General features: G+C 72.3%; 57 protein-coding genes, 1 tRNA gene and 1 pseudogene (2 of these 59 cut by a window edge). 22 read left to right on the forward strand and 37 right to left on the reverse strand.

Annotation, left to right across the window (positions count from 1 at the left end):
• From C569_RS29985 to C569_RS0109575, 5 genes are all read right to left on the reverse strand, one after another.
• A protein-coding gene (locus C569_RS29985; protein WP_018785561.1) for a C40 family peptidase crosses the window boundary here: on the reverse strand, window positions 1-262 show its 5' portion. 221 nt of this gene lie to the left of the window's left edge; only the first 262 of its 483 coding nucleotides appear in the window; its start codon is at window positions 260-262; its stop codon lies beyond the left edge, outside the window.
• 330 nt (window positions 263-592) lie between these two features.
• Window positions 593-1,603 carry a C40 family peptidase gene (locus tag C569_RS0109560; RefSeq protein WP_026267909.1) on the reverse strand — a complete coding sequence of 337 codons (1,011 nt, stop codon included), beginning with the start codon at window positions 1,601-1,603 and terminating at the stop codon, window positions 593-595.
• A 170-nt stretch (window positions 1,604-1,773) separates the two neighbouring features.
• Window positions 1,774-1,983: a hypothetical protein gene (locus C569_RS0109565; protein WP_026267910.1), complete on the reverse strand. Its 210-nt coding sequence runs from the start codon at window positions 1,981-1,983 to the stop codon at window positions 1,774-1,776.
• Between the two features lie 125 nt (window positions 1,984-2,108).
• Complete coding sequence (locus C569_RS0109570) at window positions 2,109-4,307, reverse strand: (Fe-S)-binding protein (protein WP_018785564.1); 2,199 nt, start codon at window positions 4,305-4,307, stop codon at window positions 2,109-2,111.
• A gap of 180 nt (window positions 4,308-4,487) precedes the next feature.
• Window positions 4,488-4,751, reverse strand: a complete 264-nt coding sequence (locus C569_RS0109575; protein ID WP_018785565.1) for a cell division protein CrgA — start codon at window positions 4,749-4,751, stop codon at window positions 4,488-4,490.
• 230 nt (window positions 4,752-4,981) lie between these two features.
• On the opposite strand from C569_RS0109575, the gene C569_RS0109580 reads away from it, so the two are divergent.
• Genes C569_RS0109580 through C569_RS0109595 form a run of 4 tightly spaced genes read left to right on the forward strand, consistent with a single transcriptional unit; the run spans window position 4,982 to window position 8,234 of the window.
• Complete coding sequence (locus C569_RS0109580; RefSeq protein ID WP_018785566.1) at window positions 4,982-5,788, forward strand: DUF881 domain-containing protein; 807 nt, start codon at window positions 4,982-4,984, stop codon at window positions 5,786-5,788.
• Window positions 5,785-7,302 carry a class E sortase gene (locus C569_RS34165; protein ID WP_231394749.1) on the forward strand — a complete coding sequence of 506 codons (1,518 nt, stop codon included), beginning with the start codon at window positions 5,785-5,787 and terminating at the stop codon, window positions 7,300-7,302. Before C569_RS0109580 ends, C569_RS34165 begins: the two co-directional genes overlap by 4 nt.
• A 3-nt stretch (window positions 7,303-7,305) precedes the next feature.
• On the forward strand, window positions 7,306-7,578 hold the full coding sequence (locus tag C569_RS0109590) for a hypothetical protein (RefSeq protein WP_018785568.1): 273 nt from the start codon (window positions 7,306-7,308) through the stop codon (window positions 7,576-7,578).
• A gap of 5 nt (window positions 7,579-7,583) precedes the next feature.
• On the forward strand, window positions 7,584-8,234 hold the full coding sequence (locus C569_RS0109595; RefSeq protein ID WP_018785569.1) for an aminodeoxychorismate/anthranilate synthase component II: 651 nt from the start codon (window positions 7,584-7,586) through the stop codon (window positions 8,232-8,234).
• 124 nt (window positions 8,235-8,358) lie between these two features.
• Here the strand turns inward: C569_RS0109595 and pknB are convergent, their stop codons facing one another.
• From pknB to C569_RS0109630, 7 genes are all read right to left on the reverse strand, one after another.
• On the reverse strand, window positions 8,359-10,197 hold the full coding sequence (gene pknB / locus C569_RS0109600) for a Stk1 family PASTA domain-containing Ser/Thr kinase (RefSeq protein ID WP_018785570.1): 1,839 nt from the start codon (window positions 10,195-10,197) through the stop codon (window positions 8,359-8,361).
• Window positions 10,194-11,579: a serine/threonine-protein kinase gene (locus tag C569_RS0109605; protein WP_026267911.1), complete on the reverse strand. Its 1,386-nt coding sequence runs from the start codon at window positions 11,577-11,579 to the stop codon at window positions 10,194-10,196. The genes pknB and C569_RS0109605 overlap by 4 nt, the downstream gene beginning before the upstream one ends.
• A gap of 1 nt (window position 11,580) precedes the next feature.
• Entirely contained in the window at window positions 11,581-13,089 is a 1,509-nt protein-coding gene (locus tag C569_RS0109610; protein WP_018785572.1) for a penicillin-binding protein 2, read from the reverse strand.
• On the reverse strand, window positions 13,086-14,522 hold the full coding sequence (locus tag C569_RS0109615; protein WP_369753265.1) for an FtsW/RodA/SpoVE family cell cycle protein: 1,437 nt from the start codon (window positions 14,520-14,522) through the stop codon (window positions 13,086-13,088). Before C569_RS0109615 ends, C569_RS0109610 begins: the two co-directional genes overlap by 4 nt.
• Before the next feature lie 85 nt (window positions 14,523-14,607).
• Entirely contained in the window at window positions 14,608-16,050 is a 1,443-nt protein-coding gene (locus tag C569_RS0109620) for a PP2C family serine/threonine-protein phosphatase (RefSeq protein WP_018785574.1), read from the reverse strand.
• Entirely contained in the window at window positions 16,047-16,532 is a 486-nt protein-coding gene (locus C569_RS0109625; protein ID WP_018785575.1) for an FHA domain-containing protein, read from the reverse strand. Before C569_RS0109625 ends, C569_RS0109620 begins: the two co-directional genes overlap by 4 nt.
• 6 nt (window positions 16,533-16,538) lie before the next feature.
• Window positions 16,539-17,327: a DUF3662 and FHA domain-containing protein gene (locus C569_RS0109630; protein ID WP_026267912.1), complete on the reverse strand. Its 789-nt coding sequence runs from the start codon at window positions 17,325-17,327 to the stop codon at window positions 16,539-16,541.
• A 209-nt stretch (window positions 17,328-17,536) separates the two neighbouring features.
• Between C569_RS0109630 and C569_RS0109635 the strand changes: the two genes are divergently transcribed.
• From C569_RS0109635 to C569_RS0109650, 4 genes are all read left to right on the forward strand, one after another.
• Window positions 17,537-17,622: transfer RNA gene (locus C569_RS0109635), tRNA-Leu, on the forward strand.
• A 71-nt stretch (window positions 17,623-17,693) separates the two neighbouring features.
• Complete coding sequence (locus C569_RS0109640; protein WP_026267913.1) at window positions 17,694-18,803, forward strand: NAD-dependent epimerase/dehydratase family protein; 1,110 nt, start codon at window positions 17,694-17,696, stop codon at window positions 18,801-18,803.
• The gene (locus C569_RS0109645; RefSeq protein WP_018785577.1) at window positions 18,800-19,606 is read left to right on the forward strand and encodes a WecB/TagA/CpsF family glycosyltransferase; all 807 of its coding nucleotides are present in this window, start codon (window positions 18,800-18,802) and stop codon (window positions 19,604-19,606) included. Before C569_RS0109640 ends, C569_RS0109645 begins: the two co-directional genes overlap by 4 nt.
• Before the next feature lie 91 nt (window positions 19,607-19,697).
• Complete coding sequence (locus C569_RS0109650) at window positions 19,698-20,300, forward strand: hypothetical protein (protein ID WP_018785578.1); 603 nt, start codon at window positions 19,698-19,700, stop codon at window positions 20,298-20,300.
• Here C569_RS0109650 and C569_RS0109655 read toward each other — a convergent pair.
• From C569_RS0109655 to C569_RS0109665, 3 genes are all read right to left on the reverse strand, one after another.
• Window positions 20,268-20,666 (reverse strand): hypothetical protein, encoded by a 399-nt coding sequence (locus C569_RS0109655; RefSeq protein ID WP_018785579.1) that lies wholly within the window; start codon window positions 20,664-20,666, stop codon window positions 20,268-20,270. The two genes, C569_RS0109650 and C569_RS0109655, sit on opposite strands and share 33 nt — an antisense overlap.
• A 149-nt stretch (window positions 20,667-20,815) precedes the next feature.
• Complete coding sequence (locus C569_RS0109660) at window positions 20,816-21,037, reverse strand: DUF397 domain-containing protein (protein WP_013283299.1); 222 nt, start codon at window positions 21,035-21,037, stop codon at window positions 20,816-20,818.
• Entirely contained in the window at window positions 21,007-21,888 is an 882-nt protein-coding gene (locus C569_RS0109665; protein WP_026267914.1) for a helix-turn-helix transcriptional regulator, read from the reverse strand. The genes C569_RS0109660 and C569_RS0109665 overlap by 31 nt, the downstream gene beginning before the upstream one ends.
• 677 nt (window positions 21,889-22,565) lie before the next feature.
• Here C569_RS0109665 and C569_RS0109670 point away from each other — a divergent pair.
• Both C569_RS0109670 and C569_RS0109675 read left to right on the forward strand, forming a co-directional pair.
• A complete protein-coding gene (locus C569_RS0109670; protein WP_018785581.1) occupies window positions 22,566-22,853 on the forward strand; it encodes a hypothetical protein in 288 nt (95 codons plus the stop codon).
• Window positions 22,854-22,951: 98 nt separating this feature from the next.
• Complete coding sequence (locus C569_RS0109675) at window positions 22,952-23,467, forward strand: hypothetical protein (protein WP_018785582.1); 516 nt, start codon at window positions 22,952-22,954, stop codon at window positions 23,465-23,467.
• A gap of 22 nt (window positions 23,468-23,489) precedes the next feature.
• On the opposite strand, the gene C569_RS0109680 is transcribed toward C569_RS0109675, so the two are convergent.
• Window positions 23,490-24,371, reverse strand: a complete 882-nt coding sequence (locus tag C569_RS0109680) for a PASTA domain-containing protein (protein ID WP_018785583.1) — start codon at window positions 24,369-24,371, stop codon at window positions 23,490-23,492.
• 399 nt (window positions 24,372-24,770) lie between these two features.
• Here C569_RS0109680 and C569_RS34170 point away from each other — a divergent pair.
• Window positions 24,771-25,934, forward strand: a pseudogene (locus tag C569_RS34170) (hypothetical protein); the annotation flags it as partial.
• Between the two features lie 387 nt (window positions 25,935-26,321).
• Here the strand turns inward: C569_RS34170 and C569_RS0109690 are convergent.
• Both C569_RS0109690 and C569_RS0109695 read right to left on the reverse strand, forming a co-directional pair.
• Window positions 26,322-27,800: a hypothetical protein gene (locus C569_RS0109690; protein ID WP_018785585.1), complete on the reverse strand. Its 1,479-nt coding sequence runs from the start codon at window positions 27,798-27,800 to the stop codon at window positions 26,322-26,324.
• Window positions 27,801-28,054: 254 nt separating this feature from the next.
• Window positions 28,055-28,636 carry a YceI family protein gene (locus C569_RS0109695; RefSeq protein ID WP_018785586.1) on the reverse strand — a complete coding sequence of 194 codons (582 nt, stop codon included), beginning with the start codon at window positions 28,634-28,636 and terminating at the stop codon, window positions 28,055-28,057.
• A gap of 101 nt (window positions 28,637-28,737) precedes the next feature.
• Here C569_RS0109695 and C569_RS0109700 point away from each other — a divergent pair, with 101 nt between their 5' ends.
• Window positions 28,738-29,229, forward strand: a complete 492-nt coding sequence (locus tag C569_RS0109700) for a MarR family winged helix-turn-helix transcriptional regulator (RefSeq protein ID WP_018785587.1) — start codon at window positions 28,738-28,740, stop codon at window positions 29,227-29,229.
• 230 nt (window positions 29,230-29,459) lie between these two features.
• Here the strand turns inward: C569_RS0109700 and C569_RS0109705 are convergent, their stop codons facing one another.
• The 11 genes from C569_RS0109705 to C569_RS0109755 form a co-directional block, all read right to left on the reverse strand.
• Window positions 29,460-31,988 (reverse strand): helix-turn-helix domain-containing protein, encoded by a 2,529-nt coding sequence (locus C569_RS0109705; RefSeq protein ID WP_026267915.1) that lies wholly within the window; start codon window positions 31,986-31,988, stop codon window positions 29,460-29,462.
• Window positions 31,989-32,093: 105 nt separating this feature from the next.
• Window positions 32,094-33,242 (reverse strand): acyl-CoA dehydrogenase family protein, encoded by a 1,149-nt coding sequence (locus C569_RS0109710; RefSeq protein ID WP_018785589.1) that lies wholly within the window; start codon window positions 33,240-33,242, stop codon window positions 32,094-32,096.
• A 119-nt stretch (window positions 33,243-33,361) separates the two neighbouring features.
• Window positions 33,362-34,894, reverse strand: coding sequence for an acyl-CoA carboxylase subunit beta (locus C569_RS0109715; protein WP_018785590.1), 1,533 nt, complete (start codon window positions 34,892-34,894; stop codon window positions 33,362-33,364).
• 124 nt (window positions 34,895-35,018) lie between these two features.
• Complete coding sequence (locus tag C569_RS0109720) at window positions 35,019-35,939, reverse strand: hydroxymethylglutaryl-CoA lyase (protein WP_026267916.1); 921 nt, start codon at window positions 35,937-35,939, stop codon at window positions 35,019-35,021.
• A 25-nt stretch (window positions 35,940-35,964) separates the two neighbouring features.
• Window positions 35,965-37,332 (reverse strand): acetyl/propionyl/methylcrotonyl-CoA carboxylase subunit alpha, encoded by a 1,368-nt coding sequence (locus tag C569_RS0109725; protein WP_026267917.1) that lies wholly within the window; start codon window positions 37,330-37,332, stop codon window positions 35,965-35,967.
• 77 nt (window positions 37,333-37,409) lie between these two features.
• Window positions 37,410-38,024, reverse strand: coding sequence for a TetR/AcrR family transcriptional regulator (locus C569_RS0109730; RefSeq protein ID WP_018785593.1), 615 nt, complete (start codon window positions 38,022-38,024; stop codon window positions 37,410-37,412).
• A gap of 71 nt (window positions 38,025-38,095) precedes the next feature.
• Window positions 38,096-40,939, reverse strand: a complete 2,844-nt coding sequence (locus tag C569_RS0109735) for a hypothetical protein (RefSeq protein ID WP_018785594.1) — start codon at window positions 40,937-40,939, stop codon at window positions 38,096-38,098.
• Window positions 40,932-42,725 carry an HSP90 family protein gene (locus tag C569_RS0109740; RefSeq protein ID WP_018785595.1) on the reverse strand — a complete coding sequence of 598 codons (1,794 nt, stop codon included), beginning with the start codon at window positions 42,723-42,725 and terminating at the stop codon, window positions 40,932-40,934. Before C569_RS0109740 ends, C569_RS0109735 begins: the two co-directional genes overlap by 8 nt.
• Window positions 42,726-42,883: 158 nt before the next feature.
• The gene (locus C569_RS0109745; protein WP_026267918.1) at window positions 42,884-43,786 is read right to left on the reverse strand and encodes a sulfurtransferase; all 903 of its coding nucleotides are present in this window, start codon (window positions 43,784-43,786) and stop codon (window positions 42,884-42,886) included.
• 40 nt (window positions 43,787-43,826) lie between these two features.
• A complete protein-coding gene (locus tag C569_RS0109750; protein WP_018785597.1) occupies window positions 43,827-44,273 on the reverse strand; it encodes a hypothetical protein in 447 nt (148 codons plus the stop codon).
• Window positions 44,274-44,275: 2 nt separating this feature from the next.
• Window positions 44,276-45,046: an SGNH/GDSL hydrolase family protein gene (locus tag C569_RS0109755; RefSeq protein ID WP_018785598.1), complete on the reverse strand. Its 771-nt coding sequence runs from the start codon at window positions 45,044-45,046 to the stop codon at window positions 44,276-44,278.
• Window positions 45,047-45,348: 302 nt separating this feature from the next.
• Here C569_RS0109755 and C569_RS34175 point away from each other — a divergent pair, with 302 nt between their 5' ends.
• A complete protein-coding gene (locus C569_RS34175) occupies window positions 45,349-45,552 on the forward strand; it encodes a hypothetical protein (protein ID WP_018785599.1) in 204 nt (67 codons plus the stop codon).
• A 51-nt stretch (window positions 45,553-45,603) separates the two neighbouring features.
• On the opposite strand, the gene C569_RS31720 is transcribed toward C569_RS34175, so the two are convergent.
• The 6 genes from C569_RS31720 to C569_RS0109790 all read right to left on the reverse strand — a co-directional run bounded on the left by C569_RS31720 (window position 45,604) and on the right by C569_RS0109790 (window position 49,846).
• Window positions 45,604-46,617: a hypothetical protein gene (locus tag C569_RS31720; RefSeq protein ID WP_018785600.1), complete on the reverse strand. Its 1,014-nt coding sequence runs from the start codon at window positions 46,615-46,617 to the stop codon at window positions 45,604-45,606.
• Window positions 46,618-46,709: 92 nt separating this feature from the next.
• The gene (locus C569_RS0109770; RefSeq protein WP_018785601.1) at window positions 46,710-47,810 is read right to left on the reverse strand and encodes a hypothetical protein; all 1,101 of its coding nucleotides are present in this window, start codon (window positions 47,808-47,810) and stop codon (window positions 46,710-46,712) included.
• Entirely contained in the window at window positions 47,807-48,337 is a 531-nt protein-coding gene (locus tag C569_RS0109775) for a SigE family RNA polymerase sigma factor (protein ID WP_026267919.1), read from the reverse strand. Before C569_RS0109775 ends, C569_RS0109770 begins: the two co-directional genes overlap by 4 nt.
• Before the next feature lie 113 nt (window positions 48,338-48,450).
• On the reverse strand, window positions 48,451-48,966 hold the full coding sequence (locus C569_RS0109780; RefSeq protein ID WP_018785603.1) for a putative immunity protein: 516 nt from the start codon (window positions 48,964-48,966) through the stop codon (window positions 48,451-48,453).
• Entirely contained in the window at window positions 48,963-49,514 is a 552-nt protein-coding gene (locus C569_RS0109785; protein WP_018785604.1) for a putative immunity protein, read from the reverse strand. Before C569_RS0109785 ends, C569_RS0109780 begins: the two co-directional genes overlap by 4 nt.
• Window positions 49,511-49,846, reverse strand: coding sequence for a hypothetical protein (locus C569_RS0109790; protein WP_018785605.1), 336 nt, complete (start codon window positions 49,844-49,846; stop codon window positions 49,511-49,513). Before C569_RS0109790 ends, C569_RS0109785 begins: the two co-directional genes overlap by 4 nt.
• Before the next feature lie 95 nt (window positions 49,847-49,941).
• Here C569_RS0109790 and C569_RS0109795 point away from each other — a divergent pair, with 95 nt between their 5' ends.
• Together C569_RS0109795 and C569_RS0109800 are read left to right on the forward strand one after the other, a co-directional pair.
• Entirely contained in the window at window positions 49,942-50,745 is an 804-nt protein-coding gene (locus C569_RS0109795) for a helix-turn-helix transcriptional regulator (protein WP_018785606.1), read from the forward strand.
• On the forward strand, window positions 50,736-50,930 hold the full coding sequence (locus C569_RS0109800) for a DUF397 domain-containing protein (protein ID WP_018785607.1): 195 nt from the start codon (window positions 50,736-50,738) through the stop codon (window positions 50,928-50,930). The genes C569_RS0109795 and C569_RS0109800 overlap by 10 nt, the downstream gene beginning before the upstream one ends.
• On the opposite strand, the gene C569_RS0109805 is transcribed toward C569_RS0109800, so the two are convergent.
• Window positions 50,905-51,672 carry a class I SAM-dependent methyltransferase gene (locus tag C569_RS0109805; RefSeq protein WP_026267921.1) on the reverse strand — a complete coding sequence of 256 codons (768 nt, stop codon included), beginning with the start codon at window positions 51,670-51,672 and terminating at the stop codon, window positions 50,905-50,907. The two genes, C569_RS0109800 and C569_RS0109805, sit on opposite strands and share 26 nt — an antisense overlap.
• A gap of 120 nt (window positions 51,673-51,792) precedes the next feature.
• Between C569_RS0109805 and C569_RS0109810 the strand changes: the two genes are divergently transcribed.
• From C569_RS0109810 to C569_RS32200, 3 genes are read left to right on the forward strand one after another with little or no spacing between them, the layout of a single operon-like run.
• A complete protein-coding gene (locus tag C569_RS0109810) occupies window positions 51,793-52,140 on the forward strand; it encodes a PadR family transcriptional regulator (RefSeq protein ID WP_018785609.1) in 348 nt (115 codons plus the stop codon).
• A gap of 2 nt (window positions 52,141-52,142) precedes the next feature.
• Window positions 52,143-52,517 carry a DUF1048 domain-containing protein gene (locus C569_RS0109815; RefSeq protein ID WP_026267922.1) on the forward strand — a complete coding sequence of 125 codons (375 nt, stop codon included), beginning with the start codon at window positions 52,143-52,145 and terminating at the stop codon, window positions 52,515-52,517.
• A 52-nt stretch (window positions 52,518-52,569) separates the two neighbouring features.
• Entirely contained in the window at window positions 52,570-52,716 is a 147-nt protein-coding gene (locus C569_RS32200; protein WP_018785611.1) for a hypothetical protein, read from the forward strand.
• Between the two features lie 24 nt (window positions 52,717-52,740).
• On the opposite strand, the gene C569_RS0109825 is transcribed toward C569_RS32200, so the two are convergent.
• Complete coding sequence (locus C569_RS0109825; protein WP_036345409.1) at window positions 52,741-53,115, reverse strand: VOC family protein; 375 nt, start codon at window positions 53,113-53,115, stop codon at window positions 52,741-52,743.
• 93 nt (window positions 53,116-53,208) lie between these two features.
• Between C569_RS0109825 and C569_RS0109830 the strand changes: the two genes are divergently transcribed.
• From C569_RS0109830 to C569_RS0109845, 4 genes are all read left to right on the forward strand, one after another.
• Window positions 53,209-54,978: a proline--tRNA ligase gene (locus tag C569_RS0109830; RefSeq protein WP_018785613.1), complete on the forward strand. Its 1,770-nt coding sequence runs from the start codon at window positions 53,209-53,211 to the stop codon at window positions 54,976-54,978.
• 54 nt (window positions 54,979-55,032) lie between these two features.
• Window positions 55,033-55,452, forward strand: coding sequence for a CBS domain-containing protein (locus C569_RS0109835; RefSeq protein ID WP_018785614.1), 420 nt, complete (start codon window positions 55,033-55,035; stop codon window positions 55,450-55,452).
• Between the two features lie 78 nt (window positions 55,453-55,530).
• Entirely contained in the window at window positions 55,531-55,956 is a 426-nt protein-coding gene (locus C569_RS0109840) for a SufE family protein (RefSeq protein WP_018785615.1), read from the forward strand.
• Window positions 55,957-55,976: 20 nt separating this feature from the next.
• A protein-coding gene (locus C569_RS0109845; RefSeq protein WP_018785616.1) for a DsbA family protein crosses the window boundary here: on the forward strand, window positions 55,977-56,159 show its start. It continues 450 nt past the right edge of the window; 183 of the gene's 633 nt are visible here — the first part of the coding sequence; its start codon is at window positions 55,977-55,979; the stop codon falls past the right edge of the window.

The following is a 56,159-nucleotide window of genomic DNA, read 5'->3' on the forward strand; positions in this document are numbered from 1 at the left end:
CGCCCTTGGCCCAGGCCGCCATGGTGAGGCCCGAACAGTCGAAGTGGTCCGGCCCGGACGCGCCCCAGACGTAGATCTTGCCGATCTGCGCGCACGCGAACTTCACCGCCGCCCCGGCCGGGCCGCCGGGATAGCCGGCCGGGCACGGCGCCGGGCGCAGCGGGCCGCCGCCACCCTTGCCGTACACCTTGAGCCGCAGTTTCTCCAGCTTGGCGAGCTCCCCGGCTCGCCCGCAGGCGACTCGGCGTTGTCGGACCGTCACCGACCGGGTTGGACGGTGAGACGAGCGGCCGACGATTCCCCAGAGTAGGGACCACCGTTATCGATCCGCAACTTCCAGCGGCGTGACACTCCGTACGCGATCCGGGGCCACGCCCCGGGGCGGAGGCGAAGTCTTTCAAGGCTGATCGCCCACTGGAGAGCCGCCAGGGTGACTGGACGGCGATCTGGCACCTCGGCCAGAAGGCGTGGTTCCGCAACCCGGCCGCCGCGCCGACGGCGAAGTGGCACGCCGTACCGACCTGCCACCGCACACGCCGAAGGCCCCCGGTCCGTGACGGACCGGGGGCCTTCGGCGCTGGTAGAGCCTGTGTCAGCTGACCCGGACGAAGCCGGCGAGCGGCTGGGTATTGATGCTCGACACCTGGACCGGTTTGCCGGTACGGGGCGCGTGCACCATCACCCCGTTGCCGAGATAGAGCCCGACGTGATGCAGGTCGGATCCGAAGAACACCAGGTCACCTGGGCGCGCCTCGGAGCGGGAAACCCGGCGGCCCTCGTTCCACTGGGCACCGGTGAAGTGGGTGAGCGAGATGCCCGCCGACTTGTACGCGTACTGGGTGAGGCCGGAGCAGTCGAACGAGTTCGGGCCGGTGGCGCCCCACACGTACGGGTCACCGACCTGGGCGCACGCCGTCTTGATGGCGGTCCGCGCGGCGCTGCTCACCACACCGTCGATCTTGGGGCAGCCCGCCGGGCGGATCGAGGTCACCGGGAGCATGGCGGTCAGCCGCTTGATCTCCGAGTCGATCTGCTTCTTCTTCGCCGCGAGATCGTTCTGCTGCTTGGTCTCCAGCGCGATCAGCGCGTCGAGCTTCTCCTTCTGCCTGTTGTACTCGTCGCGCACCTTGAGCACACTGGCGATCTGGCGGCGCTGGTCGTCGGCGATCCGGTCCAGCATGACCAGCTGCTCGGCCAGCGTGCCCGGCTTGGTGTTCACCAGCAGCGCGCCCAGCTCCTGCGACGGGCCCTGGATGTAGTACCGGGCCGCGATGTCGCCGACCTTGTTCATGGCGAGCGTGGAGGCCAGCTCCAGCGGCACCATCTTGTCCTTCAGCGCCTTGGACTTCTTCTGGTTGGTGCGGAGCTGCGAGCGAACCTTGTTGAACTGCTCGATGGTGGGTTCGAGCTGCTCCCACTGCTTGTCGATCTGCGCGTCGATCTCGTCCACCGACGGCGCCGCGTGCGCCGGGGCCGTCAGCATTCCGGCGCCGACCGCGGCGGCCGCGACCAGGGTGACCAGACGGCGTACCACCCGTCGGAACCCGGCCGGCCGGCCGGGTGGAGCGCTCGGGGCATGACGTTGAGGGGGCGTGGTTGCCACCGGCACGGACTCCTTTGCAACCGACCGCCGGGCGCCTCGCGAGAGGGAAGGTCGAGGCAGACGACCCACAGCGGTCGGTGCCTCACATTAGGGAAGGCGTCCGATGGAATCAAGGCGACCGTTTGTTCAATCACGTATCCGCAATCGGTTGCGCACCAAGGGTATTCAGCTCACCTCCCGACGATGGCTGCCAATACGTCGTCGAGCGTCACCACGCCCGTCAGCCGGCGCCCGGCGGCTCGCCCCGGCGTACCCGAACACGGCAGGGCCAGCCCGCCGGTGATCCGGTCGTGCTCCTCGGCGTCCGGCAACACGGTCTTCACCGCGTCGGTCGCCTCCACCCGCCACCACCGCAACACCTGCCGGGACGCCCACTTCATCCCAGCAGCAGCGGCGAGAAGAGCCGGGTCAGGGCGGGCTCGGCCAGGTAGCCGGTGAGCAGCGCGGTGAGCGTGATGCCGAGCTGCGCGCCGGAGAGCTGGAACGACAGTTCGCGGTGTACGCCTCAGCTCGCGGCCGGCGCGACCTCCGGCTCACCGGCCGGGGCCTCGGGCTTGACCGAGCGCAGCAGCACGCTCGCCACGTCGACCACCTCGACGTCCTCGCCCGCGCCCTTGCCGTTCACGCCGTCGCTCAGCATCGTCGAGCAGAACGGGCAGCCGACCGCGATGGTCTTCGCCCCGGTGGACATGGCCTCCTCGACCCGGTCCACGTTGATCCGCTTGCCGATCTTCTCCTCCATCCACATCCGGGCACCGCCGGCGCCGCAGCAGAAGGAGCGCTCGCTGTTGCGCGGCATCTCGGTCAGCTCGCCCTGGATCGAGTCGCCGAGCACCTCACGCGGCGCGGCGAAGATCCGGTTGTGGCGGCCCAGGTAGCACGGGTCGTGATAGGTCACGCCGCCGTCGACCGGCTGCACCGGGGTGAGCTTGCCGGCGCTGACCAGGTGGGCCAGCAGCTGGGTGTGGTGCACGACCTCGAACTCACCGCCGAGCTGGCCGTACTCGTTGCCCAGCGTGTTGAAGCAGTGCGGGCAGGTGGCGACGATCTTGCGCTTGCTCTTCTCCCGGCCCTCGAACGCCTCGTTGAGCGTCTCGACGTTCTGCTGGGCCAGCATCTGGAAGACGAACTCGTTGCCGATCCGGCGCGCCGGGTCGCCGGAGCAGGTCTCGCCCTCACCGAGGATGGCGAACTTGACGCCCGCCTCGTTGAGCAGCGTGGCGACCGCCCGGGTGGTCTTCTTGGCCCGGTCCTCGAACGCGCCGGCGCAGCCGACCCAGAACAGGTACTCGAAGTCGTCGACCTCGCCGACGCGCGGCACCTCGAACCCGAGGCCCTTGGTCCAGTCCTCGCGGGTGTTCTGCGGGGCGCCCCACGGGTTGCCCTTGTTCTCCAGGTTGCGGAGCATGACGCCGGCCTCGGACGGGAAGCTCGACTCGATCAGCACCTGGTAGCGGCGCATGTCGACGATGTGGTCCACGTGCTCGATGTCCACCGGGCACTGCTCGACGCAGGCACCGCAGGTGGTGCAGGACCAGAGCACGTCCGGGTCGATGACACCGCCGGACTCGGCGGTGCCGATCAGCGGCCGGTCCGCCTCGGCCAGGGCCAGCACGTCCATGTGGGCGAGCTGCGCCTCGGTGGCCTTCTCCTCGCCGGTCAGGTCCTTGCCGCCGCCGGCCAGCAGGTACGGCGCCTTGGCGTACGCGTGGTCGCGCAGGCTCAGCACCAGCAGCTTCGGCGACAGCGGCTTGCCGGTGTTCCAGGCCGGGCACTGCGACTGGCAGCGACCGCACTCGGTGCAGGTGCTGAAGTCGAGCAGGCCCTTCCAGCTGAACTGCTCGACCTGGGCGACACCGAACTGGTCCTTCTCCGGGTCGGCCTCCTCGAAGTCCAGCGGCTTGCCCTCGCTGGTCATCGGGCGCAGCGGGCCCAGGCCGGAGCCGGCGGGCTTCTCCGGGTCACGCTTGAAGAAGATGTTCGGGAAGGCCAGGAAGCGGTGCCAGGCCACGCCCATGGTGACGTTCAGCGAGATCACGATGAGCCAGGTCATCGAGATGGCGATCTTGATGAGCGCGGCGACGCTGACGCCCGCCTCCCAGCTCGGCAGGACCGAGCCGACCGCGTGGCTGAGCGGGGCGGCCCAGACCGGGTACTCGAAGTGGTCGGTGGCGACCTTGAAGCCGCGGATCACGAACCCGAAGATCAGGACCAGCAGGACGACCCACTCGACGAAGTAGCCCTGCCACATGGTCGAGCCGGTGAACCGGGAGCGGTTCTCCGCGCGGCCGGGCCGGTTGCGCAGGCGGATCACCATCAGCACTCCGATGCCGACCAGGCCGAGGATGCCGATCCACTCGGTGACCAGACCGAAGATCGTCCAGTGCCCGATGATCGGCAGCCCGCCGCCGGTCGAGACGACCTCGAAGTAGGCCTCCAGCACCAGCAGCGACAGCACGACGAAGCCGACCATCACGAACCAGTGGGCGGCGCCGACCACGCTCCACTTCAGCATGCGGGTGTGACCGGCGGTCTCCACCAGCATGGTCTTGGTACGCGCGCCCTTGTCGCCGAAGCGCTCCGGCGCGGGCTGGCCGAGCCGAATGACGGCTGTCATCTTCATGACCGCGCGCACCGCAAGCCACACCGCCACGGCGGTGATGGCGGCCGCGAGGATCGTGGTGACGATCTGGACGCTGCCCATCGAGTTGGCCTCCCGGTCTGCTGCTTGTCCGTAGCAGCCTACGCGCAAGGTTACCCAGCAGTAACGTGAGTCTTCTCGCACCAGGCCACGCCGCCCTGCGCACACCTTAGGTGCAGCGGCGTCGAAGCGCCGGGCAGGGGCGGCGTGGCGTGACCTACGCCGGGGTGGGGCAGCGCCGGATCAGCGCCAGCGGGAGAGCAGGATCAGCGACGAGACCATCGCGCCGAAGCCCACGGCGAGGTTCCAGTAACCCCAGCTGGCGACCGGGTACGCCTGCTCGGACAGGTAGTAGAGCACCAGCCAGCCGATGCCCACCACGATCAGCGTGACCGCGGTGACGGGCAGCCAGATCGGGCTAGGCTTGCGCGTCGACGCCGTCGCCGTCGGACGCACGTCCGTCGGCGGGGTGTACACCTTCTTCTTGCGGACCTGAGACTTGGGCACGACGCTCTCCAGAGGGGGGTACGACCTCGTCCGGCCTGACAACCGGGCGCGAGGGCGACGGTCCATGGCCAATAATGTTCGACAGCTAGCGTAGTCCCGACGGACCGTCCAGGCCACGAATGGGGCCAGGCCGGTGCACTCAGTAACCGGAAAGAGCGGACTTTCCGGGTCGAGCAGGTCGTCTCGCACCGGCGCGGACCGGAACGAGACGACGGGAAAGGGAACGCCCGGTGGAGTACACGTCCGGCGCCGCCTCCTGGCAGAAGGCCCTCCGCCGCGCGGCAGCCGCCCTGCTGCCCCGGCGCGCCCGCCAGCGCCGCCCCGGCTGGTCCGTCGGCGTACCCCTGATCGCCGCCGCGGCCGGCCTGCTCTTCACCACCACCGCCACCACCGCTGGCGGCACCTCCCTGCGCGAGGACCGCCGGCCCCAGCTCACCCAGCTGATCGAGGACCGCCGCGAGGAGGTCGCCGCCAGCGAGGCGAAGGCCGCCCGGCTCCGCGCCGAGGTGGAGGAGCAGACCGAAGCGCTCGCGGGCGCAGACGGGCCGATCAAGACCCAGCGGGACCGGGCCGCCGCCAGCCGGCAGGGCGCCGGATTCACCGCGCTCACCGGCAGCGGCGTGACCGTCGAGCTGAATGACGCCGACCGGCGGCCCGACCAGCCCCTGCCGAAGGGCGCCAGCAACGACGACCTGGTGGTGCACCAGGGCGACGTCCAGGCGGTCGTCAACGCGCTCTGGGCCGGCGGCGCGGAGGCCATGTCAATCATGAACGTCCGCGTGCTGAGCACCAGCGCGGTACGCTGCGTCGGTAACACCCTGCTGCTGCACGGCCGGGTGTACTCCCCTCCTTTCAAGATCGTGGCAATCGGCGATCCCGCGGAGCTCCAGCGGGCGCTCGCCGCCTCTGAGGGAGTGCGGGTGTTCAAGGAAGTGGCCGACCACTACCAACTCGGGTACGTCGAACGCGTCTCCACAGTCAGCGTGCCGGCGTTCGAGGACTCCACCGCGTTGCAGTCGGCGACGGTGCCCCGGTGACCGGCGGCGACCCCCGGGAACGCACCGGCCACGACCGCCAGGAAGAGCCGACCGCGTTCCTCCCCCGGGTCGAGCGTCCGGCCCCGGCGTCGCCACCCCCGCTCGACCTGCCGTGGCCCGACGCCGGTCCGGCCCACACCTCCCCGGCCCGACGCGGCCCGGACACCCGGCCGCCCGTCCCGCCGCCCGCCGCCCCGCCACAGGCCGCGCCGCCCCGGACCACCCAGCCGCCCGTCGCTCCGCCGCCGACGTGGCCGGGCGGTCAGGGGCACCACGGACCGGCGTACCGGGGTGGTTCCGCCACCCCCGGGATGCGCCCCGCGGCGCCCGCCGATGTACCACCCCCGCCGGGTGAGCGTCCCCCGCGACCGGGACCGTACGGGCCGGCGGCGCAGCAGCACCCCGTCCGCCATCCCACCGGAGGAGCGATCCCGCCCGAGCGCGGTGGTCGCGGTGGACAGCCGCCGCAGACCGGCGCCCGCCCGTGGGAGACCGGCGGACGCCCGCCGGAGGACGGTAGCCGCCCGGCAGGGGGTGAGGGACGGCCGCCCGGCGTACCCCCTCTCGGCGGGCCGGCCGGCGCGGACCGGACGCCTCCCGTCGATCCCGGAGCCACGGCGGTGCTGCCCGCCGTCAACCGCCCGCCCGCGGACCCCCGGATGGACGCCACCGGGCTGATGGGCGCGGTGCCCCCGGCGCCGGACACCGGCGACGGCGGCGCGGAGCCGCCCGCCGAGCCGCCCCGCCCCCGGCGCGGCGAGCGGGTGGTGCAGTTGCGACCCGAGCAGACCGGCGAGGGATACCGCAGCGTCTACTCCGAGCTGACCCGCCCGACCGTCGGCTCCCGGCTGCGCACCGTCGTGCGGGGCACCGGCGAGCTGCTGATCACCTTCGGCCTGGTGGTGCTCCTCTTCGCCGGGTACGAGATCTGGGGCAAGGCGGTCATCGTCGAGGCCCACCAGAGCGACCTGAACAGCCAGCTCGCCCAGGAGTGGAGCGCGGCCGCGGACCCGACTGTCGGCCCGACCACCGCTCCGACGGTGAAGCCGAAGCCACCGGCCAAGGGGAGGCCGGTGGCCGGCCTCTACATCCCCAAGTTCGACAAGCACTGGGTCGTGGTCGAGGGGGTCAGCCCGGAGGACATCCGGTACGCCCCCGGCCGCTATCCGGACAGCGCCATGCCCGGCGAGGTGGGCAACTTCTCCGTCGCCGGCCACCGGATCCGCTCCACGTTCTGGCGGCTGGACGAGATGAAGTCCGGCGACGCCATAGTGGTCGAGACCAAAACCGAGTGGCTCGTCTACCGGGTCTACCAGCAGCGGATCGTCAAGCCGTCCCAGGTCGAGGTGGTCGCGCCGGTGCCGGGCAAGCCAGGCCGGAAGCCCACCGAGAAGCTGCTCACGCTCACCACCTGCAACCCGAAGTTCGACAACTACGAGCGGCTGATCATCCATGCCCGGCTGGACGACGTCCAGGCCAAGTCGGCGGGCCGCCCGGCCGAACTGGAGACGTGAACCGTGTACTCGTGGATCTGGCGGAAACTGCCGTTCGGGCTGCCCGGCAAGCTGATCGGCTCGCTGATGCTGGCCACCGCCACCGTCGCGCTGCTCTGGCTCGTGGTCTTCCCGTGGGCCGAACCGCTCCTGCCCTTCGACGACGTGCAGGTCACCCAGGACTCCGGCGTGCCGGGTGACGGTGGGATCACCGAACCGACCGGGCTGCCCGGCGAGGAGGAGCTGCCGTACAGCACCGAGACGAACAACGCCCCGCCCTCCACCCCGAACAGGTGACACCGATGCGCGTACTGGTGATCGACAACTACGACTCGTTCGTCTTCAACCTCGTGCAGTACCTGGGCCAGCTCGGCGCGGACTGCGAGGTGCGGCGCAACGACGAGATCGACGTCGCCGACGTGGGCCGGGCCGGTGCCGCCGGTGTCCTGCTGTCGCCCGGCCCCGGCAGCCCGGACCGGGCCGGCATCTGCCTGGACGTGATCCGCGAGTACGCCGGCAAGCTTCCGATCTTCGGTGTCTGCCTCGGTCACCAGGCGATCGGCGAGGCGTTCGGCGCGACTGTCGCCCGCGCGCCGGAACTGCTGCACGGCAAGACCTCGGAGGTACGCCACGACGGCGTGGGCGTGCTCGCCGGGCTGCCCGATCCGTTCACCGCCACCCGCTACCACTCGCTGGCCGTCCTGCCCGAGACGCTTCCCGACGAGCTGGAGGTCACCGGCCGGACCGCCTCCGGCGTGGTGATGGCGATGCGGCACCGCACGCTGCCGATCGAGGGCGTGCAGTTCCACCCCGAGTCGGTGCTGACCGAGGGCGGTCACCTGATGCTGGCGAACTGGCTGGCCGCCTGCGGCTTCCCGGCGGCGCTGGAGCGCGCCCCGGAGCTGACCGCCGAGGTGGACGCCCGCCGCCGAGCCGCCTTCACCCCGGCCTGACCCCCGCCCGCCCTTGCGCCGGTTGATCATGAAGTTGCGGGGACAAATCGGGCGTCCACTGCCGCCAACTTCATGATCGACGGGGAAGGTGGGCGGGGACGCCGCAGCGTCGGTCAGGTGGTGGTCAGCGGTCGGTACGGGTCGGGGCCACCGGCGGGAACGGGAAGCCACTGCCGCCGCCGTTGCCGCCGCCATCGTCGCCCGGTGTGCTCGGGGACGGGCTGGGGGTGGCGCTCGGTGTCGGGCTGGTCGGCTCCTCCTCCTCGCGCGGCACGTCGACCTCGATGGTCACCCGCTCGCCCTTGGCCAGGCTGGTTCCGGCGCGGGGCGACTGGCTGCTGACCTTGCCCGCGTCGGACGGGTCGACCTCGTTCCCCTCCTCGACCCGGACCTCGTAGCCGGCCTCCTCGAGCCGCTGCGTCGCCTGGTCCTCGGTGTAGCCGCGGACGTTCGGCACCTCGCTGACGTTGCCCCTGGAGACCTTGAGCGTCACCTTGCTGCCCTCGGCGACCGCGCTGCCCTCCTTCGGCGAGACGTCGACGACCTGGTCCTTCGGCGCACTGTCGTTCACTTCCTCCACCACGGGAACGAGATTCTGCTCCTGCAGGCGCGTCTGCGCGGCACCCACGGTGCTGCCCTTCAGGCCGGTGGGGATGTTCACCTGGCCCGGGCCGGTGCAGACGTTGACGGTGACCTCGGTGTTCTTCTCCACCCGCTGGCCGAAGGACGGGCTCTGGTCGACCACCGAGCCCTTCTCGCACGTGGTGTTCTGCACCGGGTCACCGTCTGTGAACCGCAGCCCGGCCTGGGTGAGCGCCGCCTGCGCCTCGGCCTGCGTACGGCCCACCAACTGCGGCACCGACACCTTCTCGTTGCCCGCCTGGTTGAGCCAGAGCGCGGTGCCGAGCGCGATCACCGCGAGCACGCCGAGTGCGGCGAACGAAGCGATGACCCAGGACGAACTCTTGCGCTTGCCCGGGTCACCGACCCGCGCCACCGGCTGCTGGCGGGTCTGCGGGCCCATCATCTGGGTCTGCTGCGCCTGGTGGTAGCCGCCCGCGGCGGCGCCCATCGGCATGGTCTCCTCGGCCGGCATCACCGGGGTGGCGAGCACCGGCCGCCCGGCGGCGGCACGGAGCAGGTCCGCCCGCATCTCACCGGCGCTCTGGTAGCGGTTGAGCGGGTTCTTCGACAACGCCTTGAGCACGATGGCGTCGACGGCGGGGTTGACGTCCGGGTTGATCGTGCTCGGCGTCGGCGGCTGTTCCCGTACGTGCTGGTACGCGACGCTGACCGGGCTGTCGCCGACGAACGGCGGGTGGCCGCAGAGCAGCTCGAACAGCACGCAGCCGGCCGCGTAGACGTCGGAGCGGGCGTCGACCGCCTCGCCGCGCGCCTGCTCGGGCGAGAGGTATTGCGCGGTGCCGATGACCGCGCTGGTCTGCGTCATCGTGGTGGCGCCGCTGGCCAGCGCCCGGGCGATGCCGAAGTCCATCACCTTGACCTGGCCGGTCTGGGTGAGCATCACGTTCCCGGGCTTGATGTCCCGGTGGATGATCCCGTGCCGGTGGCTGAACTCCAGCGCCGCGCACATGTCGGCGCAGATCTCCAGCGCCCGCCGCGGCTGGAGTCGCCCCTCGACGCCGAGGACCTCCTTGAGGGTCCGGCCGTTGACGAACTCCATGACGATGAACGGCAGGGTCTCGCCCGTGGGGCCGGTCTCCTCGCCGGTGTCGTAGACGGCGACGATGGCCGGGTGGTTGAGCGAGGCGGCGTTCTGCGCCTCCCGGCGGAACCGCATCTGGAAGGTGGCATCCCGGGCCAGATCGGCACGGAGCATCTTGATCGCGACATCCCGCCCGAGCCGGAGGTCACGGCCGCGGTGCACCTCGGCCATGCCGCCGTAGCCCAGCAGCTCGCCGACCTGATACCTGCCACCGAGCAGGCGGGCCTGCGCTGTCATCGCGTCTCTCGTCCTTCGCTCGTCGTCGTACCGCCGCCGGCCGGCAGGAGGCGTACCTCACGACGGTACGACGTGCGGACCGGATAGTCGCCTCCGTACGCCTGCACCGCGCCGGAGGTAACGCTCACACTCGCCGGAGCGGCTGCGGTACCACCGTATTTCCGGTACAGGAACGAAATCACGCCCGAGCAGAGGATGACCAGTACGGCCACCACGATCGCCGTCGTCCACAGCCCGGACCGGGAGCGCCGGGGCGCAGCGGCGGCGGGTGGTCGCGCGTACCCCAGGGGGGTGTGCGGGGGCACGGGGCGTGGCTGCGGTACGGGGGCCGCGCCGCGCGGTGCCACCGGTGGGCGGGGCTGCGGGGCGGGATGCGCGATCACGGCCGGGCGCGGTGCCGCGACCGGCGGGCGGGCCGGCGACACGGGTGGCCGGGGCTGCGGGCGCGGGGCCGCGGCCGGCGGCTGCGGGCGCGGCGCGGCCGTCGGCACCTGCGCCCGCGCGACCGGTGCGGCCGGCGAGGCGGGTACGCCGGAGATCGGGCGCCCGGAGCGGGCCGCCTGCGAGAGCGCGAGTTTGGCCTGCCGGGCGATGCTCGCCAGCGCGGCGGCGCTCGGCCAGCGGGCGGCCGGATCCTTCGCCATGGCCCGATCGACGATCGCCCGGACCTGCGGCGGGATGTCGGCCGGAAGCGGCCGGGGCGCGTCCCGTACGTGCTTCATGGCGATTTCGAGAGGGTTGTCCCCTTCGAACGGACGGCGGCCGGCCAGGCACTGGTACGCGACCACGCCCAGCGCGTAGACGTCCGAGGCGGGGGTGGCGACAGCGCCGGTGGCCTGCTCCGGCGAAATGTACGAGGCGGTGCCGAGCACCGAGCCGGCGGCGGTGAGCTGGCCGACCAACTCCGAGCGGGCGATGCCGAAGTCGGTGAGCACGAGCGTGCCGTTCGGCCGGACCAGCAGGTTGCCGGGCTTCACGTCGCGGTGCACGATGCCCTTCTCGTGCGCCGCGTGCAACGCGTCGGCGGCCTGCGCCAGCAGCGCCATCGTGCGGGCCGGGGTCAGCCGCCCGACCCGGCTGAGCGTGGCCGAGAGCGCGTCGCCCTCGACGTACTCCATCACCAGGAACGCGATGTGCTGGTCGCTGCCGAAGTCGTAGACGTCGACCACGCCCGGGTGGTTGATGGTGGCCATGGTCCGGGCCTCGCCGCGGAACCGCTCGGCGAAGCCGGGTTCGTCGAGCAGCGCCGGGAGCAGGCTCTTGACCGCGACGGTACGACCCAGCACCTGGTCGGTGCCGCGCCACACGTCGCCCATGCCACCGCTGGCGATCCGCTCGTCGAGGCGGTAGCGGTTGCCGAGCTTCACTCCCGGGCCGAGCACGTCAGCGCCTCCCGGAGTCGGCGATCGCCGCCGCCATGATCCGGCCGGCGATGCGGGCCGCCTCGGCGCTGCCGCCGCTGCCCGCCTGCTCCAGCTCGACGCAGACCGCGGAGAGCGGCGTGCCGTCCTTGTCCAGCGCGAAGCCGATGAACCAGCCGTGGTCCGGGGTGTTCGGGCCGGACTCGGCGGTACCGGTCTTGCCGCCGACGACGAAGCCGTCGATGGCGGCCCGGCGACCGGTGCCCTCCTTCACCACGTTCTGCATCATGTCGCGCAGGTCGGCGGCGACCTGACCGCTGATCGGGCGGCGCAGCTCGCGCGGCTGGGCGGCGTCGTAGACGGTGGTGCGGTCCGGCCCGAGCAGTTGCTTGACGAGGTAGGGACGCATCTGCTTGCCGTCGTTGTTGGCCACCGCGGCGGCGATCAGCGCGCCCTGCAGCGGCGTCATCCGCACGTTGTTCTGGCCGATCGACGACTGCGCCAGCGCGGCCTGGTCGGTGCTGCCGTCCGGGTTCTGCATGTCGCCGGTGCGGCTGGCCGCCACCGGGAGGCCACCCTCGCCGAGCTGGCCGACGGTGAGGTCGTCCTGCTCGAAGCCGAACTGCTTCGCCTTCTCCTTGACCTTGTCGGCGCCGAGGCGGACGCCGAGCTGGGCGAAGCCGGTGTTGCAGGACTCGGTGACCGCCTCCCGCAGCGTCACCTGCGACTCGGGGCAGATCGACGGCGCGGCGTTGCCGATCGGCTTACCGGCGCCGGGCGCGGTGTAGCTGGAGCCGGCCGGGATGCGGGTCTGCTGCCCGACGCCGTTCTCCAGCGCCGCCGCCGCCATGATGATCTTGAAGGTGGAGCCCGGCGGCAGCGTCTCGGACAACGCCCGGTTCGCCAGCGGCCGCTCCTTGTCCTTCTCCAGCGTGTTGTACGCCCGGTCCGCCTCGGTGCTGTTGTGACTCGCCAGCGGGTTCGGGTCGAAGCTCGGCATCGAGACCAGCGCCTGCACCGCGCCGGTACGCGGGTCGATCGCGATGGCCGCGCCCTTGGTCGCGCCGACCTCGTTGTCGTTGAGCTGCTTGAACGCCGTCTCCTGGGCCCGCTTGGAGAGCGTCAGCAGCACGTTGCCGCCACCGGTCTCGTCACCGGTGAACATGTCCTTGATCCGGCTGGCGATGAGCGCGTCGCTGGTGCCGGCCAGGAAGTCGTTCTCCAGTCGCTCGATGCCGCTCGCGCTGCCGTTGACCGGCTTCCAGCCGAGCACGTGCGCGTACATCGCCCCACCCGGGTAGCTGCGCTGGTACTTCAGCTCACCGCCGGTCTCCTTGCTGAGCGCGTACGCGGTGCCGCCGACCTCGATGTTGCCGCGCTTGCGGTCGTACTCGGCGACCTGGACGCGGCCGTTGTAGTCGCTGTTGCGGTACTCGTCGGCCTTGTATGCCTGAATCCAGTTCAGGTTCGCGAACAGCAGTCCGAACAGGACGATCACGACAACGCCGACGCGGCGCAGGGGGGCGTTCACGGCCGGATCACCTCCGTCTGGGCGCCGTGCAACTGCTCGGGCGGGCCGCCGCCGGGCCGGGCCGCCGGGCCACCACCGCCGGTCACCGGACGGCGGGCGCCGTCGGAGACCCGCAGCAGCACGGCGATCAGCAGCCAGTTCGCCATCAGCGAGGAGCCACCGGCAGACAGGAACGGGGTGGTCTGACCGGTCAGCGGGATGAGCTTGCTGATGCCGCCGACGATGACGAAGACCTGGAGGCCCAGCGTGAACGCCAGACCGCCGGCGAGCAGCTTGCCGAACGAGTCCCGCACCGCCAGCGCGGCGCGCAGGCCCCGCTCCACGATCAGCAGGTAGATCACCAGCAGCGCGGAGAGACCGAACAGCCCGATCTCCTCACCGATGCCGGCGAAGATGAAGTCGGTCTGCACCTCGGGCAGCAGCGTCGGCTGACCTCCGCCCGGCCCGGCCCCGAACAGGCCGCCGGTGCCGAGCGTGAGCAGGCCCTGCACCAGCTGGTAACCCCTGTCGTACGGCTCGGCGAACGGGTCCAGCCAGATCTGCGCCCGGTCGTAGAAGTTGGCGAACGGGCCACCCACGGTGCTACCCAGAACGTACGCCAGGTAGGCGCCGCCGAAGAACAGGATCAGGCCGATCAGCAGCCAGCTGACCCGCTCGGTGGCGATGTAGAGCGTCACCACGAACATGCCGAAGTAGAGCAGCGACGTGCCCAGGTCCTTCTCGAAGATCAGGACCAGGAGGCTGACGATCCACACCACGAGCACCGGGCCGAGGTCGCGCCCGCGCGGGAAGTCGATGCCGAGCACCCGCCGGCTGGCGAGCGAGAGCACCTCGCGTTTGCGCACCAGGTAGTAGGCGAAGAACGTGAGCAGGGCCAGCTTCGCGAACTCACCCGGCTGGATCTGCCCCAGCCCGGGCACGATGATCCAGAGCTTGGCGCCGTTGATCTCGGAGAACCGCGACGGCAGCATCGCCGGGATCATCACCAGGACGATGCCGGCCAGGCCCAGGGTGTACGCGTACCGGGACAGCGAACGGTGGTCCCGCATGACCGCCAGCAGCCCGGCGGCGAGCACCACGGCGGCCAGCGTCCAGGCGAGCTGCCGGCCGCCGGTGCCGGCGAAGATGGCCAGGTCCTCCCGTTCGGCGGGCGCGGCCTTGGCCAGGTCGTACCGCCGCAGGAAGCCGACGCCGATGCCGTTGAGCAGCGCCACCGCCGGCAGCAGCGCCGGATCGGCGTACGGCGCCAGCCAGCGGATCACCAGGTGCAGGCCGAGGAAGACCAGTCCCAGCGCGGCAGCCGGGATCCAGAAGTCGGACGTGATCGTGTCCAGCGCCTTCGCCTCGACCATCGCCGCGTACGCGGCCACGAGCACCATGGCGAGCAGGAGCAGGGACAGCTCGGCGTTACGCCGGGACCGGGCCAGGCGCACGCCGGACTGCTCGCCCGTCGAAGCGGGCGAGGCGGCCGGTACGGCGGCTGCGGTCACGGATACGTCCTCGGGATCGAGCCGGCACTCACTCCGGCGACCGGCAACCCGCCGGGTCGGCCGGCGGAACGGTGTCGGAGGGTACGGCGTCGGGCGTGATGGTCGACGTCGGCGTCGGCGCGCCGGGGGTCGGTGAGCCGGCGGGCGGCGCGGACGGTACCGGGCTGCCGCTGACCTGCGGGTTCAGCGCGCCCGTCGTCGTCACCGGGCTCGGGCTGGTCACACCGGGCGACGGATCGGGCGGGCAGCGCGGCTTGAGGTTCGGGTTCGCCGGGTCCTCGCTGGTCAACTCCGCCAACCGGCGCTCCGCGTCCGGCTCGTTGCGGGCCTGGATGCCCTGCTTCACCCGCTCCTGGGCGGCGAGGGTGAGGTCGTCGAGCCGGGCGTCGCTGCGCGCGTGCACGTTCGACAGGTCCAGCCCGGCGACCTGGCCGGGCACCCCACGGAAGACCGCGAGCTGGCCGTCGTCGGTGGCGCCGACGTAGTACTGCCGCTGGGTGTACGTCCAGCCGCCGAACACGCCACCACCGACGATCACCGCGAGCGCCAGCACCATCGCGACGGTACGCAGCGGCCGGCGGCGACGCCGCTCGGGCTCGTCGTCACGGGTGTCCGCCGGCTCCTCCGGCGCGGGCGGCCGGGGGGCGGACAGCGCCGAGGCGCGGGCCGCCGGGGTGGAGTCGTCGGCCGAGGTCGCCATGCCCCGGTCGCGGGCGGCCGCGCCGCCGACGATCGGGGACGCCTCGACGATGTCCTGGTCGGTGGCGTCGGCGATGATCACGGTGATGTTGTCCGGACCGCCGCCGCGCAGCGCGAGCTGCACCAGGCGTTCCACGCACCGCTGCGGGTCGGGGTACTCCCGCATGGTGTCCGCGATCGTCTCCGCGCTGACCACGCCGGACAGCCCGTCGGAGCAGATCAGGTAACGGTCGCCGGGCAGCACCTGGCGGACGCTGTACTCCGGGTCGATGTCGCGGCCGTCGAGCGCCCGGGTGAGCAGCGAGCGCTGGGGGTGGCTGCTCGCCTCCTCCGCGCTGATCCGGCCCTCGTCGACGAGCATCTGGACGTACGTGTCGTCCTTGGTGATCTGCGCGAACTCGCCGTTGCGCAGGAGATAGGCCCGCGAGTCACCGATGTGGACCATGCCGAGCTTGCTGCCGGAGAAGAGGGTCGCGGTGAGCGTCGTGCCCATCCCCTCCAGCTGCGGGTTGGCGTCCACGGTGTCGCGGAGCTGCTGGTTGGCGGTGCCCACGGCGGAGCGGAGCGCGTCGACCAGGGCGTCACCGGGGACGTCCTCGTCGAGGGGCGCCATGGCACCGATGACGATGTTGCTGGCGACGTCACCGGCGGCCATGCCGCCCATGCCGTCGGCCACGGCGAGCAGCCGCGGTCCGGCGTAGACGGAATCCTGATTGCCGTCTCGGATCAGACCGCGGTCGCTGTGGGCCGCGTAGCGCAGGGTCAGAGTCATGGCCGTAATTCGAGGGAAGTGCGGCCGATCCGGATCGGCACGCCGAGGGGGACGGGGGTTGGTCCGGTGACCTTAGCGCGATCGAGATAGGTGCCGTTAGTCGATCCGAGGTCCTCGACGTACCACTGCCCGTCGCGGGGCACCAGCCGGGCGTGTCGCGCCGACGCGTAGTCGTCGGTGATCACCAGGGTCGAGTCCTCCGCCCGGCCGATGGTGATCTGGGCCTCGCCGAGCGTGATCCGGGTGCCGGCGAGCTGACCGGCGGTGACCACGAGCTGGTGGGCGGCCCGGCCGCGCTTGGCCTTCGCCGGCTTCCCAGACTGCCCGGTCGACGCGCCGATCCCCCGCGGCGCGGCCACGAGCCGGCCCGACCGGGCGCCGGCGAAGAGGTCCCGGCGGATCACGCCGACCACCGTGAACACGAAGATCCACAGCAGGATCAGGAACCCGAACCGGGCGACGGTGATGACGAGTTCCGGCAACGCGGATCAGCCGTCCACGCGGAAGGTCAGCGTCGTGGTGCCGAGCTGGATCATGTCGCCGGGGTTGAGGGCGACCGCCGAGACACGCTGGCCGTTGACCATCGTGCCGTTGGTGGAGCCCAGGTCGGTCAGCACCACCTGGCCGCCGTCGAAGTCCAGCCGGGCGTGGCGCCGGGAGATGCCGACGTCGGGCAGGCGCAGGTTGGCCTGGTCGCCGCGGCCGATCACGGTCGAGCCCATCTGGAGCGGGTAGGTGCGGCCGTCGCCGGAGACCAGGCGCACGTTGCGGCCGCCGCCGTGACCGGGCGGGGGGCCGTAGCCGCCGCCCTGGTCGTACGCCGGGTACGCCGGGCCGGCGTCGTAACCGCCGGGCGCGGAGACCGGGGCGACGTCACCGCCGGTGTAGACCTCGGCGGTGACCCGGAACATGCCGGTGTCCAGACCCTCACCGCGTTCGACCTCGACGATCACGTCGCCGTAGACCGTCCACGCCTGCTCGCCGATGAACTCGGCCTGCGACTGGGCCAGCTCCTGGGCCAGCGCGGCGGCGTACGGCGCCAGCCGACTGTGGTCGTAGGGCGAGAGATCGATCACGTAGCGGTTGGGCACAAGCGTTCGCCCACCGGCCAGGATCGCCTTGTGCGCCTCGGCCTCCCGCTGCATGGCGTTAAGGATCTCCACGGGGTGGACCACCCCTTTGAAGACCTTGGCGAAGGCCCCCTCGACCAGGCCTTCCAGACGCTTCTCGAAGCGTTGCAGCACGCTCACCGGCTCCTCCTCGGGTCCCGAGGCAATGATGGTATCCGGACACCGCCTCCGCAGCTCACACGCCGCTCGGCCGGCTGCCGTCGGCCCGTTCGTGACCAGGCCCGCGAGCGTGCTAAGGTTTCGCCCGCCACGAGCGGTGATCGTTCGTGGCGTGACCAGTGGACAGCGTAATATGTCCCGGCACCCGCCGCAGATGGCGGGCGCGGGATGCGATATGGTGTTCCGGGTCGTGCCACGGGGATGTGGCGGAATGGCAGACGCGCACGGTTCAGGTCCGTGTGTCCGAAAGGACGTGGGGGTTCAACTCCCCCCATCCCCACCAGAACAAGGGCTCCGCACACAGCGGGGCCCTTGCTTCGTATCGGGGCGTTTCGGACGTCACGCTATGCTCCGATGGTTTCCCTGCCTCCCACGGACCAGGAGTGGCGTGTGACTGTCGCGTTGGTGACCGGTTCCGGCGGTCTGATCGGCTCCGAGGCGGCCCGGCACTTCGCCGGACTCGGTCTCGACGTGGTCGGCATCGACAACGACATGCGGCGGTACTTCTTCGGCGAGGACGGCTCGACCGCCTGGAGCCTGGACCGGCTCGCCGCCGACCTCGGCTCCGCGTACACCCACCACGCCGTCGACATCCGCGACCGCGACGGGCTGGAGCAGGTCTTCAAGCGGTACGGCAAGGACATCGCCGTGGTCGTCCACAGCGCCGCCCAGCCGAGCCACGACTGGGCCGCCAAGGAGCCGTTCACCGACTTCGACGTGAACGCCGGCGGCACGCTCAACGTGCTGGAGAACACCAGGCGGCACGCGATCGACGCACCGTTCATCCACTGTTCCACGAACAAGGTGTACGGCGACCGGCCGAACTCGCTCCCGCTGATCGAGTTGGAGACCCGGTACGAACTGCCCGAGGACCACCGCTGGTACGACGGCATCACCGAGGACATGTCGATCGACGAGTCGCTGCACTCGATCTTCGGCGCCTCGAAGGTCGCCTCCGACGTGATGGTCCAGGAGTACGGCCGCTACTTCGACATGCGGACCGCCTGCTTCCGGGGTGGCACGCTGACCGGCCCGGCGCACTCCGCCGCCGAGCTGCACGGCTTCCTGGCGTACCTGATGCGGTGCGTGATGGAGGGCCGGACGTACAACCTCTTCGGCTACAAGGGGAAGATGGTCCGGGACGCGATCCACTCGTACGACGTGCTGACCGCGTTCGAGGCGTTCTTCCGCGAGCCGCGCTCGGCCCAGGTCTACAACCTCGGCGGCGGCCGGCACTCCAACACCTCGCACATCGAGGCGTTCCGGATCGCCCAGGAGATCACCGGCCGGGAGGCCCGGATCAACTACGTCGAGCAGGCCCGCACCGGCGACCACCAGTGGTACGTCAGCAGCATGGCCCGCTTCGAGGAGCACTACCCGTCCTGGAAGATCACGTACGACGTGCCGATGATCCTCCGCGAGATCTACGAGGCGAACGTCGACAAGTGGGTACCGAAGGCATGACCACCGGGACCAAGCGCAACGTGCTCGGCGTCGGGGTCGACGCGACCGACTACGCCCGGGCCACCGAGGCCGTGGTGGCGGCCGCGCACGACCGCCGCCCGCTGGCGCTCACCGCGCTCGCCGTGCACGGCGTGATGACAGGCGTGCTCGACCCGGCGCACAACGCCCGGCTCAACTCGTTCGACGTGGTCACCCCGGACGGGCAGCCGGTGCGCTGGGCGCTCAACCTGCTGCACGGCGCCGGGCTCACCGACCGTGTCTACGGGCCGGAGCTGACCCTGCGCGTGCTCGCCCGGTTCGCCGAGGAAGGGCTGCCCGTCTACCTCTACGGCTCCACCGAGGAGACGCTGTCCCGGCTGGTCCCGGCGCTGGAGCGCAAGTTCCCAGCGCTGAAGATCGCCGGGGTCGAGCCGTCCAAGTTCCGCGCCGTCGCGCCGGGCGAGGACGCCGAGATCGCCGACCGGATCCGGGCCAGCGGCGCCCGCCTCGTCCTGGTCGGGCTGGGCTGCCCGCGCCAGGAGGTCTTCGCGTACGCCATGCGCCCGCTGCTGGACATGCCGCTGATGGCTGTCGGCGCGGCCTTCGACTACCACGCCGGCCTGCTGCGCAACCCGCCGCCGTGGATGCAGCGCGCCGGCCTGGAGTGGTTCTGGCGGCTCGGCCTGGAACCCAAGCGCCTGTGGCGCCGGTACGTCATCCTCAACCCGGCCTACCTGGCCCGGCTCGCGGCCCAGAAGACCGGCCTGTGGAAGGCGACCCCGCCGGCGCCGGCCACCGGGCGTCCCGTCACGTTCGACGTCTGAGCCGCACCCCACCCCTACGGGCCCGGGTACGGGACGAACCGGGGTGCCGTCCCGGATTCGACGGACGCCGGAACGGGCAAGGCTTGGGGCCATGGATGACCGTCTCGCCCTGCTGCTTCCCGTCGCCGCCGTCTGGCTCGCCGCCGGAATGGTCGCCGAGAGCCTGCCCGGGCTGGACCGCGCCCGGGCGCTGCGCCGGCGTACCGGATGGTTGTCCGCCCTGGTGATGACCAGCCTCGCGCTCACCGCGGCGGTCCTCGCCGCGGGCCTGCAGAGCGCCGGGGACACCACTGTGGACCGGGCCGCCTCCGCGCTCGGCCTCGCCGCGGTGCCGGCGGCCGTCGTGGCGGTCTGCACGGTACGGCGGGTCCGGCGGCTGCGGTCCGGTGCGGGCGCGTTCGCGGCGGCGCCGGGCACGCCCGCCCCGCACGGGCTGCGCGCGGCGGCGGCGCACCCGCTGATCGCGTTGCCGCTCCAGGCGACGGCGATCGCGGTGCTCGTGGCGGTGCTGCCGGCCGTCGGCGTCGACCTGTTCGCCGCGCCGGGCGTCGCCGGCCCGGTGATCACCGTGGGGGTGCTCGGCGTGTGCGCGATCGGAGTACGCCACGCGCTGCGGCACAACCGGCTCGCCGAGCGGGCGATGCCGGCCGCCGAGGCGGTGTCAGCGCGACCGGCTCGCGCCCTGCACGTATAGCAGTTCCAGGATCGCGCGGGTCGCCTCGAACCAGCGGTCCAGCCAGCCGGGCGGGGGCACGCTGCCCTTCGGGGGCAATTCCATCAGCAGGCCGCGCAGCAGTGGATGGTCCACCAGGGACTCCTGCTGCTCGACCGGCCAGCCGCTCGGCGGGAAGGACGGTTCGGTCAGCGGGTTGGGATCCAGCGACGGCAGGGACAGCGGCGCCGCGGCCTGCTCGGGGACGCCACCCTCGCGGGCGTCCTCGCCGTCACCGGAGACCACCTCGGTGAGGACGGTGTCCCGGCGGGCACCCCGGTACTTGCCACCGAACCGCTCGGGCTTGCCCGGGCCGCTGGTGAGGTTCTCTGAACCGATCGTCGTCATCCGTCTCGCCTGCCTTGTTCGGTTGCCGATCCGTGCGGTTCAACGAGGCGGATCGGAACTGGCGACGGGTGGCCGCCGCGGCGCGGGTGCGCGGACACGAATGGTCCCGCCCGGCGGCACTGCCGGGCGGGACCACATCTCGGTGCCGGTCAGCTCCGGCCGAACACGCCGTTTCGGGCGCGGGCGACGAAGGCGTGCCAGTCACCCGGAGCGAAGACCAGGGCCGGGCCGGTCTTGTCCTTCGAGTCCCGCACTCCGACCGCCCCGGTCACGTACGCGACCTCGACGCAGTTGTCGCAGTTCGGCCCGCTCTTCGAGCTCTTGAACCACGTCGCCTGCGTCAGGTCCACGGGGAACTCCTTGGTCGCCATTTCCACAGTGGCTCCTCTGCCAGTTTTGCGATGTGTGCGACGGACTCCTCCGGGCGCATGGCCGCTGCTCGAATGTGATCGAAGATGAAGCTGTACTTCTGCAGTTCGTCACTCTTCTCCAGGAAGAGTCCACCCGTGGCGTTCTCCGCGTACACGACATCGGGATCACTCGGCTCGGGGAAGCTGAGGATCGTGAAGGTCCCGTCCATGCCGGCGTGCGCTCCCACCTCGAAGGGCAGGACCTGCACTGTCACGTTCGGCAGTTCGGCCACCTCCACCAACCGCTTGAGCTGACCACGCATCACCGCGTCGCCGCCAACCGGCCGGCTCAGCACCGCCTCATCGAGCACCACCCACAGATCGACCGGATCGTCCTGCGTCAACAACGACTGACGGCCCAGACGGACACGCACCCGTTGGTCGACCTGTTCGGCGGTGAAGTCCGGCCGGGCCGCCCGGATCATCGCGCTCGCGTACTCCTCGGTCTCCAGCAGTCCCGGCACCACCTGCTGCTCGTACGCGCGGATGGAGCTGGCCGCCGCCTCCAGGCCGACGTACGCGCCGACGAGCACCGTGCTGTACGGATGCCACCAGCCCTTCTGCCGGGCCTCCCGGGCGATCTGCACCAGTTCGTCGCTCTCCGCGCCGACCACCCCGTAGATGCGGAGCATGTCGCGTACGTCACGCGGGGTCGCCGTGGTGTGGCCGGTCTCGATCCGGGAGATCTTCGACGCCGAGCATTCCAGCTGCTCGGCGACGACCTCGATGGTGATGCCCGCCGCCTCCCGCTGCCGGCGGAGTTCCGCCCCCAACCGGCGCCGACGGATGGTGGGGCTACGCCGTTCGCTCACGGCGTCACCTCGGTTCGCGACTGCGGGGCTCGCCGGACCGGCTCACTCCTCGCGCTCACGGTGCCGTCGTCCATCGGCTTGCGGGAACACGCTTCACAGTCACCCGGCTACCTCCGGTCGGTCGCGCCCCGGTTCCGCTCCCACCGCGGGCGCGACCGGCGGGCGGCGGGTGTCGTTCGCGGCAGGGGGTGGTGCCGGTCGTCGACCGGCCGCGACGGGCGAAACCGGCGTCCAGTGTGCCGCTCCGATCCCTGACGCTTCAAGTTTCGCCGTTTGCGTGTCCGACTCATCTATCAGCAAAACTCGACGTGCAACTTGCATGTCGCACGTCCCTGATGCAGTCTGTCCGTATGGCACGGGTTACTCACCGTCTTCGCTTGATCTCCGGGCGTGGCGACACCACGGTCCGTGGGACGGCCGGAGGGGAGCCGTCCCGCGCCCCGCGACCTGCCCCGGAATGAAGACCCCGTCGCTGCACGCCAGCTTGGCTGCGGCGGCGGGAGCGGTAACCGGGAGCAGCCGGGTGATGGTCGGGTGGCGGTCCGCCACCGCGGGTACGGCCCGACCAGCACCGACCCACCGACCACCGGTCCACGAGGCAGATCCCCCGTCACCGGACCGCACCCGACCCCGTTCATCCTCGCCGGTAGAGCCGGCCGACCTTCCCAGGAGCCCATGTGCTTCCCCGCTCCGGTGACGTACTGCACGTGACACGCGCGGCGAGTGTCCAGTTCCTCCGACCGATCATGTTCCGGGTGATCCGGGTACTCGACTGGCCGACCTACGACGGTTGGCTCTGGCTCGACGGCTACGAGTTGAACGCGGCGGGGGACGCGGTCAACCGGCGGTCGATCTTCGTACTCCAGGAGGGGTTGCGGCAGCTCCAGGCCGCGCCGGCTCCGCGTCAGCACACCGTGCGGACGGCCCGCCGCCCGGTGGTCCGGACCCCGGTCCGGGTCGGCTGACCTCACGATTCCCGGTCGGGAGGGCGTGCCGTCGCCATAGAATCGGTACGCCCACCCCGGCACGTTCCACCCCGCGCGCCATGGACCCTGAACCTGGGATGGTCATGGTCAACTTGCCCGCCGCGCGGCGGCACCACCGGTCCCGTATCGGCTATGCCCTCGGGCTGTTCCTCTTCCTCGTCACCGCGACCGCGCTCGCGCTCGCGGTACGTCATCCCGCCTTCTCCGCCACCCACCAGCTCGCCGAACCGGTACCGGCCCCGGAGATCACCGTGGCCGGCGAGGACGGCCGGACGGAGTCCGACCGCGCCGGGTCCGGCACGGCCGACTCCGATTCCGCCCGCTCCGGCTCCGCCCGCTTCGGCTCCGGCTCCGCCGACTCCGAGTCCGATTCCGCCGGCTTCGACGGGTCGGACGAGGAGGACGGCTGGGCCGCCAACGACCCGGCGGAGGGCTCGGCCGCGGGCACCGGGGGCGGTGCGGGAGCGCTCGCCGACCGGCCGACCGACACGACCGACGACCTCAGCCGGTCACTGTTCTACTCCGGGCTGCTCGGGCTCGCCATCTCGCTGGCCGGGCTGGGCCTGGTCGGCACCCGCAGACGCCAGTGGTGAGTCCAGGGCGTGGTGGGGATCGTCAGGGCGTGGTGGTCGTCGCCGGGGCGGATCCGGGGGTGGTCGGGCCGCTCGTCGGCGGAGCGGGTACCGCCACCACGATGGTGACCCGGTCGTCCTCACCCACCGGATAACCGGCCTCGGGATCGGTGGAGATCACCGTACCGGCCGGCCGGTCCGACGCCCGCCGCTGCACCCGGTAGTCCAGGTCCAGCCGGTCGAGCGCCGCCCGGGCTGCCGCCTCCGGCAATCCCACCAGCGGCGGCATCGGCACCTCGACCGGCGCGGTCGTGGCCGGCGGCGTACTCGGCGGTGAACCGCTCGGCGCGGCACTGGTCGGGGCGGCACTGGTCGGGGCGGCGGTCGTCGGGGCGGCGCTCGTCTGGGCCGAGATGCTCGGAACCGGCGGCCCCGGATCGGAGTTCCGGTCGGCGGCACGCAGTGCCAGCCACACCCCCACCCCGATCAGCCCGAGCAGGAGCAGCGCCAGGACGCCGAGCAGGATCGGCATCCACCAGCGGCGCCCGGCCTGCTCGTCGCCGTACCACTCGCTGCCGGGCTCGGGATAGCCCGCCGGCCGTGGTGGCGGCACCCCGGCCCGGCCGGACCAGGCGCCCACCGGTTCCTGCGGGGCGGTCGCGTCGAGCGGACGACGCGGTCCGCCCTGCCCGCTCTGCCCACCCTGTCCCGCCGGTCCGCCGGGCAACGGGCGGGTGGCGTCGCCCGCGTTCCGCGGCATCGCACGGGTCGCGTCCGCGTCCGGCTCGGGGGGTAGCGTTCGGGACGGGTCGGCGTCCCTCCCGGACGCGTCCCGCGGCATCGCGCGGGTGGCGTCGGCATCCTGGGGCAGCGCCCGGGTGGCGTCCGCGTCACCGGCGGGTGGTTCCTGACGGTCGTCGCTCATGGCACGTCCTTTCCCCACCGGGACGGGGCACACGGCCCTCGATCGTCCACCGTAGCGGTCCCCGGCGACACCGGCTGGGATCAGCGCGCCGCGCTCGTCGGGGAGTCGGTGGCGTGGACGCCTTGTCGCCGCAGGTCAGCGCCTAGACCCCGAGCCCTGTTGGGTTGCCGGGGGAGGCTTCTTCGACAGTGATCAAGGGGTTTGTGTCCTCGCCGACGCGGGGAGTTGCCGCAAACTCCTTGATCACCGGGCCGGCGCGGGCTCGGCGAACCACGGTGACAGTGGTGCCACGCTTCACCGGGGTGCCGGGGGTCGGTGAGGCGCATCCGTTGCTGCGGAACGGTCACGGCCCGTCGTCACGACTCGCCGCGCCGACCTCGGGACGTTACGCTCCCCGGCATGGTCAGACGAGGCTGGGGAGGATCGACAGCCGCCGCGCTCGGCGTCGCCGCCGGGGCGGGCGCCGCACAGCTCGGTTTCGGGTACGGGCTGGGCATCATCAACTGGGCCCCGGCCGGCGCGGTACGGGCCGAGGCGTCCTGGGTGGCGAGCCTCGCCTGGGCGACCTGGATCGCGGCGACATCGGTCATCGTCGGTGCGGTCTGTGCCCAGCGCCTGCGCGGTAGCGACGACGAGCCGCGGCGCGCACTGCCCCGCCTGGGCCTGGCGCTCGCCGCGGGTGCCGGCGCGATCGTCACCGTCCTGCTGGTGGCGGTTCCGGCGCGGGCGGCCCGGGTGCCGGACATCTCCGCGCCGCAGGCCGTGGCCGCCGCGTACGCGGGCGCGGGGCTGCTGCTCGGCGTGCTGCTCGCCGTGTGGGCACTGCACACCCGTGCCGCCGCCACCAACCTGATCGCCACCACCGGCTGGCTCTGGCTGCTCGCCGTGGTCTCGGTGGTCGACGGGGTGGTCGCCGGCCGTGGGCTGACCACCGCCCAGCTCGGCATCTGGCAGATCAGCGCGGACCGTGGCGCGTTCTGGATCCGGGACTACTTCTACTGGCCCGGTGCGCTGCTGTCGGTGCTCTCCGCCCTGGTGATCGGCCTGGTGGCGGCCCGGCGAGCCGCACGCGCGCCGGAAATCCGGGTGGGCGCCGCGGCCTCCGGGGCGGCCGGACCGCTGCTCGTCGCACTGGCGTACCTGTTGGCCGTGCCGCGCCTCGCCGGAATCGCCGCGGAGCAGTTGTCGGCCCACCTGATCGCCCCGTACGCGGTGATCGCCGGCGTCAGCGGCTCGATGGTGATGGCCGCGCTGGCCCAGCGTGCCGAGCGCCGTAGCGCCGAGCGGGTGACGCTGCCACGGCAGCGCACCGGCGAGCCGGACGCGATCAGCGGGGAGGCCGGCCCGAACTCCGCAGAACCGGCCGAACCGGGCAGGCCGGGCGGGCCGTCGCCGTCTGGTCTCTCGACGTCAGACACGCGCCGGTCGGCCTCGTTGCCGTCGGCTGCCTCGGGCGTGCCGGCGGCGGGCCGGGTTGGCGCGCCGGCGTCGGACCGGTCGGGATCGGCTCTCTCGGACTCGGCGACCGGACCGGCGGCGGGCCGGCCGGGATCGACCCCCTCGGACGCGAAGACCGGGACGGCGCCGGACTCGTCGGCCAGGTCCCGCCGGGGTGCGGCAGTGGAGGACGGAGTAAGTGCGGCATCCGGAGCGACGGAGACGGGCCGGGGCCGGGCCGCCCGGTCCGCCGGCGGCCGCCGCGGCCAGACCGTGCCATCTCAGCGGCAGCCCGAGGCATCCGCACAGGTCGTACCGGCTGGCCCGGGGGACGAGGGGTCGAACATCGAGGAGCCGGACTCGAAGGGAACGGCGGCGGCACCTCAGGACTCCCCGGCCACGCCGTCAGGCCGGACCGACCCGCCGACCACCGAGAGCACCCGCCGTCGAGGCCGCTGAGCAGACCCGCCGAGACCCTATGCGCGATCTTGGAGTCGGGGAAGGGGAGCAGGGTCAGTCGACGGGCCAGGTGTGGACCGGCTCGTTGCCGCGCTGCAGCTCGGCGTACCGCTGGACCATGTGGTGCAGCGCGGCCTCCCGGTCCAGGCCCCGGTTCCGCTCGGCCGTCCACACCGTCTCGGTCTGCCATACCGCACCGTTGCGGCCGGTACGGCAGCGGCCCTCGATGACGCCGAGCAGGCGGTCCCGCTCGGCCGGGGCGACACCGAACCGGTCCAGGCCCTCCGCGGCCACCGGCAGCAGCGTGTCCAGCACGAGCGTGGTCACCGGCACGTCCCCGAGCCGGGGCCAGTGCAGGACCGCCTCGATGCCGCGCCGGGCCGCGGCGTGGAAGTTCTCCTCCGCCGAGCTGAACGTCAACTGGCTCCAGATCGGGCGGTCCGACTCGGCGAGGCCGCGGGCCAGCCCGAAGTAGAACGCGGCGTTGGCGAGCATGTCCACCACTGTCGGGCCGGCGGGCAGCACCCGGTTCTCCACCCGCAGGTGCGGGCGGTCGTTCATGATGTCGTAGACCGGCCGGTTCCAGCGGTAGACGGTGCCGTTGTGCAGCCGCAGCTCACCGAGCTGGGGCACGCCACCGGCGTGCAGCACCTCGACCGGGTCCTCCTCCTCGCAGATGGGCAGCAGCGGCGGGAAGTAGCGGACGTTCTCCTCGAACAGGTCGAAGATCGAGGTGATCCACCGTTCGCCGAACCACACCCGGGGGCGTACGCCCTGGGCCTTCAGTTCGTCCGGGCGGGTGTCGGTGGCCTGCTGAAACAGCGCGATCCGGGTCTCCGCCCAGAGTTGCCGGCCGTAGAGGAACGGCGAGTTGGCGCCGATGGCGACCTGCACGCCGGCGATCGCCTGGGACGCGTTCCAGTAGTCGGCGAAGCTGTCCGGCGCGACCTGGAGGTGGAACTGGAGGCTGGTGCAGGCGGCCTCCGGCGCGATCGAGTCGGTGTGCGTCCGCAGCCGTTCGACACCGTTGATGTCCAGCTCGATGTCCTCGCCGCGGGCGCCGACGATCTGGTCGTTGAGGACGCGATACCGCTCGTTGGTGGAGAGGTTGTCGGCGACCAGGTGGCGTTCGGTGAGCGTGGGCAGGATGCCGACCATCATGATCGTCGCATCGGACTTGGCGGCCCGCTCGTCGGCGCGGCTGAGGCTGCTGCGCAGGTCCTGCTCGTAGTCGGCGAAGCCGCTGCCCTCGATCAGCCGGGGTGAGGCGTTCAGTTCGAGGTTGAACTGCCCCAGTTCGGTCTGGAACAGCGGGTCGGCGATGTCGGCCAGGATCTGGTCGTTGCGCATGGCCGGTTCGGCGGCGGCGTCGATCAGGTTCAGCTCGATCTCCAGCCCGGTCATCGGACGGTCGGCGTCGAAGCCGAAGTCGTCGAGCATCAGCGCGAAGACGTCCAGGCACCGCCGGACCTTCTGCCGGTAGCGGACCCGATCCTCGCGGGAGAAGGCGCCCTGCTCGACGTCTCTGCCCATGTGTCCTCCCGGCGCCGGTGCGACGGAACCGTACCGTTCCGCAACGCATTGTGAACCATTCAGGTGGTGGACGTAAGTGCGCCCGCCCCGCCACCCGGCTGGACGGGCGGCAGGTCTGCACCTGTACCCCGTCACCGCCGTCACCAGCGCGTGCGGGCGGAGAACTTCGCGTGACGATTCGCACCGCCGGGGCGTACCCGAGAAGGGCCCGCACCGTCGGCGAGACGGCGCGGGCCCTGCGGCGGGTGCCGGGCTCAGCCCTGGCGGATGGCCTCACCCTCGATCTCGATCTTGACCTTGCGGCCGACCAGGACGCCACCGGTCTCCAGCGCGACGTTCCAGGTCAGACCGTAGTCCTCCCGGTCGATCTCGGTGGAGGCGGAGAAGCCGAAGATGTCCTGCCCGAACGGGCTGCGGCCGACGCCCTCGAACTCCACCTCGAGTTCGACCTGACGGGTCACGCCCTTGATGGTCAGCTCGCCGACGAGCACGAACTCGTTGCCCTCGCGGGACTTCACGGCGGTGCTGCGGAACTCCAGCGTCGGGTACTGCTCCGCGTCGAGGAACTCCGGGCTGCGCAGGTGCGCGTCGCGGTCGGCCTGGGCGGTGTTGATGCTGGCCGCCTGGATGCTGGCGGTGACCGAGGACTGCATCGGGTCGCCGGTGACGGTGATGCTCGCGGTGGCGTCCGCGAACTCACCGCGTACCTTGCTGACCATCATGTGCCGCGCGACGAAGCCGACCCGCTTGTGCGCGGCGTCCAGCACGTAGGTGCCGGGGGTGGGGATGGTGAGACCCTCCCAGTCGCGGGTAGTCGCCTCGGTGCTGCTGGTCATGATGCTCTCCTCCGGAGAAGAATGTTTAGGAGCCCAACGACTGACTGAGCAACTATAGTTGAGGCAATATTCCCCGTGTCAAGTATTGCTAGGATGGTGGCGTGGACCAGAACGTGTTCGACGACCCCCGGATCACTGCCGTGGGCCTGCTCGTCGAGGCGCACGCCGGGCTCGCCGCCCGGTTCGCCGCCCAGTTCGAGGAGCACGGCCTCTCCCCGGTCGAGTTCGAGGTGCTGACCCGGCTCGCCCGCTCCCCCAACAACCAGCTGCGGATGACCGATCTGGCCGCGCAGACCTCGCTCTCCACCAGCGGCGTGACCCGCGTGGTGGACCGGATGGAGCGCGACCGGCTGGTCTGCCGGCGCGCCTGCCCGTCCGACCGGCGCAGTTCCTTCGCGGTGGTCACCACCGCCGGGCTCAGGCGGCTGGACGACGTCCTTCCCGGCCACCTGCGGATCATCGAGCAGTGGTTCACCAGCCAGCTCGACCCGGCACAGCTCGACGGGCTGCTGGACGGGCTGCGCCGGGTACGCGACGCGGTCCATCCGGGTGCCACGGCCGGCAGCACCGAGCCGGCCCAGGACGCCGCCTGACGGTCCGCAACCTGTCCGGCACTACCCGCCGGTCACCGGCAGAACGACCGGCAGAATCGCCCGAACGGCCGGGCAAAGCGGTCCACACACATCCGAATCGGTCGTCCGGCCTCGGTAGTCTTCCAGCAGCGGGGGGCACCGGGGGGTGCTGGCGCGAGCGTGGAGCGAGGGGCAGCACCAGGGGGCTACTTCGCTCGCGCCACCCCCGCGCCCCCACCTCCCCGCGCCGCTCACCGCCGCCGTCGCGCCGACAGGGAGAACAGCAACTCCTCCTCCTGCGGCAGCAGGCCGACGCCGGTGACCTGCCGCGCCGCGTCCAGCCGGTCCAGCACTGCCGGATCAGCGGTACTGACCGCCAGCCCCACGAGCGCCTCGACCAGATCCCGCCGGTCGGCGACACCCTCGGCCGCGGCGGCAGCCGCGGTGAACCACTCCGCCGCCAGCTCCCGGTCTCCCCGGTGCAGCGCCACGTGCCCCTCGATCAACCCACGCAGCGCGTCCTCGGTGCGGGCGTTCCCACCCGGGCCGGGCGGGTCGAGCATCTCCACGGCCGGCGGCCGGCGCCGGCCCGGCACCACGCCCGACGGCCACAGCTCGGCGACCGTGGCCAGCGCCTCGTCGGCGCGCCCGGCATGGGCGAGCGCCAACCCGACCGCGCCGACCGTCCGGCGCCGACGCCCGGGATCACCCAGCTCCGCGAGCGCGGCCGCCACCCGGCGTCCCTGCTCGACCGCCTCGGCGTACCGGCCCTCCAGGCGGGTCAGCTCGGCCTGATCGGCCCGCGCCAGCACACGCAGGTGCTGGTCACCGCACTGCGCCGCCAGGCGGTCGACGGTGGCCAGCCGCCGCCGGGCGCCGGCCAGCCGCCCATCGCGTACGTCGTGCCAGGTCAGGTGCGCCTGGGCGACGGCCATCTCGCGTACCCGGTGGTGCCGGGTGGCCGACGCCAGCGCGGCCTCGGCCTGCTCGCGGGCCTCGTCGTGCGCGCCGAGCCCGGGCAGCAGCGCGCAGAGCACAGACCGGGCGGACAGTTCGCCGGTCACGTCGCCCGCCCCGGCGAAGACGGCCAGGGCGGCCCGGACCGCCGGCAGCTCCTCCGCGCCCGCCCCGTGCTCGGCGGCCAGCCGGGCCGCGCCCAGCATGGCCCAGGCCCGCAGCGTGGGCCGGGCACCCGCGGTACGCGGATCGGCGAGCAGCCGCCGCAGCCGGCGCCGGCCGGACACGTCCCGCCCGCGCAGCCGCCACCATCGGGGCAGCGAGGCGGCGAGCAGCAGCGCGGTCTCCGGTGCGTGCTCGGCGGCGTACGCCAGCGCAGTGGTGATGTCGCTCGTCGCCTCGTCGAGCACGTGCACCGCGCCGGACATCTGTGCGCCCACCAGCCCTGGCGCGGTGCGACGGACCAGACCGGCGATCACCGTGGCGTGCCGCATCCGGATCCGGTCGGCCTCGCCGTCGGCGTCGGCCTGCTCGGCGGCGAAGTCACGGACCGCGTCCAGCAGACGGAACCGGAACGGGCCGGTTCCCCGGACGCTGAGCAGGCCCAGTTCGCGCAGCCGGTCCAGCATCGGCGCGGCGTCCCACCGCCGGCCGCCGTCGGCGAGCAGTTCCTCGGCCAACTCGACCGACCAGCGGTTACGGAACGCGGACAGCCGCCGCAGCGCCGCCCGGTCGGCGGTGGCGAGCAGGTGATAGCTGGTCGCCACCGCGTCGCGTAGCGTCACCGTGCCGGTGGACGCGTCGGCGGGCTCCCAACCGGGGCGCACGCCGGTCAGGTCCAGGACGCGGTCGCCGTAGCGGTCGAGCAGCTCGGTGACGTCGAGGATGCGCCCCCGTGCGGCCATCAGCTCGATGGCGAGCGGCAGTCCGCCGAGCCGGCGCACGAGCGCGGCGAGCGCCGGCAACTCGGCCGGGGCCGGTGGTTCCCGGCGGGCCTGGGCGAACCGGGCGGCGAACAGCGCCGCCGCCGGCCAGCGGTCCAGGTCGGTCCGGTCGGCGGGCTCGGCGCCGGCCGGCGGTACGTCCAGCGGCGCGACCGGCCGGACCAGCTCGCCGGCCAGGCCGACCGGGCGGCGGCCGGTCACCAGCACCCGCAGCGTCGGTACGGCGACGGTCAGGACGCGGAGCGCCTCGGCCACCGCGTCCGGTGCCCGGTCGACGGCGTCGACGAGCAGCAGCGCCCGCCGGTCGCCGATCCGGCAGGTCAGGTCGGCCAGCCGGTGCACGCCGAACATCGACGCCGACGCGGCGAGCACGTCCGCGGGGTCCGAGCCCTCGCCCACGAGCACCCCGGCGACGCCCGCCGGGTGGTGGGCCGTCACCGCGTGCGCGACGGTCACCGCAAGCGCGGTCTTGCCCACCCCGGCGAGCCCCACCAGGCTCACCACCGGGTACGCGTCGAGCAGGCCGGACACCTCCGCCACATCCCGTTCGCGGCCGACCAGCGGTACGGGCTGCGGCAGCGCCACCGGCGGATCGTCATGGGCGGCGGGAAGGCGGGGTGCCGCGGGCCGGGCGGTGTCGACGAACTCCCGCCGCTCGTCACCGCTCAGGCCGAGCGCGTCGGCCAGCAGGTCGACCGTGGTGCGTTGGGGCCGGGTGGCCCGTCCCCGTTCCAGATCGCGGACCGTCCGTACGCCCACGCCGGCCCGGCCCGCCAGCTCCGCCTGGGTCAGGCCGACGGCGAGCCGGTGCCCGCGTAGCAGGTCGGACAGACCGGTACGACCGCCGGGGCCCCGCGCACGGTCATGATCCGGAGTCATGGGCACGAAGATTACGGATGGACTCCGACGCTCCGCAGCTCATCGTCAACCACCCGACCGCCCACCGCCCGCCGAAATCCGACAGGGGCGTGGTTCGGGGTGTCCTCACATGCCGAGGTCGCGCGCGATGATCATGCGCTGCACCTCGCTGGTGCCCTCGCCGATCTCCAGGATCTTCGAGTCGCGCCAGAAGCGGGCCACCGGGTACTCGTTCATGAAGCCGTACCCGCCGTGGATCTGCGTCGCCTCGCGGGCGTTGTCCACGGCGACGGTGGAGGCGTGCAGCTTGGCGATGGCCGCCTGGCGCTTGAACGGCTCACCGGCGAGCATCCGGGCGGCCGCGTCGTAGTAGGCCAGCCGGGCCGTGTGCGCCTTCATCTCCATGTCCGCGATCTTGAACTGGATGGCCTGGTAGTTGCCGATCGGCTGGCCGAACGCCTGGCGCTCCTTGGCGTACTTGATCGACTCGTCGACGCAGCCCTGGGCCAGGCCGACGGCGAGCGCCGCGATGGCGGTCCGGCCCTCGTCCAGGATGCGCAGGAACTGGGCGAAGCCCCGGCCGCGCTCGCCGAGCAGGTTGGCCGCCGGCACCCGGCAGTCGTCGAACGTCAGCTCGTGGGTGTCCGACGCGGTCCAGCCGACCTTCGAGTAGCCGGGCGCGACGGTGAAGCCGGGCGTACCCGACGGCACGATGATCGTGGACAGCTCCTTGCCGCCGTCCGGGCGCGTGCCGGTGACGGCGGTGACGGTGACCAGAGCGGTGATGTCGGTGCCGGAGTTGGTGATGAACGCCTTCGAGCCGTTGATCACCCACTCGTCGCCGTCCAGGACCGCCCGCGTCCGGGTGCCGCCCGCGTCCGACCCGGTGCCCGGCTCGGTGAGCCCGAAAGCGGCCAGCGCCTCACCGCTGAGCAGCTTCGGCAGCCACTGCGCCTTCTGCTCCTCGGTGCCGAAGCGGTAGATCGGCATCGCGCCGAGCGACACCGCCGCCTCCAGCGTGATCGCCACGCTGGAGTCGACCCGGGCCAGTTCCTCCAGCGCCAGGCAGAGCGCGAAGTAGTCGCCGCCCATGCCGCCGTGCTCCTCCGCGAAGGGCAGGCCGAACAGGCCCATCTTGCCCATCTGGCGGACCATCTCGTACGGGAAGGTGTGCTGCTCGTAGTGCTCGGCGATGGTGGGCGCGACCACCTCGCGGGCGAATTCCCGCACGCTCTCCCGCAGCGCCTGCTGCTCCTCGTCGAGCCGGAAGTCCATGTCGATCCTCCTGATAAGGGCGGGCCGCCGGGCGCTCGTGACGCCGGGAGCGGCTGAAGCGTTAGGAGGGGCCCCTTTACATGCACCAGGCGTTAAGAGGGGCCCCTTCCTTACCGGGGTCAGACGGGGGTGACGCCGTGTCGGCGGTGGGAGAAGTGCCGGTTCTTCCCGCGTGCGGCGGCGAACCGGCGGACCAGCTCGGCCCGCAGCTCGTGCGGCTCGACGATCGCGTCCACCACCAGCTCGCTGGCGAGGCGGACCACGTCGATGTCGCGCTCGTACTCATCGCGCTTCGCGGCCACGAACGCGGCCCGCTCGGCCTCGTCGGAGATGGCGGCGATCTTGTTGGCGTAGACCGCGTTGACGGCGGCCTCCGCGCCCATCACCGCGATCTTCGCGGTGGGCAGCGCGATCGTGGCGTCCGGCTCGAAGCCGGGACCGGCCATCGCGTACAGACCCGCGCCGTACGCCTTTCGGACCACCACACAGATCTTGGGGACGGTCGCCTCGGAGATCGCCGTGATCATTTTCGCACCGTGCCTGATGATCCCCTGCCTTTCCACCGCGCTGCCGACCATGAAGCCGGGCACGTCGCTGAGGAACAGCAGCGGCACGTTGAACGCGTCACAGAGCTGCACGAACCGGGTCGCCTTGTCGGCCGAGTCGACGAAGAGCACGCCGCCCTTGAACATCGAGTTGTTGCCGACCACGCCGACGACCTCGCCGCCCAGCCGGCCGAAGCCGATGGTCAGCTCCTTCGCCCACAGCGCCTGGATCTCGAAGAAGCTGCCCTCGTCGAGCAGGCCCTTGACGTACCGGCGCATGTCGAACGCCTGCCGCTCGCTGGCCGGCACCAGCGCGGCCAGGTCGGCCTTCGCCGGCGCGGCGACCGCCTCGGCGGCCGGCGGGTCCTGCTTCCAGTTCGACGGCAGGTAGGACAGGTACGTCCGCACCACGTCGAGCGCGTCGTTCTCGGTCTTGCAGAGGAAGTGCCCCACGCCGGACTCGGCGCAGTGCACCTTCGCGCCGCCCATCGCCTCCAGCGTGGTCTTCTCGCCGGTGACCATCTCGACCATCCGGTCGGAGCCGAGGTACATGCTGGCGTTGCCGTCCACCATGGCGACCACGTCGCAGAACGCCGGGATGTACGCCCCGCCCGCCGCGCTCGGCCCGAACAGCGCGCAGACCTGCGGGATCGACCCGGAGGCGCGGACCTGGTTCCAGAAGATCTTGCCGGCGCCGCGGCGGCCCGGGAACAGGTCGACCTGGTCGGTGATCCGGGCACCGGCCGAGTCGACCAGGTAGACCATCGGCACGCCGTTCGCGTACGCCCGCTCGATGATCCGGATGATCTTCTCGACGGTGCGCGCGCCCCAGCTGCCGGCCTTGACCGTGGAGTCGTTCGCCATCAGGCAGACCTGGCGGCCGTCGATGGTCGCGGTGCCGGTGACCACGCCGTCGGCGGGCAGCCGGTCGGCCATGGCGTTGGCGTAGAGCCCGTCCTCGACGAAGGAGCCCTCGTCGACCAGGTACGCCACGCGCTCGCGGGCGAACAGCTTCCCCTTCGCGGCGTTGGCCGCGTGGTACTTGTCCGCTCCGCCGGCGCGGGCGCGCTTGCGTAGCTGCTCCAGAGCCTCACCGTCGAGCGTCACGCCGACTCCCTTGCACCACACCGACCTGAACGATCGTTAGGCTACCCCACCGCCGGCCCGTCCGGCGACCCGCTACTCGCACCCCCACCCGCCCACTCCCGTGATCAACGGGAGACCGCGTGGGTCAGGACGGAAGAGGGGTCAGGCGGGTCCGGGGGCCGGCCCGGAGGACTCCCGACGGGAGCTTCTTGCCCACCAGGGACTCGGCCAGCTCCGCGGCCCCGATCAGGGCGTCCAGGTCGATGCCGGTGTCGATGCCCATGTCGTGCAGCATGTGCACCGCCTCCTCGGTGGCCAGGTTGCCGCTGGCACCCGGGGCGTACGGGCAGCCGCCGAGGCCACCGACGCTGGCGTCGAACTCGGTGACGCCCAACTCCATCGCGGTGAGCATGTTCGCCAGCGCGGTGCCCCTGGTGTTGTGGAAGTGCAGCAACATCGGCAGGTGGGCGTTCCGGTCCCGCACCGCGGTCACCAGCTCGCGGACGCGCCGGGGCGTACCCATGCCCGTGGTGTCGCCGAAGGCGACGCGGTCCGCGCCGTCACGGGCGACGCGGTCGACGATCGCGGCGACCCGGCGGGGGTCCACGTCGCCCTCGTAGGGGCAGCCGAAGCTGGTCGCCACGATCACCTCGGCGGTGGCGCCCGCGCCGTGCAGCAGGTCGATCAGCTCGGCGATGTCGTCGAGCGACTCGTCGGTGGACCGGTTGACGTTGCGGCGGTTGTGCGTGTCGCTGGCCGAGACCACCACCTCGATCTCGGTGAAGCCGGCCGCCAGCGCCCGCTGCGCGCCACGCGTGTTCGGCACCAGGGCGGAGTAGCGCACCCCGCCGACCTTCTCCGCCCGCTGCCACACCTCGTCGGCGTCGGCCATCTGCGGGATCGCCTTCGGGTGGACGAAGGAGACGGCCTCGATGCGCCGCACCCCGGTCCGGGACAGCGCGTCGAGCAGCCGCACCTTGGCGTCGGTGGGGATGGGCGCCTCGTTCTGGAGGCCGTCGCGGGGACCGACCTCACGGATACTCACGGAGTCCGGAAATTCCGCCATCACATTCACCTCACTGGGTCGAAGGTCAACGCATCCGGGAGACGATGCCGGTGTCGTAGTCGCCGGAGAGAAACTCCTGGTTCTCCAGCAGCTCGGCGAAGAACGGCAGGTTGCACTTCGGGCCGGCGATCTCGAACTGGGCGACCGCCGCCCGCGCCCGCTGGACCGCCTCCTCTCGGGTGTCCCCGGTGAGGATCAGCTTGGCCATCAGGCTGTCGTAGAACGGCGTGACGGTGTTGCCGGCGACGTAGCCGGAGTCGACGCGGACGCCCGCGCCGGACGGCTCGTTCCAGGCGGTGATCGCGCCCGGGCCGGGCAGGAAGCGCTTCGGGTCCTCGGCGTTGATCCGCAGCTCGATGGCGTGACCACGCGGGGTGAGCGCGTCCGGGTCGAACGTCGGCGCCAGACCGGCTGCCACCCGCAGCTGCTCCTCGACCAGGTCGACGCCGTAGACGCACTCGGTGACCGGGTGCTCGACCTGCAGCCGGGTGTTCATCTCCAGGAAGAAGAACTCATCGACGCCGGAGCTGTCGCCCTTGAGATCCCGCTGACGCGGGACCAGCAGGCACTCGACAGTGCCGGCGTTGCGGTAGTTCACCGCCTCGCCCGCGCGCACCGCGGCGGCCAGGAAACGCTCGCGCAGCTCGGGCGAGACCGCCGGGGACGGCGACTCCTCGACCAGCTTCTGGTTGCGTCGCTGCACCGAGCACTCCCGCTCGCCGAGCGCCACCACCCGGCCGTCGGCCAGGCCGAGGATCTGCACCTCGACGTGGCGCACCCGGGGAAAGTACCGCTCGATCAGCACCGACCCGTCGCCGAACATCCGCTCGGCGAACGCGCGGACCTTGTCGTACTCGGTGCGCAGCGCAACTTCGTCCGCGGCCACACCCATGCCCATGCCGCCGCCGCCCGCGGCGGCCTTGACCATCACCGGGTAGCCGATCTCCGCGGCGGCCGCGACCGCCGCGTCCAGGTCGCTCGCCGGTTCGGTGGTGCCGGGCGCGACCGGCACGCCGGCCGCCGCCATCAGGTTCCGGGCGTTGATCTTGTCGCCCATCGCGGTGATCGCGTCGGCGCCGGGCCCGACCCAGATGAGGCCGGCCCCTTCGACGGTACGGGCGAAGTCCGCGTTCTCGGACAGGAAGCCGTAGCCGGGGTGGATCGCCTGCGCACCGGTGCTACGGGCGGCGTCGAGGATCGCTTCGGCGTTCCGGTAGCTCTGCGCCGGGTTCGCCGGGCCGACGCAGACCGCCTCGTCGGCCTCGGTCACGAACGGCAACGCGCCGTCGGCCTCCGAGTGCACCGCGATCGTCCGGATCCCGAGCCGCCTGCCGGTACGGATGATCCGCCGCGCGATCTCCCCCCGATTCGCAACCAACAACGATTCGATCATCTTCTGCACGGACGTGACCCCTTCTCGACGCAAAGCCGGGGTCTCTTCTTAACATGCGTTAAGGTGCGCGCGGCGTGTCAGGTCGGGTCGGTGGGCGCGAGCAGGGCCGCGAGGGTCGCGCCGCGCAGCAGTTCGGCCCGGCGCCGGCGATCCACCTCGCCGCCCAGGAACGGCGTCGAGTTCATCAGGCCGAACGCCGCGTGGGCGAGCACCCGGGCCGCGCCGTCGGGCAGGCCGGCGTGCAGCGCGGTCAGCACGGTCACCCACTCCTCGACGTACATCCGCTGGAGCCGGCGGATCCGGCGGCGCGGCTCGTCCGGGAGGCGGTCCAGCTCGTGCAGGTGCAACGCGATCACCGCCGGGTTCGCCAGCGCGAAGTCGACGTGGAAGTCGATCAACGACTCCAGTGCCCCGCGCGGATCGCCCGGGTGACCCGCGGCCCGTTCCCGCCCGCCCGCGAGCAACCCCTCGCTCACCGGGATCAGGGCGGCGACGAGCATCGCCTCCTTACCCGCGAAGTGGTGGTAGAGCGCCGGACCGGTGACACCGGCCGCCGCGCCGATGTCGTCCATCGACACACCGTGGTAGCCGCGCGCCGCGAAGAGGCCGACCGCGATCTCCAGGATCTCGTCCCGCCGGGACCGGCGCCGGGCCGCACCCGCCGCCCCCCGTGCCTGCTGTTCCACCGCCACCGGACCAGCCTAGACCTCGTGTTCGAGCCGGGGCAGCCGCGGTTACCCAACGGTTGCCCCGGCCCGCCGTGTCAGTTCTCCTCGATGCCGTGGTCGGCGCGGACCTTCGCCGCCTCGGCGTCCCGGCCCTGCTCGTCGAGCGCGCGGGCCAGCAGCCAGGCGGCCTGCGTGGCCGGGCGGGAACCGGAGGGCAGCCCGCCGAGGACCGGGCGCAACAGCGCCTCGGCCTGCTCGGGCCGCCCGTCGCGCAGCAGCAGCTCGCCGGTCAGCACCTCGACCTGCGCCGCCTCGCCGAACGCCTCGATCGACCGCAGGCGCTCCGGCACGCCGTCCACCCGGTCCAACGCGGCGGTGAGACGGTCCTCCCCGATCAGCACCCGGGCCACCGCGTCGGCGGCCATCGCCCGCTCGTACGTCACCACCGGTGGCTCGTCGGCCCCGGCCGGGAGCGCGGCCGCCGCCTCGTCCACCCGCTCGATCGCCGCCACCGCGGCCGGCAGGTCACCGGACCAGTGCAGGGCGAGCAGCTCCCGCCGCCGGGCCCGCAGTTCGTCCACCTGGTAGCCGGCCAGCCGCCAGGCGGTCGCCGCCGCCGCGAACCGCTGCGCCGCCAGGGCGTCCCGGTCGGCGTCGTAGAGCAGGCCACCGGACTCCTCCAGCACCTGCGCCCGGTGGGGGAGATTGTCCGGCCCGTCCAGGTTGTCGGCCAACGTGTCGAGCACCGTCAGCGCCAGATCCGTCTCGCCGAGACCCGCGTAGATGCCGGACAGCATGTGCCGGCACCGGTCCGCCTCGGCCTGCGCGCCCGCCCGGTCGAGCCCGAGCACCGCCTCCTCGGCCACCTCGGCGGCCTCCGCGAGCCGCCCGGCCGCCCGGTACGCCTCGGCCAGCTCCCACCGCAGCAGCGCATCGCCCTCCAGCCCCTGCTCGACGCAGAGGGTGACCGCCTCGGCCAGATCCTCCACCGCCTCGCCGGACCGGTCGGCGGCCATCAGCGCCCGCCCCCGGGTCACCCGCAGCGGCAGGTGGGCGCCGGCCGGAGCGACCGACAGCGCCTCCCCGCACGCGGCCACCGCGTCGGCCGGATCGTCTGTGGCGCGGGCGTACGCGAGGCAGGCGCCGGTGAGCATCTCGGCGTCGCCCAGCTCGCCCGCCAGCCGGCGGGACCGCGCCGCCGCGTCCCGGAACTCCTCGGCCCGCTCCAACTGCTCCAGCACGTGCGTGCGGTGCAGCGCGACCCGGCCCGCCAGCCACGGATCGGCGCCCGCCTCCGCCTCGGCCCGGTCGAGCGCGTCGAGCGCCTCCGCCCACTGTTCGCGGTGCACGTGGGCCAGGGCGAGCCGGTCCCAGCCTGCCGCCCGGTCACGCGGCCCACCGTGCTCGGTCAGGTAACCGGCCGACTCCCGCGCCAGGGCCAGCCCTTCGTCCGCGCTCTCCTCGACCATGCTGAGCAGCACACCGAGCCGCCCGGCCACCACCTGGGCGCGCAGCGGGTCCGGCACCTCCCGCCACGCGGCCAGCGCCTCCCGGTTGACAGCGATCGCCACCGGCACGCCGTCGTCGTCCTGGGACAGTTCGCCGGCCCGCAGCTCCAGCCGCCAGGCCCGGGTGGTCGCGGGCAGGTCGGCGTCGCCGAACCGCTCGTCGTACGCGCGCAACGCGGCGACCAGGCCGTCCCGGCGGTTGGTACGCCAGCACTCCTCGGCCAGCGCGAGCAGTTCGTCGGCACCGGCGTCGGCCGGCACGGTGACCGGCTGCGTGGAAGCCACCGGAGCGTCCGCGCCGGTCCGCGGCGCCGGGACCGGCGGACGGCGCAGACTCGCGGAGAGCGGCAGGTGCTCGCCGACCGGCCCGGCCGACAGCTTGCGGGCGATCAGCCCGGACTGGTGCGTGGTGCCGTTGCGCGCGTCGAAGCGCTCGGCCAGCGCGGTCGCCGTACCGGCCAGCTCGTCGGCGAGCGCACCGGCCGGCGCGTCGGCGGCCGGCCGCTCGCCGGAAGCGCGGCGGTGCACCGTCAGCTCGGCCGGCACCTGGCGCAGCGCCGCCGAGGCGGCGGCCGCGAAGTGCATCGCGGCGGCCGGGGTGGGTGCCCGGTCCAGCCAGTCCAGGTGCCGCTCGACCAGTTCCAGCGCGCGGGCCTCGTTGCCGGTCACGGTGCAGAACTCGATGTGCTCGCCGATGTCCCACAGGTCGGCGAGGTTGCCGCGCATCCGCCGGTACGCCTCCCGGTGCGCGTCCCGCGCCGCGTCGGTGCGGCCGGTCTCACGGTAGGGCGTGAGCAGCGCGGTGAGGATCCCCTGTGGCTGCTCGTTGCAGGTCAGCCGGCCGGCGAGCACCGGCTCGGCCAGCGCCACCGCCTCCTCGTGCCGGCCGTGCCGCACCAGGTGCGCGACCTGGGTGGTCGGGTCGCAGCCGGCGCAGTCGGACAACGCGTCGCGGGGGGTGGTCATCCACTTGCGGTACCACTGCTCCGCCGCCTCCTCGTCGCCCACGTGCGCGGCCACCAGGTAGCGGTGCTTGTGGACGGCCTGGAGCGAGTGACCGGACTCCCGGTAGCGCCGTTCCATGTCGTCGAGCACCGCGTACGTCCGGTCCAGCGGCAGCTCCGGGAACTTCACCATGGCGTTGACCATGTACTTGAAGAACCAGAGCAGCTGGTGCGTGTAGCGCTGGTGGTAGGGCTGCGGATCCTTGTCGTACTCGGCCAGGCACCAGGAGAACGTGACGAAGGACTTCGCCGGCTCGCCGCCGTAGACGTACGCGGTGGTGCCGGTGACCCGGGCGGCGAAGGCGAGGTGCCGGTCGTCGCCCGCGTCGGCGCGGCGCAGCAGCTGTTCCAGCGCGGCGATCTGCCCCGGGCCGTACGGCATGGATTCGATCTCGTGGTGCATCCGCCAGAGGTCGTCGTCAGTCACGGGTCTCTCCTGGTACGGCCCGGCCGAGCAGGCCGAGGAAGGAACTGTTCAGCAGTGCGGCGTCGGCCGCCCGGATCGGGTGGTGCCCGAGCAGCAGGGCCTGCCCGTAGAGCGCCTCGACGGCCAGCCCGACCAGCTCCGGGTCGGCGAGCGTGGTGACCCGGCGGACCAGCGGGTTGCGGTGGTTGAGCACCAGTTGCGGGCGGTCCGGCGGGGCGGAGGCGGCGAGCGCGTCGAGCACCCCGCCCCACAGCTCGTCGGCCCTGTCCCGGCTGGCGGCGAGCTGGTCGTGGAACGCGGCCGAGCGGGACACCAGGTAGAGCGCCGGCAGCGAGACCGGGTCGTACGCCCGGATCACGACCTCGCAGCCGAGCCGTTCCAGGGCCCGCTGCGCGGCGGTGCGGAACGGCCGCAGGGACAGCTCGGTCGCCGGGTCGAGGATCTCGAACCGGGTGGTGAGGTCGCTCGGCTCCAGCCGTTCGATCAGCACCGACCGGTCCACAGTGGGCAGTCGCTCGATCAGCTCGGTGTCGTACGTGTAGCCGCCGTTGACCACCGCCAGGTCCTGTGCGGCGGCCACGGCGGCGAGCTGGCGGAACTCGTCCAGGCTGGCGGCGTACCGGAGCACGCCGTGCCGCTGCCGGAACTCGGCGAGCGTGAGCGTGCCGACGTTGGTGTCCATCGGCCACCACTGGTCGACCAGCCGCAGCATCTCGTCGTCGTGCATGGCGAGCGCCTTCACCCCGAGGTGGTGCACCTGGAGGAACTCGCCGAGCCTGCGCGGATCGTGCTTGGCGAGCCGGACCAGCCAGCCGCGGATCTGGTCGCCGAGCGCCTCCCGGACGGAGGTGAGCAGCGCGTCCTCGTAGAGCGCCTCCCGGCTGGCGGTGGGGCGCAGCTCGCTGGCGTCGACCACGCAGTGGGCGAAGAAGGCCCACTCGGGCAGCAGCCCGTCGGCGTGCTCGCTGAGCAGCATCCGCTTGAGGTAGACCCGGTGCCCGGCCCGGGCGGCCGGGTTCACCGCGGCGGGCAGGATGAAGGCCACGCCGGTCAGGCCCGCCTCGGGCACCGACAGCGGCACCACGTCGAAGGGGACGAACCCGAGCAGCTCCTGGGCGTACCGCTGGAGGGCGGCCCGGTCGGCGGGCGCACCGGGCGTGGTCGGCCACGGCGGCGGACCGGAGGTGGTCGGCGTGTCACCGACCCGGACGTCTACCGGCAGCAGGCCGCCGTAGAGGCGGGCCAGCTCGGTGACGGTGGGCACACCGAGCCACTGGTCGGCGTCGCGCCGGGGCACCAGCGTCACTGTGGTGCCGGGCTCGTCCCGGGCCTGTTCCGGCTCGGCGAGCCGCACCGCGTACCGCCCGTCGGACCAGCCCGTCCAGAGCACTGTGGGCTCGTCGGCGTGCCGGGTGACCACCCGGATCTCGTCCGCGACCAGGAAGCAGGAGAGCAGGCCGATGCCGAACTGCCCGAGGAACTCGTGCCGGGAGAAGCCCAGCTCGTCGCGCTTGGAGCTGCGGCCGATGGTGGCGAGCAGCTCGTGCACCTGCGCCTCGGTCAGGCCGATGCCGGTGTCGTGCACGCGCAGCGTCCCGTCGCCGGTCAGCTCCGGCGGCTCGACGCGGACCCGCGCCGGGGCTTCCGGCTCGGCGGACCGCCGAGCGGTGATCGCGTCGACGGCGTTCTGGAGCAGCTCGCGCACGTAGACCCGCGGACTGCCATAGAGGTGATGACTGAGCAGGTCGACCACGCCACGGAGGTCCACCTGGAAGGTGCGGTCCAATCGCGCTCCCGGTTCGGATTTTCGGCGCTCACCGTACCGGTCAGCGCCGACAGTGTCCGTCCCGTTGTCCCCCGGCGGCTTGACCTTCGACCGGGTGCAGGGCGCACCGTCTCCCGGCATTACGACCACCGCCGTCCGGGCCGCGACTACCGGGACGCTCAGCGGGTCAGACCGCCGGGCTGGTCGCCCTTGACGACGGGGGCCCGGACCAGGTTGCCCCACTCGGTCCACGAGCCGTCGTAGTTGCGCACCTGCGGGTACCCGAGCAGGTGGTGCAGCACGAACCAGGTGTGGCTGGACCGCTCGCCGATCCGGCAGTACGCGACCACGTCGTCGGACGGGCTCAGCCCGAGCTGGTCGGCGTAGATGGCACGCAGCTCGTCGGCGGACTTGAACGTGCCGTCGTCGTTCGCGGCGGACTTCCACGGCTTGCTCACCGCGCCCGGGATGTGCCCGCCACGCAGCGCGCCCTCCTGCGGGTAGTCCGGCATGTGCAGCATCTCGCCGGTGTACTCGCCCGGCGACCGCACGTCCACCAGCGGTCGCCCGGCAGCCACGTGCGCCATGACCTGCTCCCGGTACGCACGGATCGGCGCGTCGTTGCGCTCCGGCACCGGGTACGAGGCGCGGGGCCGGCTCACCCTGTCCCGGGTCAGCTCCCGCCCCTCGGCGACCCACTTCTGCCGGCCGCCGTCGAGCAGCCGCACGTCGGCGTGACCGAAGAGGGAGAAGACCCAGAGGGCGTACGCGGCCCACCAGTTGAAGTTGTCGCCGTAGAAGACGACCGTGTCGTCCCGCCCGATGCCCTTGGCCGCGCACAGCTCGGCGAAGCTCGCGGCGTCCAGGTAGTCGCGGGTGATCTGGTCGTTGAGTTCGGTGTGCCAGTCGACCTTGACGGCGCCGGGGATGTGGCCGGTGTCGTAGAGGAGCACGTCCTCGTCGGACTCGACCACCACGAGCCCTTTGTCGCCCAGGTGCTCGGCCAGCCACTCGGTGGTGACCAGGCGCTGCGGGTCGGCGTACGACTGGAGGTGGGGATGGGGATCGCTCGGCACAGGCATGATCCCCAAGGTACGCCGGATCAGTGGGGCACGGTGCCGGTCAGGCGCGGCGGTGCACCAGGCGGCCGGCGACCACCGTGGCCCGGCACGAGCCGTCCGGATTGAACACGGCGAGGTCGGCGCGCCCGCCGGGCACCAACGCGGGCGGCCGGGTGGCGGCCAGCACCGCCACCTCGTTGCGGTTCGCGGCGGACCGCAACGCGGGGTCGGTGACGTGCTCGTCGAGCACTGCGGCGACGCCGAGCCGGAACAGCGCGTGCACCCGTTCGCGGGGTGTGGGCGCCGGGGGCAGCGGGCCGTCGTGCACGAGCGCCGGCCCGAGCGTGCCGGCCCACCGCCGCACCCGCACCCGGGGGTACGCGCCGGGCAGCTCGGCCGTCGGCACGACCGCCTCGACCCGGTCACCGGCGACCACGACGGCGAGCCCCGCGCGGGGTGGGTCGTCGAGCGTCAGCCGCAGCAGGTCGGCGGCGTGGACGGTACGCACGCTCAGTCGCGCTCGACCGGCCCGAGCACCGGCCGCTTGGCGGTGACGAAGTCGCCGGAGGAGCGCCCGGTCAGCCGGCGCTTGATCCACGGTGCGAGGTGCCGGCCGGCCCAGCGCAGGTCGGCGGCGCGCGCGGCGAGCCACGGGCTGGGCGCCGGGTGTACCGGCACCATCAGCCAATCCTCGTCGCAGCCGACGCCGAGCGCGGTGAGCACCTGGGCGGCGACCCGGCGGTGCCCGGCGGCCGACAGGTGCAGCCGGTCGGTGCTCCAGAGCAGCGGGTTGAGGTAGGTGTCGTCGGCGTACAGGTCGACCAGGATCGCCCCGTGCCGGTCGGCCACCTCGCCGACCGCCCGGTTGAGCAGCGCGACGCGGGGGGCCACGAGCCGCTGGCCGGGCAGCCGGGCCATCACGTCGGCGAACCGGAACAGCACCAGGTCGCTGCCGCCGGACCGCAGCCGCTGCACGACCGAGTCGAAGCGAGGGACGAACGAGTCCGGGTCGAAGCTGCGGCGCAGCACGTCGTTGCCACCGGCCGCGAAGCTGATCAGGTCGGGCTTCATGGCCAGCGCGGCGGGCACCTGCTCGGCCACCACGTTCGGGAACAGCCGGCCCCGGATGGCCAGGTTGGCGTACCCGAAGTCGGGCCCGGCCTCGGCGGCGAGGCGGGTGGCGACCAGGTCGGCCCAGCCTCGATAGCTGCCGTCCGGATATGCGTCGTCCATGCCCTCGGTGAAGCTGTCACCCACCGCCACGTAGCTGCGCCAGCGCACGGCGCCCCCCTCAGACGTCCCGGCAGAAGTGCGTCGCACAGTCTGTCACCGCGCGGACCGGTCCCGCTGGCCCTGGACGCCGGACGTGGCGGATGTCTCGACGTCCTGTTCACGAGCGCCACCCGAGGGGACAAGTCCGTCCGACACGTCCGGCGGGGCAGAATCCGTCGTCCGGACCGGGGATGATGTCTGCCGTCATACTCGCTGACCGACGGCAGGCGGCTGTGGCAGACCGACGCGGACCGGCTGCTGCCCGGCCGTGACTGCCGCCTGGCCGACGCGCAGGCCGCCGGGACCAGGCCGTGGTCACCACGCTCTGCGACGGCGACCGGGGCGCGCTGCTCGGCCTGGACCCGGCCACCGGCACGGTGAACGTGCTGGCCGAGGCTCTGTTGTCGGCCGGCACCGAGGGCAGCGACGCGAAGGTGCTGGAGCGCGACGGCGCTGTGGTGCTCGTGCCGTGGAAGCAGGTCACCGCGGACGCGGCGATCACCGTCCTGCGCTGAAACGACGCGGGGCGGGCCACCCGCAGGTGACCCGCCCCGTGTCCCCCGTCGTCAGGCAGGCACGTACGCCAGCAGCGCCGCCCCGCTCAGCCCGGTCGGCTCGGTCACGGTCCCGACCGGCTGGAATCGCTTGTCCAGGACGCTGATGCCGTTGTCGCGCCGGACGAGCACCGTGCCGTCGGTGCTGAACAGGATGCTGCGGACCGCGCCGTCGCCGGGCAGTTCGACGGTCTTGCCGGTGGTGGTGTCGACCACCGCGAAGCTGTCGTCGTTGCGGGTCTCGTCCTTGTTGATCCAGCCCACGGCCACGAATCGGCCGTCCGCCGAGACGCTGCGGACCCGCCATCCGTCGTAACCGGAGGTGTCGGCCTTCGGCGGCGTGTAGCTGTAGAACGTCAACTTCCGGTTGTTGGTCGCGTACGGCCGGCCCTCGGATACGGCGGCCCAGTTCCGGCCGTCCGGCGTCCACCACTTCAGGGTCTCGTTGCCGGCGTCTCCGTCGGCGGGCTTGCGGGTGCTCAGGTCGATGAGCGCCATGTGGCCGTCCTGCTGCACCAGCAGCCGGTCGTTGGTGTTCCACACGAGCGGGTCGTCACCGCTGCAGGGCGCCTTTCCGGAGAAGGGCGACTCCTCGGCGATGGTGACCCGGTCGCTGCCGTCGATCAGGGTGGTCACGAGCTTGCCGGCCTCCGCCCCGGCCGCTCCTTCCACCCAGGCCAGCCGCTCGCCGTACGGGGAGATGGTGATGGTGTTCCGGACGCAGTCGCCGCCGCCGTACGGGACGCTGGCGCTCACCCGGTCGGTGCCGCCCTTGACGACGTGGACCTCCGCGGCCTGCTCGCCGAACGACAGGTAGTACCGGGTGCCGGGCAGTGCGGCGGAGGAGGCGTCCGAAGGGCTCGGCGCGGCGGACGACGGGGCGGCGGCGGACGACTGCCCGGCGGCGGGCGCGGACGGCGTGGTGCCGCCGTCGCCGCAGGCGCTCACGCCCGTGGCGACGAACGCGGCGGCGGCGAGGGCGACGACGGTACGCAGTCCGCGGGCGGTGGTGACGACGACGTTCACAATTCGATCCTCCGGGGTTGGTGGTGCGCGTCTCTGACGCACTCCCAGACGTCAATTTCGATCCGCATGGTTGCCGCCTGATCGAAAGAATCTCAGGGCACGTACGCCAGCAGCGCCCGGTTCCGGGTCTCGGCCGGCTCGGTCACGGTGCCGAGCGGCTTGAACTCACTGTCGAGGACCGTGATGCCGGTTCCTCGCCGCAGCAGCACCGTTCCGTCGGCGCTGAACAGGATGCTGCGCACCTCGCCCGTGCCGGGCAGGTCGACCACCTCGCTGGTCCCGGTGTCGACCACCGCGAAGCTGCCGTCCCGGCGGGACGGGTCGGTGCCGATCCAGCCGACGGCCACGTAACGGCCGTCGGTGGACACGCTGCGCGCCTCCCAGCCGTCCCACTTCGCGGCCTCCTGCTCGGGTGGGGTGAAGGTGTACTGCCGCAGGTCGGTGGTGTCCGAGACGTAGGGCTTGCCGTCCGACTCGGCGGCCAGCCAGGTGCCGTCGGCGGACCAGCAGCGATTGGTCTCCTGGCCCGGGTCGCCCATGACCTGCTTGTTGGCCGCCACGTCGTAGAGCACGGACTGGCGGTTCTTCCGCTGCACCATCAGCTGGTCGTCGCCCTTCCAGCGCAACGGCCGGGCGCCCAGGCAACTGATCCCCTCGGCCAGGGTCGTCGCCTCCTCGTCTCCGACGTCGGCGATCAGCAGCACCCCGTTCGCGTTGTCGGTGCTGTCCTGCACCCACACCACCCGCGTGCCGTCCGGCGAGATGCTGACGGTGTTGGCCTCGCAGCGAGAGGCGGCCTCGTGGACGACCTCGTGAACCACCCGGTCCTGCGTGCCGCGGACCTCGTGGATCCGCGACCGGGTGGACGTCTGCTCCAGGTAGTAGCGGGTACCGGCGACCGCCGACTGCGACTGACCCGTGCTCGTGTCGGTGGAGGGCGTACGGGACGGCTCGACCGGCGGGGCGGTGACCGTCACCGACGGCCCGGCCGGGGCGGGCGCCTGGCTGTTCGGCCGGATCGCCAGTGCCGTCCCGGTCGCGGCGGCCAGCACCACGAGCGCGGCGGCGGAGGTGGCGACGGCCCGCTGGATGCCGAGCCGCCGGGAGGTACGCAGCGCCCGGTTCCGCAGGTCGACCGGGGTGACCTCCTCGGCCAGGTCGGCCAGGTCGAAACGCAGTCGGTCCTGGTTCATCGGGCGGTTCCTTCCGTGACGTACAGCTCGGCGAGCTCCGGGGCCACGCTGCGCAGCTTCGCCAGCGCCTTGGAGGTCTGACTCTTGACGGTGCCGACGGTCACGCCGAGCAGCTCGGCGGCCTCGGATTCGGTGCGGTCCTCGAAGAACCGCAGGACCAGGACGGCCCGTTGCTTGGCGGACAGCCGGGCCAGCGCGGCCCGGAGGGTCAGCCGGAGGGTGGTCTGCTGGGCGTGGTCGGGGCCCGAGTCGCCTCCGCGCGGCTCGGGCACGTCGCCCGGCATCGACTCGGCCACCCGGCGGCGCCGCCACCAGGAGACCTGCAGGTGGTACATGACCTTCCGGGTGTACGCCTCCGCGTTGCCGGTCTCGTGCAACCGGTTCCAGGCACGGTGGGTACGGGCGAGCGCGGACTGGACGAGATCTTCGGCCAAATGCTGGTCGCCGGTCAGCAGGTAGGCGGAGCGCAGTAACGCAGGGGTGCGAGTCCGGACGAACAGGTCGAACTCAGTCAGCAAAGGGTCCACACGAGCCGATCCTTGGGGTCAGGTGGTGCATCAGCGTGACGCCTTCCGAGACGCCAGCCGTCCACGCCATGGTTGCCGCCGCCGGTGACTGTTCTCGACGGACCGGGCGGTTGTCAGCAGTCGAAGACCGACCAGCAGATGTCGTTGCGCAGGCGCTGGTCGTCCAGGACCAGCTCGCGGATCTCCGCCGGGAGCTGGTCGCGCTGCCACCGGCACTCGTCGCGCCCGGCCGCCTCGCCGAGACCGGCGGGCGCCGCCGCGCGTACCGCCTTGATCGCGTACGCGGCGGCGCCGAGTTCGTGGGCGGCGACGTGGGCCACGACGGCGGCCTGACCGGCGGCGTACGCGGCGTTGCGTGCCGCCCCGCGCAGGTCCCGGGCCGCCCCCATGGCGTGGCCGCCCGCCGCACGCGCCTCCATCATCCTGACCTCGCCCCGCACCCAGGCACGCGCGTGCTCGATCGCCGTACGCGGACGGGTGTCGTCGGGCCGGACCGCCTCGAACAGGCCGAGGACGTGCTCGGCGCAGGTGGCGGCCCAGAGGGCGAGCAGATGGTGGTGCTCGTCGGTGAGCGTGCCGCCCCGGCGGATCGTCGTGAACCGGGGGTCGCGGATCTTCGGCAGGATCACGGCGCGGCCTCCGGGCCGGCGCGGCGCAGGTCGTGGTCGAGGGCGCTCATCAGCCGGGCGACCCGGCTGCCGCCGCCGGTCAGCGGCGGATAGCGGCGGAGCACGTCGATCAGCACCGGCGTGGCGAGCCGCCGGGACCGGTCCACCTGCGAGTCCCCGACGGTCTCGGCGCCGCCGGCCTCCAGTTCGGCGACGCGGGCGGCGTTGGCGGCGGCCCGCAGGATGTGGCCGACCTGGGTGGCCTTCGCGATCGGGTGCAGGTAGGCGGCGGCTGCGGCGTCACCGGCGGCCCGGGCGGCGAGGCGCGCGGCCTCGGTGGGGGCGGACCGGGCGGCCCGGTGCGCGTCGAGGGACGTGACCCGCTGGAGCTTCGTCCGGGCGGCGCCGCGTACGAACGTCCAGGCTGCGTCGACAGCCGCCCGGGGACGCGGGTCACCGGGAACCGCCCGCTCGTAGACCGGGAGGACGTCCTCCGCGTGCTGGACCGCGTACCGCGCCACCTCGCGCAGCTCATCAGTCGTCAGGTCGAAGTCCCCGGTCGCTGTCATGGCGCGGGCATCGTATCGGTGATGCTCCGCCGGTAGGGGCCCCAGCCGACGAAACGCTCGAACAGCTCGCGCGGGGTCGGCCCGTCCTGCGGGTTGAGGCGGAACAGGTCGTGGGTGGCCTCGTGGTAGAGCCCGGACAGGTAGACGGCCAGGTCGACCGGGTGGTCCGCGTACTCGACCTTGAGCAGCAGGCGGGCCTGGGCGCAGGGCCACGGCCCGCCGCAGGCGCGGCAGAGCCACAGCGGCCGGATCGGCAGGTGGGCCGGGTGGTCCGGCGGGTAGGGGCGGGGCCGATCGGGGTACGGCCCGAGCCGCGGTACGGGAAGGTTCATGCGTGACAGTCTGCTGATGTCACCACTACGCTCGGAAGTCGTCGCTGCAAGTCCGGGGAGAGGCCGGGAGAGCGGCGGCGGAATGGGGAGGGCGTGTGGAGAACGAACCGACCGCCGAGCTGATCCGCGCGCAACTGCGCCGGCTGCGGGTACGGGCCGAGCTGAGCCAGGAGGAGTTCGGGAGGCTCGTGCACTTCTCCGGCTCCCAGGTGTCGGCCGTCGAGTTGGGCCACCGGCCGCTCGACCGGTTCTTCCTCGCCCGGGCCGACGAGGTGCTCGGCACCGGCGGGCTGTTGATGTCGCTGCTCAAGCTCGCCGAGCGCGACGGCCAGCCGAGCTGGTTCCGCCCCTGGCTCGAAGCCGAACGCCAGGCGCAGCAGTTGCGCACCTACCAACCGACCCTGGTGCCCGGACTGCTCCAGACCGAGAACTACGCCCGCGCGATGATCCGCACGGACGACCTGATCACCGATGACGAGGTGGAGCGGCGCCTCGGGGTACGGCTGGACCGGCAGTCGATCCTCTCCGACCCGGATCGCCCGAAGTACATCGCCGTCATCGAGGAGTCCGTCCTGCGCCGCGCCGACGAAGGCTATCGCGGGCTCATGGCCGAGCAGATCGCGCACCTCGTCGAGTGCGCCGAGCGCCCGCACGTCGACATCCACATCGTGCCGACCTCGGTCACCATGCATGTCGGCCTGGTCGGGCCGTTCGCGCTGGCCCGGGGAACAGACGGCGGCTGGGTCGGTCACCTGGAGAACCAACTCGGCGGCGTCGTGGTCGACAAGGACGAGGACGTGGCTATCCTGCTGTCCAGATGGGAGAGTGTCCGCAGCGAGGCACTACCGCGCCGGCAGTCGGTCGAGCTGATGAAGGACGTGATGACCTCGTGGAGCTGACCGGAGCGATCTGGCGGAAGTCCACACGCAGCGGCACTCAGGGCGACTGTGTCGAGGTGGCGGACAATCTGGCCGGGGTGGTCGGGGTGCGGGACAGCAAGGACCCGGGCGGGCCGGTGCTCACCTTCACGCCCGACGCCTGGCGTGCCTTCGTCCGGCTCAGCGGGAGCCGCGCGCCGCGCTGATCAGCACCGTGTGCTTGCGTACCCGGAAGGCGCCTTCGGCGTCGATGCGGGCTTCGATCGCGACGCGGGCGGCGTCCTCCTGCTCGGCGGTGAGCGGCCCGATCATGCTGGCGATGTAGGCGAGGATCGGCTCGACGGCGGGCACCACCAGTTCGTCCGGGTAGCGCTCGACCGTCACGTCGTCGAAGTGGGCGGCGACCCGTGCGGGTGTCGCCTCGGCGGTGACGTCGTTCGAGTCGTGGAACCGGACGGCCAGGTCGGGGCGCCCGATGACCGGGCCGAGCGCGTCCAGTTCGGCGAGATGGTCGCTGCCGTTCACGGCGACCGCGAGCCGCCCGCCGGGGCGCAGCACCCGGGCGAACTCGCGCAGCGCGGCGTCCGGGTCGTCCAGGTGGTAAAGCATGCTGTTGGCGATCACCGCGTCGGCCGTGCCGTCGCCGAACGGCAGGTACGCGGCGTCGCAGCGCATCACCTGCGCCCCGGGCACCTCGCGTAGCCGCGCGCACATGGCGGGCGAGAAGTCGGTGAGCGTGAGGCGGGCCCGATGGCTCACCCGGTGCCACAGCTCGCCGGTGCCGGCGCCCACCTCCAGCACGTCGCCGGACAGCGGCAGCCGCTCGCCGAGCCAGGCGAACCAGTCCTGCGGGTTGGTGCCGTACGAGTGGAGCGCCATCCGGGCGGCTAGGTTCCCTGTGGTCGTCGCGTACTGGCTCACGGCGCGAGCCGACGGAGTGGTGGTCATCCGCCAAACGTAGAGGACGTGGTTCTCCGCGAGCCGCGGTATCAAGTGTTGCTAGGTACCGGTACCTAGTGTTACTTTCTACTGGTACTCAACGTCGCTTGGTAGCGAGGAGACGAGGGCATGGGCAATCAGATGACCGAGATGCTGAAGGGCACTCTCGAAGGAATCGTCCTGGCGATCCTGGCCCGCCGATCCGCGTACGGCTACGAGATCACCACCTGGCTGCGCGACCGCGGTTTCTCGGACATCGCGGAAGGCACGATCTACGCGCTGCTCGTCCGCATCGAGCAACGCGGTTTCGTGGACGTGGAGAAGGTTCCCTCCGAGAAGGGGCCCCCGCGGAAGGTGTATTCGATCAACACGAAGGGGCGGGAGCAACTCGCCGAGTTCTGGGGGACGTGGGACGTCCTCGCGGAGCGCATCGACCACCTTCGTGACAACGACAACCCGCAGAACGAAGGAGCATGAGCATGGCCGCGAAGTGGATCGAGACGCTCGTCGGGTCGCTCGACCAGAAGAAGCAGTACAAGCAGCACATGGCCCGCATGGAGGCCCTGCCGGAGCCACACCGGAGCGCGGCCATGGCCCTCCAGCGGTACCTCACGTACCAGGGCGGCATCGTCGACGGGAACACGCTCGTCACGATGCTCGGCGACTTCGCCGACCTCTGGGAGCGTGCGGCCGCCGACAACACGCCCGTCCGCGCCATCGTCGGCGACGACCCGGTCGAGTTCGCCGAGACGTTCGTGTCCGCGTACTCCGGCAGGCAGTGGTTGGACAAGGAGCGCGCGCGCCTCCGCAAGGCGATCGACGCCACCGGCGACAGCGGGGAGAAGCCCACGTGACCGCCCCGACGCGCGATCCCGCGATGTCGCGTGGTTCGCCGACAACCAGCCGGTGACGTCGATCCTGAACACTCTCCGCGCGATCTTCGCGCAGCAACCCGTCGGCCACGACGTCTGGTTCGCGCTCGCCTGGTACGCCGGCCTGCTCCTGGCCGCCTACGCCGCCGCGACCGCGATCTACCGCAGGAAGGTCAGCTAGCCGGGCGCGGGAGCCGGTCACCCGTCACAGGTAGAGGCAGAACGGGTGACCGGCCGGGTCGAGGTGCACCCGGACGTCGTCCTGCGGCTGGAAGTCGGCCAGTGTCGCACCCACCGACACCGCGTACGCCGAGGCGGCCTCCAGGTCGTCGACCTTGATGTCCAGGTGGGTCATCATCGGCGGGTCGCCGGGGTCGGCGGGCCACACCGGGCGCACGTAGGCCGGCTCGTCCTGGAACGCCAGCCAGTGGCCGCCGTCCGGCGGGGCCAGCACCACCCAGTCGGATTCGTCCTCACGGCGGGACCAGCCGAGCAGCCGCTCGTAGAACGCGGCCAGGTCCTGTGCGGACGGCGCGTCGAGCACGAAGCTCGTCAGCTTCAACAGTGGTCGCTCACCCATGCCGCATTCCTACCCCGCCCCTGCGACAACCTCACCCGCCACGAGGGCGGAAAGGGATCGCACGGGCACAAGCGCTCGCCGTACGCTGCGGCAATGCTGCTGCGCACGTCGACCCTGCTGCTCCGGACCCTGCGCGAGGACCCGGCCGACGCGGAGGTGCCGAGCCACCGGCTGCTGCTGCGCGCCGGATACGTCCGCCGGGCCGCGCCGGGCGGCTACACCTGGCTGCCGCTGGGCAAGCTCGTGCTGGACCGGATCACCGCGATCGTCCGGGACGAGATGACAGCGATCGGCGACCAGGAGGTGCACTTCCCGGCGCTGCTCCCAGCCGAGCCCTACCGGACCAGCGGGCGGTGGACCGAGTACGGGGACGACATCTTCACGCTCGCCGACCGCAGGGGTGCCGACCACCTGCTCGCGCCGACCCACGAGGAGCTGGCCGCGCTGCTGGTGAAGGACCTGTTCACCTCGTACCGGGACTTCCCGGTGACGCTGTTCCAGATCCAGACCAAGTTCCGCGACGAGGCGCGTCCCCGCGCCGGTCTGCTGCGCGGGCGCGAGTTCCTGATGAAGGACGCCTACTCGTTCGACCTGGACGACGCCGGGCTCCGGGCGGCGTACGACCGGCACCGGGCCGCCTACGAGCGCGTCTTCACCCGGCTCGGGCTGGACTTCACCACCGTCCGCGCGATGTCCGGCGCCATGGGTGGGTCCGCGTCGGAGGAGTTCCTGGCCGCCACGCCGGTCGGCGAGGACACGTTCGTCGGCTGCACCGCCTGCGACTACGCGGCGAACACCGAGGCGGTGGTGACCCGCGCCCCGACCGCCGGTGACCCCGACGCGCACCCGCCCGCCGAGGTGCACGACACCCCGGAGACACCCACCATCACCGCCCTGGTCGAGCTGGCCGAGGCGCGCAAGCTGGGCGGGCGTGCCGGCTGGACCGCCGCCGACACGTTGAAGAACGTGGTCCTCACCGTCCGCCGGCCCGACGCCGAACAGGGCGAGCCGCTGGTGATCGGCCTGCCGGGCGACCGCGAGGTGGACCTCAAGCGGGTCGAGGCGGTGCTCGCCCCGGCCACAGTGGCGGTCTTCGAGGACTGGGACGCGCACCCCGAACTGGTCCGCGGCTACATCGGGCCGCAGGTCCTGGCCGAGCACGGCATCCGCTACCTGGTCGACCCGCGCGTCGTGCCCGGCACCGGGTGGCTGACCGGGGCGAACGAGCCGGGCCGGCACGCCACCGACGTGGTGTGCGGGCGCGACTTCGTCCCGGACGGCACGATCGAGGCCGCCGAGGTGCGGCCCGGCGACCCCTGCCCGGCCTGCGCCGACGGCGAACTGACCATCCGGCGGGGCATCGAGGTCGGGCACATCTTCCAGCTCGGACGCCGGTACACCGACGCGTTCGCGGTCGACGTGCTCGGCCCCGAGGGCAAGCCGGTCCGGCCCACCATGGGGTGCTACGGCATCGGCGTGTCCCGGGCGGTCGCCGCGGTGGCCGAGCAGCACCACGACGACCGCGGGCTGGTCTGGCCGGCCGCTGTCGCGCCGTGCGACGTACACCTGATCGCCGCCGGGAAAGGGCCGCAGCTCGACGCGGCGCTCGACCTCGGCGGGCGCCTCGCCGCCGCCGGCCTGCGCGTGCTGGTCGACGACCGCACGCACGTGTCCGCCGGGGTGAAGTTCACCGACGCCGAGCTGATCGGCATCCCGCGCGCCGTCGTGGTCGGCCGCCGCCTGGCCGACGGGTACGTGGAACTGCGCGACCGGGCCACCGGCGAGCGCACCGAACTGCCGGCGGAGGCCGTCGTGGAGCGCCTGCGCTACGAGGTGGGCGCGACGCGCCGCAACGGGGTGTAGCGGGAGCGCCACCGGGTACCGCAGACGGATCGATCGAAGCTTTCGGAGGCTCTCATGTACCGCGTCAGTGACGTGATGACCAGGCAGGTGATCTATCTCTCGGCGGAGACCCCGCTGGACGAGGCGGCCCGGGTGATGAAGGAGTCGGACATCGGCGACGTGGTGGTTACCGACGGTGCCACCCTGGCCGGCATGCTGACCGACCGCGACATCGTGGTCCGGGCGGTGGCCGAGCGCGCCGACCCCGGCACCACCACCATCGGCTCGATCATCACCCGTGAGGTGGTGATGATCGAGCAGCACTGCACGGCGAACGAGGCGGCAGCGCTGATGCGCGAGCGCAACATCCGCCGGGTGCTCGTGTGCGACAGCGACCGCAAGCTCGTCGGCATCGTCTCCCTCGGTGACCTCGCCATGCAGCTCGACCCCCGGTCGGCGCTCAGCGACATCAGCGAGGCCGCGCCGAACGTGTGAGCGCGGGCCCCGCACGCGCGGCGGGGCCCCGCTCGGCACCGCCGGGTGGCGAGACCCGACGGCGGATAGCCTCGACCCATGCCCGAGATGCCGACCAAGCTGGCCGAGATCGTCGACGAGTTCGCCGCCGCGCCCCGCGACGTCGTCCTGGAGATGCTGCTGGAGTTCGCGGACGTGATCCCGCCCCTGCCCGAGGGTGTGAACCGGGAGGAGCTGGAGCAGGTCCCCGAGTGCCAGACCGCGTTCTTCCTGCGCGCCGAGGTGAACGCGGACAAGACCGTGAGCACCGTCTTCGACTGCCCGCCGGAGGCGCCCACCACGCGGGCGTTCGCCGGCATCCTCGCCGACGGGCTGGCCGGGGCGAGCGCCGAGGAGGTGCTCGCCGTACCGGACGACCTCTACCAGCGGATGGGCCTGGCGCAGGCGATCAGTCCACTGCGGGTACGCGGCGGCACCGCCATCCTGGCCCGGCTCAAGCGCCAGGTCCGGGAACAGATCTCCTGACCGGAGGGTTGTCGCTGGTCATGGACATCGAGATCTACGCCGACGTGGTCTGCCCCTGGTGCTGGATCGGCAAGCGCCGGCTGGAACAGGCACTGAAGTCGTACGACGGCGAGGTGACGGTCCGGTTCCGGCCGTTCCAGCTCGACCCGACGCCGGTCACCGAGCCGAAGCCGCTGCTGGAGGCGCTCGGCGACAAGTTCGGC

Origin of the sequence: Micromonospora sp. CNB394, from assembly GCF_000374985.1 — a bacterium.
GTDB classification, from domain to species: Bacteria; Actinomycetota; Actinomycetes; order Mycobacteriales; family Micromonosporaceae; genus Micromonospora; species Micromonospora marina.

What these genes read in the sequence shown, in the direction of transcription:
- C569_RS0109645 (WP_018785577.1), top strand. Translation starts at nt 18,800, where the DNA reads ATGACCACCGGGACCAAGCGCAACGTGCTCGGCGTCGGGGTCGACGCG.
- C569_RS0109695 (WP_018785586.1), bottom strand. Translation starts at nt 28,636, where the DNA reads ATGACCAGCAGCACCGAGGCGACTACCCGCGACTGGGAGGGTCTCACC.
- C569_RS0109725 (WP_026267917.1), bottom strand. Translation starts at nt 37,332, where the DNA reads ATGATCGAATCGTTGTTGGTTGCGAATCGGGGGGAGATCGCGCGGCGG.
- C569_RS0109770 (WP_018785601.1), bottom strand. Translation starts at nt 47,810, where the DNA reads ATGAACCAGGACCGACTGCGTTTCGACCTGGCCGACCTGGCCGAGGAG.
- C569_RS0109720 (WP_026267916.1), bottom strand. Translation starts at nt 35,939, where the DNA reads ATGGCGGAATTTCCGGACTCCGTGAGTATCCGTGAGGTCGGTCCCCGC.
- C569_RS0109825 (WP_036345409.1), bottom strand. Translation starts at nt 53,115, where the DNA reads ATGGGTGAGCGACCACTGTTGAAGCTGACGAGCTTCGTGCTCGACGCG.
- C569_RS0109655 (WP_018785579.1), bottom strand. Translation starts at nt 20,666, where the DNA reads ATGACGACGATCGGTTCAGAGAACCTCACCAGCGGCCCGGGCAAGCCC.
- C569_RS0109620 (WP_018785574.1), bottom strand. Translation starts at nt 16,050, where the DNA reads ATGACTCTGACCCTGCGCTACGCGGCCCACAGCGACCGCGGTCTGATC.
- C569_RS0109570 (WP_018785564.1), bottom strand. Translation starts at nt 4,307, where the DNA reads ATGGGCAGCGTCCAGATCGTCACCACGATCCTCGCGGCCGCCATCACC.
- C569_RS0109595 (WP_018785569.1), top strand. Translation starts at nt 7,584, where the DNA reads ATGCGCGTACTGGTGATCGACAACTACGACTCGTTCGTCTTCAACCTC.
- C569_RS0109810 (WP_018785609.1), top strand. Translation starts at nt 51,793, where the DNA reads ATGGGCAATCAGATGACCGAGATGCTGAAGGGCACTCTCGAAGGAATC.
- C569_RS0109785 (WP_018785604.1), bottom strand. Translation starts at nt 49,514, where the DNA reads ATGACAGCGACCGGGGACTTCGACCTGACGACTGATGAGCTGCGCGAG.
- C569_RS0109690 (WP_018785585.1), bottom strand. Translation starts at nt 27,800, where the DNA reads ATGGGCAGAGACGTCGAGCAGGGCGCCTTCTCCCGCGAGGATCGGGTC.
- pknB (WP_018785570.1), bottom strand. Translation starts at nt 10,197, where the DNA reads ATGACAGCGCAGGCCCGCCTGCTCGGTGGCAGGTATCAGGTCGGCGAG.
- C569_RS0109705 (WP_026267915.1), bottom strand. Translation starts at nt 31,988, where the DNA reads ATGACTCCGGATCATGACCGTGCGCGGGGCCCCGGCGGTCGTACCGGT.
- C569_RS0109835 (WP_018785614.1), top strand. Translation starts at nt 55,033, where the DNA reads ATGTACCGCGTCAGTGACGTGATGACCAGGCAGGTGATCTATCTCTCG.
- C569_RS0109660 (WP_013283299.1), bottom strand. Translation starts at nt 21,037, where the DNA reads ATGGCGACCAAGGAGTTCCCCGTGGACCTGACGCAGGCGACGTGGTTC.
- C569_RS0109650 (WP_018785578.1), top strand. Translation starts at nt 19,698, where the DNA reads ATGGATGACCGTCTCGCCCTGCTGCTTCCCGTCGCCGCCGTCTGGCTC.
- C569_RS0109790 (WP_018785605.1), bottom strand. Translation starts at nt 49,846, where the DNA reads ATGAACCTTCCCGTACCGCGGCTCGGGCCGTACCCCGATCGGCCCCGC.
- C569_RS0109675 (WP_018785582.1), top strand. Translation starts at nt 22,952, where the DNA reads ATGGTCATGGTCAACTTGCCCGCCGCGCGGCGGCACCACCGGTCCCGT.
- C569_RS0109565 (WP_026267910.1), bottom strand. Translation starts at nt 1,983, where the DNA reads ATGAAGTGGGCGTCCCGGCAGGTGTTGCGGTGGTGGCGGGTGGAGGCG.
- C569_RS0109805 (WP_026267921.1), bottom strand. Translation starts at nt 51,672, where the DNA reads ATGACCACCACTCCGTCGGCTCGCGCCGTGAGCCAGTACGCGACGACC.
- C569_RS0109710 (WP_018785589.1), bottom strand. Translation starts at nt 33,242, where the DNA reads ATGGACTTCCGGCTCGACGAGGAGCAGCAGGCGCTGCGGGAGAGCGTG.
- C569_RS0109640 (WP_026267913.1), top strand. Translation starts at nt 17,694, where the DNA reads ATGGTTTCCCTGCCTCCCACGGACCAGGAGTGGCGTGTGACTGTCGCG.
- C569_RS0109745 (WP_026267918.1), bottom strand. Translation starts at nt 43,786, where the DNA reads ATGCCTGTGCCGAGCGATCCCCATCCCCACCTCCAGTCGTACGCCGAC.
- C569_RS0109680 (WP_018785583.1), bottom strand. Translation starts at nt 24,371, where the DNA reads ATGAGCGACGACCGTCAGGAACCACCCGCCGGTGACGCGGACGCCACC.
- C569_RS0109840 (WP_018785615.1), top strand. Translation starts at nt 55,531, where the DNA reads ATGCCCGAGATGCCGACCAAGCTGGCCGAGATCGTCGACGAGTTCGCC.
- C569_RS0109830 (WP_018785613.1), top strand. Translation starts at nt 53,209, where the DNA reads ATGCTGCTGCGCACGTCGACCCTGCTGCTCCGGACCCTGCGCGAGGAC.
- C569_RS0109815 (WP_026267922.1), top strand. Translation starts at nt 52,143, where the DNA reads ATGGCCGCGAAGTGGATCGAGACGCTCGTCGGGTCGCTCGACCAGAAG.